At 67.1% G+C, this 43,981-nt stretch carries 38 protein-coding genes and 1 pseudogene (1 of these 39 cut by a window edge); 16 read left to right on the top strand and 23 right to left on the bottom strand.

Annotated features, from left to right (window positions below):
* The 3 genes from ACZY0B_RS13890 to ACZY0B_RS13880 all read right to left on the bottom strand — a co-directional run.
* On the bottom strand, positions 1 to 993 hold a 993-nt coding region (locus ACZY0B_RS13890; protein WP_463764697.1), incomplete at its 3' end, for a phosphoenolpyruvate carboxykinase (GTP).
* Between the two features lie 176 nt (positions 994 to 1,169).
* Complete coding sequence (locus ACZY0B_RS13885; RefSeq protein ID WP_463764696.1) at positions 1,170 to 2,702, bottom strand: hypothetical protein; 1,533 nt, start codon at positions 2,700 to 2,702, stop codon at positions 1,170 to 1,172.
* The gene (locus tag ACZY0B_RS13880; protein WP_463764695.1) at positions 2,699 to 3,742 is read right to left on the bottom strand and encodes a hypothetical protein; all 1,044 of its coding nucleotides are present in this window, start codon (positions 3,740 to 3,742) and stop codon (positions 2,699 to 2,701) included. Before ACZY0B_RS13880 ends, ACZY0B_RS13885 begins: the two co-directional genes overlap by 4 nt.
* 222 nt (positions 3,743 to 3,964) lie before the next feature.
* On the opposite strand from ACZY0B_RS13880, the gene trmB reads away from it, so the two are divergent.
* From trmB to mmpL3, 3 genes are read left to right on the top strand one after another with little or no spacing between them, the layout of a single operon-like run.
* Positions 3,965 to 4,783, top strand: a complete 819-nt coding sequence (gene trmB, locus ACZY0B_RS13875; RefSeq protein ID WP_463764734.1) for a tRNA (guanosine(46)-N7)-methyltransferase TrmB — start codon at positions 3,965 to 3,967, stop codon at positions 4,781 to 4,783.
* A 2-nt stretch (positions 4,784 to 4,785) separates the two neighbouring features.
* Positions 4,786 to 5,511 carry a PIN domain-containing protein gene (locus tag ACZY0B_RS13870; RefSeq protein WP_463764694.1) on the top strand — a complete coding sequence of 242 codons (726 nt, stop codon included), beginning with the start codon at positions 4,786 to 4,788 and terminating at the stop codon, positions 5,509 to 5,511.
* A 52-nt stretch (positions 5,512 to 5,563) separates the two neighbouring features.
* On the top strand, positions 5,564 to 8,413 hold the full coding sequence (gene mmpL3 / locus ACZY0B_RS13865) for a trehalose monomycolate exporter MmpL3 (protein ID WP_463764693.1): 2,850 nt from the start codon (positions 5,564 to 5,566) through the stop codon (positions 8,411 to 8,413).
* A 13-nt stretch (positions 8,414 to 8,426) separates the two neighbouring features.
* Here the strand turns inward: mmpL3 and ACZY0B_RS13860 are convergent, their stop codons facing one another.
* The gene (locus ACZY0B_RS13860) at positions 8,427 to 9,572 is read right to left on the bottom strand and encodes an AI-2E family transporter (RefSeq protein WP_463764692.1); all 1,146 of its coding nucleotides are present in this window, start codon (positions 9,570 to 9,572) and stop codon (positions 8,427 to 8,429) included.
* A gap of 121 nt (positions 9,573 to 9,693) precedes the next feature.
* On the opposite strand from ACZY0B_RS13860, the gene ACZY0B_RS13855 reads away from it, so the two are divergent.
* A complete protein-coding gene (locus ACZY0B_RS13855; protein ID WP_463764691.1) occupies positions 9,694 to 10,914 on the top strand; it encodes a lysylphosphatidylglycerol synthase transmembrane domain-containing protein in 1,221 nt (406 codons plus the stop codon).
* On the opposite strand, the gene ACZY0B_RS13850 is transcribed toward ACZY0B_RS13855, so the two are convergent.
* On the bottom strand, positions 10,911 to 11,453 hold the full coding sequence (locus ACZY0B_RS13850; RefSeq protein WP_463764690.1) for a hemophore: 543 nt from the start codon (positions 11,451 to 11,453) through the stop codon (positions 10,911 to 10,913). The two genes, ACZY0B_RS13855 and ACZY0B_RS13850, sit on opposite strands and share 4 nt — an antisense overlap.
* 319 nt (positions 11,454 to 11,772) lie before the next feature.
* Here ACZY0B_RS13850 and ACZY0B_RS13845 point away from each other — a divergent pair, with 319 nt between their 5' ends.
* Together ACZY0B_RS13845 and ACZY0B_RS13840 are read left to right on the top strand one after the other, a co-directional pair.
* Positions 11,773 to 14,781, top strand: a complete 3,009-nt coding sequence (locus ACZY0B_RS13845) for an MMPL family transporter (RefSeq protein WP_463764688.1) — start codon at positions 11,773 to 11,775, stop codon at positions 14,779 to 14,781.
* Entirely contained in the window at positions 14,778 to 15,287 is a 510-nt protein-coding gene (locus ACZY0B_RS13840; RefSeq protein WP_463764687.1) for an XRE family transcriptional regulator, read from the top strand. The genes ACZY0B_RS13845 and ACZY0B_RS13840 overlap by 4 nt, the downstream gene beginning before the upstream one ends.
* Before the next feature lie 4 nt (positions 15,288 to 15,291).
* Here ACZY0B_RS13840 and ACZY0B_RS13835 read toward each other — a convergent pair whose 3' ends face one another.
* Both ACZY0B_RS13835 and ACZY0B_RS13830 read right to left on the bottom strand, forming a co-directional pair.
* Complete coding sequence (locus ACZY0B_RS13835; RefSeq protein ID WP_463764686.1) at positions 15,292 to 15,981, bottom strand: hypothetical protein; 690 nt, start codon at positions 15,979 to 15,981, stop codon at positions 15,292 to 15,294.
* On the bottom strand, positions 15,978 to 16,619 hold the full coding sequence (locus ACZY0B_RS13830; RefSeq protein ID WP_463764685.1) for a hypothetical protein: 642 nt from the start codon (positions 16,617 to 16,619) through the stop codon (positions 15,978 to 15,980). The genes ACZY0B_RS13835 and ACZY0B_RS13830 overlap by 4 nt, the downstream gene beginning before the upstream one ends.
* A gap of 78 nt (positions 16,620 to 16,697) precedes the next feature.
* Here ACZY0B_RS13830 and ACZY0B_RS13825 point away from each other — a divergent pair, with 78 nt between their 5' ends.
* The gene (locus tag ACZY0B_RS13825) at positions 16,698 to 18,692 is read left to right on the top strand and encodes a M13 family metallopeptidase (protein ID WP_463764684.1); all 1,995 of its coding nucleotides are present in this window, start codon (positions 16,698 to 16,700) and stop codon (positions 18,690 to 18,692) included.
* Here the strand turns inward: ACZY0B_RS13825 and ACZY0B_RS13820 are convergent.
* The 5 genes from ACZY0B_RS13820 to ricR form a co-directional block, all read right to left on the bottom strand.
* Positions 18,676 to 20,925 (bottom strand): molybdopterin-dependent oxidoreductase, encoded by a 2,250-nt coding sequence (locus tag ACZY0B_RS13820; RefSeq protein ID WP_463764683.1) that lies wholly within the window; start codon positions 20,923 to 20,925, stop codon positions 18,676 to 18,678. The two genes, ACZY0B_RS13825 and ACZY0B_RS13820, sit on opposite strands and share 17 nt — an antisense overlap.
* 19 nt (positions 20,926 to 20,944) lie before the next feature.
* Positions 20,945 to 21,514: a TetR/AcrR family transcriptional regulator gene (locus ACZY0B_RS13815; protein WP_463764682.1), complete on the bottom strand. Its 570-nt coding sequence runs from the start codon at positions 21,512 to 21,514 to the stop codon at positions 20,945 to 20,947.
* Between the two features lie 95 nt (positions 21,515 to 21,609).
* Positions 21,610 to 22,632: a L,D-transpeptidase gene (locus ACZY0B_RS13810; protein ID WP_463764681.1), complete on the bottom strand. Its 1,023-nt coding sequence runs from the start codon at positions 22,630 to 22,632 to the stop codon at positions 21,610 to 21,612.
* Between the two features lie 117 nt (positions 22,633 to 22,749).
* Complete coding sequence (locus tag ACZY0B_RS13805) at positions 22,750 to 23,994, bottom strand: MFS transporter (protein ID WP_463764733.1); 1,245 nt, start codon at positions 23,992 to 23,994, stop codon at positions 22,750 to 22,752.
* A 140-nt stretch (positions 23,995 to 24,134) separates the two neighbouring features.
* Complete coding sequence (gene ricR, locus ACZY0B_RS13800) at positions 24,135 to 24,425, bottom strand: copper-sensing transcriptional repressor RicR (RefSeq protein ID WP_463764680.1); 291 nt, start codon at positions 24,423 to 24,425, stop codon at positions 24,135 to 24,137.
* Between the two features lie 127 nt (positions 24,426 to 24,552).
* Here ricR and ilvD point away from each other — a divergent pair, with 127 nt between their 5' ends.
* Positions 24,553 to 26,262: a dihydroxy-acid dehydratase gene (gene ilvD, locus ACZY0B_RS13795; RefSeq protein WP_463764679.1), complete on the top strand. Its 1,710-nt coding sequence runs from the start codon at positions 24,553 to 24,555 to the stop codon at positions 26,260 to 26,262.
* A 77-nt stretch (positions 26,263 to 26,339) separates the two neighbouring features.
* On the opposite strand, the gene ACZY0B_RS13790 is transcribed toward ilvD, so the two are convergent.
* Positions 26,340 to 26,780 carry an SPW repeat protein gene (locus ACZY0B_RS13790; protein ID WP_463764678.1) on the bottom strand — a complete coding sequence of 147 codons (441 nt, stop codon included), beginning with the start codon at positions 26,778 to 26,780 and terminating at the stop codon, positions 26,340 to 26,342.
* Between the two features lie 114 nt (positions 26,781 to 26,894).
* Positions 26,895 to 27,554, bottom strand: a complete 660-nt coding sequence (locus ACZY0B_RS13785; RefSeq protein ID WP_463764677.1) for an O-methyltransferase — start codon at positions 27,552 to 27,554, stop codon at positions 26,895 to 26,897.
* A 203-nt stretch (positions 27,555 to 27,757) separates the two neighbouring features.
* On the opposite strand from ACZY0B_RS13785, the gene mymT reads away from it, so the two are divergent.
* Complete coding sequence (gene mymT / locus ACZY0B_RS13780; RefSeq protein WP_463764676.1) at positions 27,758 to 27,904, top strand: copper-binding metallothionein MymT; 147 nt, start codon at positions 27,758 to 27,760, stop codon at positions 27,902 to 27,904.
* Between the two features lie 35 nt (positions 27,905 to 27,939).
* Here the strand turns inward: mymT and ACZY0B_RS13775 are convergent, their stop codons facing one another.
* From ACZY0B_RS13775 to ACZY0B_RS13760, 4 genes are all read right to left on the bottom strand, one after another.
* Positions 27,940 to 30,018 (bottom strand): beta-glucosidase, encoded by a 2,079-nt coding sequence (locus ACZY0B_RS13775; protein ID WP_463764732.1) that lies wholly within the window; start codon positions 30,016 to 30,018, stop codon positions 27,940 to 27,942.
* Positions 30,019 to 30,065: 47 nt separating this feature from the next.
* The gene (locus ACZY0B_RS13770; RefSeq protein WP_463764675.1) at positions 30,066 to 30,587 is read right to left on the bottom strand and encodes a TIGR04338 family metallohydrolase; all 522 of its coding nucleotides are present in this window, start codon (positions 30,585 to 30,587) and stop codon (positions 30,066 to 30,068) included.
* Positions 30,584 to 31,333: a DUF2786 domain-containing protein gene (locus ACZY0B_RS13765; protein WP_463764674.1), complete on the bottom strand. Its 750-nt coding sequence runs from the start codon at positions 31,331 to 31,333 to the stop codon at positions 30,584 to 30,586. The genes ACZY0B_RS13770 and ACZY0B_RS13765 overlap by 4 nt, the downstream gene beginning before the upstream one ends.
* Before the next feature lie 149 nt (positions 31,334 to 31,482).
* Complete coding sequence (locus ACZY0B_RS13760) at positions 31,483 to 32,316, bottom strand: alpha/beta hydrolase (protein WP_463764673.1); 834 nt, start codon at positions 32,314 to 32,316, stop codon at positions 31,483 to 31,485.
* On the opposite strand from ACZY0B_RS13760, the pseudogene ACZY0B_RS13755 reads away from it, so the two are divergent.
* Both ACZY0B_RS13755 and ACZY0B_RS13750 read left to right on the top strand, forming a co-directional pair.
* Positions 32,270 to 33,401: pseudogene (locus ACZY0B_RS13755) on the top strand (sigma-70 family RNA polymerase sigma factor). The gene ACZY0B_RS13760 and the pseudogene ACZY0B_RS13755 sit on opposite strands and share 47 nt — an antisense overlap.
* Before the next feature lie 36 nt (positions 33,402 to 33,437).
* Complete coding sequence (locus ACZY0B_RS13750; protein ID WP_463764672.1) at positions 33,438 to 34,865, top strand: alpha/beta hydrolase domain-containing protein; 1,428 nt, start codon at positions 33,438 to 33,440, stop codon at positions 34,863 to 34,865.
* A 9-nt stretch (positions 34,866 to 34,874) separates the two neighbouring features.
* Here the strand turns inward: ACZY0B_RS13750 and ACZY0B_RS13745 are convergent, their stop codons facing one another.
* A complete protein-coding gene (locus ACZY0B_RS13745; RefSeq protein ID WP_463764671.1) occupies positions 34,875 to 35,726 on the bottom strand; it encodes a LysR family transcriptional regulator in 852 nt (283 codons plus the stop codon).
* Between the two features lie 156 nt (positions 35,727 to 35,882).
* On the opposite strand from ACZY0B_RS13745, the gene ACZY0B_RS13740 reads away from it, so the two are divergent.
* Positions 35,883 to 36,824, top strand: a complete 942-nt coding sequence (locus tag ACZY0B_RS13740; RefSeq protein ID WP_463764670.1) for a DMT family transporter — start codon at positions 35,883 to 35,885, stop codon at positions 36,822 to 36,824.
* Here ACZY0B_RS13740 and ACZY0B_RS13735 read toward each other — a convergent pair.
* Positions 36,801 to 37,943, bottom strand: coding sequence for an NAD(P)H-dependent amine dehydrogenase family protein (locus ACZY0B_RS13735; protein ID WP_463764669.1), 1,143 nt, complete (start codon positions 37,941 to 37,943; stop codon positions 36,801 to 36,803). The genes ACZY0B_RS13740 and ACZY0B_RS13735 overlap by 24 nt on opposite strands.
* A 60-nt stretch (positions 37,944 to 38,003) precedes the next feature.
* Between ACZY0B_RS13735 and ACZY0B_RS13730 the strand changes: the two genes are divergently transcribed.
* The 4 genes from ACZY0B_RS13730 to ACZY0B_RS13715 all read left to right on the top strand — a co-directional run bounded on the left by ACZY0B_RS13730 (position 38,004) and on the right by ACZY0B_RS13715 (position 42,247).
* Positions 38,004 to 38,870 (top strand): MarR family transcriptional regulator, encoded by an 867-nt coding sequence (locus tag ACZY0B_RS13730; protein ID WP_463764668.1) that lies wholly within the window; start codon positions 38,004 to 38,006, stop codon positions 38,868 to 38,870.
* A 26-nt stretch (positions 38,871 to 38,896) separates the two neighbouring features.
* Positions 38,897 to 39,616, top strand: coding sequence for a pirin family protein (locus ACZY0B_RS13725; protein WP_463764667.1), 720 nt, complete (start codon positions 38,897 to 38,899; stop codon positions 39,614 to 39,616).
* A 35-nt stretch (positions 39,617 to 39,651) separates the two neighbouring features.
* Positions 39,652 to 41,058, top strand: a complete 1,407-nt coding sequence (locus ACZY0B_RS13720) for a YhgE/Pip domain-containing protein (RefSeq protein ID WP_463764666.1) — start codon at positions 39,652 to 39,654, stop codon at positions 41,056 to 41,058.
* Between the two features lie 79 nt (positions 41,059 to 41,137).
* Positions 41,138 to 42,247: a phosphodiester glycosidase family protein gene (locus ACZY0B_RS13715; RefSeq protein ID WP_463764731.1), complete on the top strand. Its 1,110-nt coding sequence runs from the start codon at positions 41,138 to 41,140 to the stop codon at positions 42,245 to 42,247.
* On the opposite strand, the gene ACZY0B_RS13710 is transcribed toward ACZY0B_RS13715, so the two are convergent.
* The 3 genes in view from ACZY0B_RS13710 to ACZY0B_RS13700 are tightly spaced (at most 9 nt apart) and all read right to left on the bottom strand, a layout consistent with a single transcriptional unit that may run on beyond the window.
* Entirely contained in the window at positions 42,244 to 42,942 is a 699-nt protein-coding gene (locus ACZY0B_RS13710) for a YoaK family protein (RefSeq protein WP_463764665.1), read from the bottom strand. The genes ACZY0B_RS13715 and ACZY0B_RS13710 overlap by 4 nt on opposite strands.
* A 9-nt stretch (positions 42,943 to 42,951) precedes the next feature.
* Positions 42,952 to 43,707, bottom strand: coding sequence for a mammalian cell entry protein (locus ACZY0B_RS13705; RefSeq protein WP_463764663.1), 756 nt, complete (start codon positions 43,705 to 43,707; stop codon positions 42,952 to 42,954).
* Positions 43,674 to 43,981: the 3' portion of a mammalian cell entry protein gene (locus ACZY0B_RS13700; protein ID WP_463764662.1), read on the bottom strand. 250 nt of this gene lie beyond the right edge of the window; only the last 308 of its 558 coding nucleotides appear in the window; the start codon falls outside the window, past its right edge; its stop codon occupies positions 43,674 to 43,676. The genes ACZY0B_RS13705 and ACZY0B_RS13700 overlap by 34 nt, the downstream gene beginning before the upstream one ends.

Below are 43,981 nucleotides of genomic sequence, written 5' to 3'. Positions count from 1 at the left end.
GTTCGGGTTGGACTTCCAGTTGGTGCCCGGCGCGACGCCGAAGAAACCGAACTCGGGGTTGACCGCGTAGAGCCGGCCGTCCTTGCCGAACCTCATCCACGCGATGTCGTCACCGAGGGTCTCGGCGCGCCAGCCCGGAACGGTCGGCTGCAGCATCGCGAGATTGGTCTTGCCGCACGCCGACGGGAAGGCCGCGGCGAAGTAGTACGCCTTGTTCTCCGGGGAGATCAGCTTGAGGATCAGCATGTGCTCGGCGAGCCAGCCCTCGTCGTGCGCCATCGCCGAGGCGATCCGCAGCGAGTAGCACTTCTTGCCCAGCAGCGCGTTACCGCCGTAGCCCGAGCCGTAGCTCATGATCTCGCGGGTCTCGGGGAAGTGGGTGATGTACTTGGTGTCGTTGCACGGCCATGCCACGTCCTTTTGGCCCGGCTCCAGCGGGGCGCCCACGGAGTGCAGCGCCTTGACGAAGAATCCGTCGTCGCCCATCTTCTCGAGGGCCGCCTTACCCATCCGGGTCATCACCTTCATCGAGATGACGACGTATTCGGAGTCGGTGATCTCCACACCCAGCTTGGGGTCGTCGGCGCCGAGCGGGCCCATGCAGAACGGCACCACCCACATGGTGCGACCGCGCATGCAGCCGCGGTACAGCTCGGTCATGGTGGACCGCATCTCGGTCGGATCCGTCCAGTTGTTGGTCGGCCCGGCGTCGATCTCGCGCTCGGAGCAGATGAAGGTCCGGGACTCCACCCGTGCCACGTCGGACGGGTCCGACAATGCCAGGTAGGAGTTGGGGCGCTTCTCCTCGTTCAGCTTCTTCAGCGTGCCGGCCTCGACCAGTTGGGCGGCCAGCCGGTTGAACTCCTCGTCGGAGCCGTCAGCGAACACAACCCGGTCGGGCTGGGTCAGCTCGGCGACCTCCTCTACCCACGCCAGCAGCCCCCGATGATTGGTGGGCGCGGTGTCCAGGCCGGGAATGGTCGCTGAGGTCATCGAACTCTCCTGAATTCATCTCCGTATGGTGCGGGCACAGTGTGATTGCGTATGCAGTCGCCCACACAGATATTGACTTGGTGGCGTTAGCTACAGGTTATCGCGATCCCCTTGCTGGGGAAGGCCCGGGCGGGTATAAGCCTTCTCACAACAACGATTCAGAAGCGCCTAAAAAGTCAAGAATTGTCCTCATCGGCGCTCCTTGAAGCTGATTTCGGGGTTTTCTGCCCGCCAGCGTCTTCGGCGGGGTCATCGGGTTGAGGTATACCCGGTTCTCCGAGTTCTGCACGCACCGCATCCAGCGCGGCCGCAACGGTAGGCATTTCCCGGTCCCGGACCGCCGCGGCCCGTGCCGCCGCGATGGCATGCTCGCGCAGTTCGGTGTCGATGACACCGACCTGATCTGACAACTGCGCGTTCTCCGCCTCGTCGCGAACGACCAGCCCGGTGGTCAGCAGCGTCTCGGCAGCCAGCACGCGCGTCGCGACCAGCTCTTCGGACACCGACCGCAGCGACGACGTCAGGTCGCCCACCCAGCGGTCCAGCAACCCGCGGTCACGCAGCAGGGCGCGCAGGTTCACCACGAGGAAGGTGACCGCCAGGCCGACCGCCACGCAGGCCGCGGCCCCTGCGATCTCGACCGCCGGATCCAGCCGCCGGTCCACGCCGGCCACCAGCCGGGACAGCGTCAGCGCGACGCCCACCCCGAACCCGACACCCAACAGCATCATCAGCCAGGTTTCCTGCCGCCGCGATTTCAGCGGCGGGGCGGCGACGTCGACGGTGGGCAGCAGCTCGACGGGCGGTAGCTCGATCGGCACAGCCAGCTCGCGCGCGACGTCGTCGAGGTGCGTGGTGGTGTGTTCGTACACCTCGGCGACGACTTCGGCGGCCCGGCCCCGCGCGTGCGCGTCGAACCCGGCCATGTTCCGGCGGGGCAGGCGCGCGGCGTCCTCTTGCAGTTCACTGCGTACCGACGAGCACCGGTTGACCGCGAAGTGCGACAGCTGAACCCGCGCCTGCTGGATCTGGCCGCGCAGCGTGATGGTGCGCTCGGACTTCGATTGCCGGCGCTCACGCAGCGCGGTGCTGCGCTCCTCGCGCAGCGCGTCGACCCGGGCCTGCCGGCCGGCGCTGTCCGCGTCGCGGTCGAACCGCTGCGCCACCGTCCGGAGCCGGGATTCCCAGGCCCGCAACCGATTTCGTCGCTCGACATCGGAAACGCCGAGTTGCCCCGAGACGGCCTCGACCAGCTCGTCGACCTGCGGCTCACCCAGCTCGGGCGCGGCGGCCGTACCTGTCCAGGGCACCTGGCGGTAGCGCGGAGCGTGTGCGGCCAGCATGCCGCGATTGGCGTCGAGCACATCTTGCCAGGCGCGGTGCACGTCGATTTTGGACACCACGCCGACCACCACGTCGGTGTGCTCGGCGGCGGCGTCGAGCAGGGCACAGTCGGATTCGGTGAGTTCGGCGGCCGCGGAGACGACGAACACCACCGCCATCGGCGCCTCACCGGGCTGCAGATCCGTCGACTCGACGAATTTGTGCTCGGGCAGCCGCTCGGCCAGCACGCTGGCCACCCCGGTCACGCCGGCCATCCACGGGCCGGTCACCACCACGACGTCGCGGCGGCTGATGGCGGGTGAATCCAGCCGCGGCCCGATCGCCGCCACCAGTTCGTCGACCTGGGCCACCGAATCGCCGCTCACCGTGACTCCTGGGTACGCGACCACAGCCGCAGCGATCCTCGGGCGATGTCCGCACCGCAGGCGCGGTGCAGGACGCTGGCCGATCCTCGGCCGTAGCTCTGCCACCGCGCGGCCCGGACCAGGTGTCCGGCCGGGTCGTCGCACGTGCCGACAGCCAGCCCCGCCGCCTCGACAACGTCGGCGGCGGCGGCCATCCGCGCGATCACCGTGTCGTCGCGGGACAGGAACCCGCTGACCTGCGCCCCGATCCCGGCGCGGCCGACGGCCAGAGCCTCCAGCTCCGCGACGGCCTCGAGCACCCTCCGGTAGCGCACCTCGGCGCCGAGAGCCGACACCGTGGCGATCACCGCATCGACGCCGCTGATCCGGCGCAGCAGGGCCCGGACCTGGGCCGGCGCGCTGCCCCGGCGGACCGCGGCAATGCCCAGCGCCGTGCCGAACAGGTCCAGGGTGTCCAGCAGCCGAAGGCGCGCGCCCCTCGGCACGGGGTTATCGGCGGTCAGGAATCCCTCGAAGGAGCCGTCCAGGCAGCCGGGGTAGGCGGCCAAAGTCTGCAACGCCGCCCATGACGTGCCGTCCAGCCCCTGCAGCGCGGCAACGGCCAGCAAAGCGATCATCGGTTCGACCGGAACTCCGGTGCGCCCGGCAACATCGGCGCACCGAGTCTGTGCGGCCGCCAGCGGCCCGTCTCCGGCGCGGCCCGATAGCGAGCCGAGCAGATCGGCTTTGTTGAGCACCGTCGCCACCGGGCAGCCAGTCGTCGCGATCGCGTCGGCGTCCTCGGGTTTGATCACTTCAGCGAGTACATGGACGGCGACGTCGGCCTCGCCCGTGGAGGGCATCACCGTGATTCCCGACGCGGTCGCGGCGTGCGTCAGGGCGCGGGCCACGGTGCCGCGACCCACTCCCGGACGTCCGCGGACCGCCACCCGCAGCGGTGCCGCGGCTTTCTCGGCGATCGCGTTCACGCGCGCGTCGGCACATCCGGCAGCAAATCGCGCCAGCTCGTCGACGAAAACTTGGTTCCCCCGTACCTTCATGTCTTGCCTGCTCGATCCCGATCGGCCGGCTCCCCTCGCCGGCGTAGCTCCCGTCGAATGCGGGTTCGTCGCCGGCGCCCGGCCCGTTTGCCGGGCAGCCGATCCGGCCCTACCGCATAGTGGCACTTGCGTCCTCGAGTTGCGAGCCACCGTTTATCTGTTACCAGTTGAAGGCAACTGTTGGGTATCAATCTGGACCAGGGGCGGCTACATCGGGGATTCATGGGCCACCATGGACAAATGCATGCGCAACCCGGGGTCGGGACATGTCCCGATGCACCTGCGGAGGTGAGAGCGGGCCTGGAAACCGAAGAAGCCATGACGCCGGAGCCGGAGCCGGAGGGTTCGGGCACCCCCGAACGGGGCTATCTGCCGGCCACGAGTTTCCGCTCCAGGCGGTCCAACCTGTCCGGCGCCCAGCGGGAGACCTGGGAGCGGCTGTGGCCGACGGTGGGCCGCTCCGAAATCCCGAGCCGCTTCGAACCGTTGGACACCCGCGCCTGGTTTGGCCGGGAAGCGCCCCTGGTGCTCGAGATCGGCTGCGGCAGCGGCACATCGACGTTGGCGATGGCGCGCGAGGAACCTGAAATCGACGTGATCGCGGTGGAGGTCTACAAGCGGGGCCTGGCCCAGCTGCTGTGTGCGATCGACCGCGAGCAGGTGCGCAACATCCGGTTGATCCGCGGCAACGGGATCGACGTGCTCCAGCATCTGATCGCACCGGGTTCGCTGACCGGGTTTCGCCTCTTCTTCCCCGACCCGTGGCCGAAGGCACGCCATCACAAGCGCCGCTTCCTGCAACCGGCCACGGTTGGCCTGATCGCCGACCGGTTACTCCCTGGTGGTGTCCTGCACGCCGCGACGGACCACCCCGGCTACGCCGAGCACATCGCCGAAGTCGGCGATGGCGAACCCCGACTGTGTCGCGTCGATCCCGGCAGCCCGCTGCCGGTCTCGATAGTCCGCCCGACCACCAAGTACGAGATGAAAGCCCAAGACGTGGGCAGCTCCGTATCCGAGTTCATCTGGAAAAGGCGCTGAATATGAGCCTCACAGAAGAAGCCTCCGCCGCCGCGGAGACCGCCGCTGCACCGGCGGCGCCGGCCGGCGACGACCCGGGCGGCCTTGATGCGCCGCCGCGGCGCGTGCTGCTGATTTGGGATGCTCCCAACCTCGACATGGGGCTGGGCTCGATCCTGGGTCGTCGCCCGACAGCGCTGGAACGCCCCCGCTTCGACGCCCTCGGTCGCTGGCTGCTGGCGCGGACGGCCGAGGTCAGCGCCGCCCGTCCGGGCGTCGTCGTCGAACCCGAGGCCACCGTGTTCACCAACATCGCCCCGGGCAGCGCCGACGTTGTCCGACCGTGGGTGGACGCCTTGCGTAACGTGGGATTCGCGGTCTTCGCCAAACCGAAAATAGATGAAGACAGCGATGTCGACCGGGACATGCTCCAGCACATCGAACTGCGGCGCCAAGAAGGGCTCGCGGCGCTGGTTGTGGCGTCCGCTGACGGTCAGGCCTTCCGTCAGCCGCTGGAAGAAATCGCCCGGACCGGCGTCGGCGGCGCAACCCCCGTCCACGTGATCGGATTTCGCGAACACGCGAGTTGGGCACTAGCGTCGGATACCTTGGACTTCGTTGACCTGGAGGACATCGAGGGTGTGTTCCGGGAACCGCTGCCGCGGATCGGCCTAGATTCGCTGCCCGACCAGGGAGCATGGCTGCAGCCGTTCCGGCCGCTGTCCGCGCTATTGACCGCGCGTGTGTGACACTGGAAAACCAATGCGCGGGTCGCTGTTAGTGATCCAGTAAGGAGCTTACGTGTTCGCCTGGTGGGGTCGAACCGTGTACCGCTACCGGTACATCGTGATCGGGGTCATGGTGGCTCTCTGCCTTGGCGGCGGCATCTTCGGGATGAGCCTGGGTAAGCATGTCACGCAGAGCGGTTTTTACGACGACGGCAGCCAGTCCGTCAAGGCTTCGATTCTGGGGGACAAGACCTACGGCCGCGACCGCACCAGCCACGTCGTCGCCACCCTCACCGCCCCCAACGGGCAAACGGTTGACGACCAGGCGTGGCGGGACAAAGTCGTCGGCGAGCTCAACAAGCTGAAGAACGACCACCCCGACCAGATCGTCGGCTGGGCCGGCTGGCTGGCCGCGCCGGAGAGCACGAACCCGATCATCAAGGGGATGGTCTCCGATGACCGAAAACACACCTTCGTCAGCATCCCGCTGAAGGGCGACGACGACGACACCATCCTCAATAACTACAAGGCCGTCACGCCCGCACTGCAAAAACTCAACGGCGGCACGGTCCAGCTCGCCGGCCTGGAACCGATAGCCAACGCCCTGACGGGCACCATCGCCACCGACCAGCGCCGCATGGAGGTCCTCGCGGTGCCGCTGGTGGCCGTGGTGCTGTTCTTGGTGTTCGGCGGCGCGATCGCCGCCGGCCTGCCGGCGATCGTGGGCGGATTGAGCATCGCCGGCGCGCTGGGCATCATGCGCCTTGTCGCCATCTTCGGTCCGGTGCACTTTTTCGCCCAGCCGGTGGTCTCGCTGGTCGGTCTGGGTATCGCGATCGACTACGGGCTTTTCGTGGTGAGCCGGTTCCGGGAAGAAATCGCCGAAGGCTACGACACCGAGGCCGCCGTGCGGCGCACCGTGATGACGGCCGGTCGGACCATCGTGTTCTCGGCCGTGCTGATCATCGCCTCCAGCGCCAGCCTGCTGGTCTTGCCGCAGGGCTTCGTGCACTCGCTCACCTACGCGATCTTCGCCGCGGTGGGCCTTGCCGCCCTGCTGTCAATCACATTCCTGCCGGCCTGCTTGGGCATCCTCGGTCGCCACGTCGACGCCCTGGGTGTGCGGACGGCGTTCCGGGTGCCCTTCCTGCGCAACTGGAAGTATTCGCGCGCCTACCTCAACTGGCTCGCCGACCGGCTGCAGAAGACCAAGACCCGCGAAGAAGTAGAGGCCGGCTTCTGGGGCAAGCTGGTCAACTTCGTGATGAAGCGGCCGCTGGCCTTCGCCATTCCGATCGCTGTCGGAATGATCCTGCTGGTCATCCCGTTGGGCAACCTGTCGTTCGGCGGCATGAGCGAGAAGTACCTGCCGCCGACCAACTCCGTGCGCCTCGCGCAGGAGCACTTCGACAAGCTCTTTCCCGGGTACCGGACCGAGCAGCTGACCGTGGTGATCGAGAGCAACAACCACAGCAAGGTCACCGATCAGCAGGTTGCCGACATCCGCAACCGGATCTCGGGGATCACCGGGTTCACCGACAAGACGTGGGAGGAGCGGCCGTGCCCGACCATTGCCGGCAACCCCTGCGTCGCCGGGCCGAATGGGACCACGCAGCCCAAGGACGACTCGGTGCGGGTGATCCAGAACGGCCTGGTCAACAAGAACGATGCCGCAAAGAAGATCGCCGAACTACGGGCTATTAACCCACCGAAGGGCCTGACCCTGCTGGTCGGCGGCACGCCGGCGCTGGAACAAGACAGTATTCACAGCTTGTTCGACAAGGCTCCGCTGATGCTGGTGCTGTTGCTCAGCGCCACGATGTTGTTGATGTTCCTTGCGTTCGGGTCGGTGGTGCTGCCGGTCAAGGCGGCGGTGATGAGCGCGCTGACGCTCGGGTCGACGATGGGCATCCTGACGTGGATCTTCGTCGACGGCCACCTCTCGACATGGCTGAATTTCACACCGACGCCGCTGATGGTGGTGGTGATCGCACTCGTCGTCGCGGTGGGTTTCGGCCTGGCTACCGACTACGAGGTGTTCCTGGTGTCCCGAATGGTCGAGGCACGCGAACGCGGCATGTCGACAGCGGAGGCCATCCGGATCGGCACCGCGACCACCGGACGCTTGATCACGGCCGCCGCGCTGATCCTCGCCGTGGTCGCCGGCTCGTTCGTGTTCTCCGACCTTGTGCTGATGAAGTATCTGGCGTTCGGCCTGATGGCCGCGCTGCTGCTGGACGCGACCGTGGTCCGGATGTTCCTGGTGCCCTCGGTGATGAAGCTGCTCGGCGACGACTGCTGGTGGGCTCCGCGCTGGGCCCGGCGGCTGCAGAACAAGATCGGCCTGGGCGAGATCGACCTGCCCGACGAGCGCAAGCGGACCTCCGTCAACGGCCGGGCGATCCGGCCGCCGGTCGCCGCCAGCCTGGTCGCCGCGAAACCCCGTGCGCCGCACGACCCCACGCACCCCGGCGCACCGCCCGAGCCGTCGCGCGCGATCCGTCCGGGTCCGTCGAGCCAGCCTGAGCTTCGGCCCGCCGCCGAGCCGCCGGGCCCGAACGCCGCCCGCGCACAGGCGCGGCCCAGCCAGCCGACGGAGGCCGCGACGACGCGCTTGTCGGTGCCGGCCAACTCCGAGGCCAACACCGCGCGGCCCCCGGCGCCGACGCCCCCCGCGCCACCGCCATCGGCCGGTCAGACCCGGGCCATCCCCGTCCCGGGGAGCCACCAGAGCAAGAGCGACCCCGCCGATCCCACCACCGCGCTCCCGGTCATGCGGCCTGAGGGCAACGACTCCGACGCCGCCACCGAGAAGATAAACGCGCGCGGCCAAGGCGATAACGGCGATAATCCGCGTCCGCGACGTCGCGCCGGCGGCGGGCTGTCCGCGCAGGATCTGCTGCGCCGCGAGGGACGGCTGTAAACCCGCTCGCGTCCTAGTGGGTCTTCTTTTCCGGATGGTCCGGTTCGACCTCGAGAACGGCCGTATCCTCGGCGCCCTCGGTCAACTCGTTGGCTTCGACGGCCGGATCCGGGGCGAGCAACACCTGTATCGCGTTGTTGAGGAACGCCACCGTCGGGACCGCCAGTAAGGCTCCGACAATCCCGGCCAGCACGCCACCGGTGGAAATCGCCAGCACCACTCCGAGCGGGTGAATCGACACCGCGCGGCCCATCACCAGCGGCTGCAGCAGATGCGACTCGATTTGGTTGATCACGATCAACAAACCGAGCGTGAGCAGCGCGTAGACGATCCCCTTGGCCAGCAGCGCGACCACCACCGCCACCAGCCCCGAGATCAGCGCACCGATCAGCGGGATGAAGGCGCCGAGAAACACCAGCGAGGCCAGTGGCAGCGCGAGCGGCACGCCCATGATGGCCAACCCGGTGCCGACCCCGGCCGCGTCGGTGAAGGCCACCAGGGAGGTGGCCCGGACGTAGCCGATCAGCGATCCGTATCCGGCACGGCCGGCTTCCAGCACCCTGTCGCGAACGTCGACCGGGAAGATCTTGGCCACGTACTGCCAGATGTTGCGGCCACCGTAGAGAAAGAAGATCAAGGTGAACAGCACCAGCACCGCGGCCGTGAGCAATTCGGTGATGGTGGCCGCGGTGGACAACGCACCGCTGGTCAACTTCGCCTGATTGTTGTGCAGCGCCTGGATTGCGGCGTTGCCCGCGTTGGTGATCTGTTCACTGCGCAGGTGCGCCGGCCCTTCGATCAGCCACCTGCGGGTGGTGTCGATGCTGCGGGAGACCTGCTCGGTCAGATCGGGCAAACCGACAACGAACTGGGTGATGACGAACGTGAGGATGCCGCCCAGCAGTGCGAATCCGCCCAGCAACACCAGCGCGACCGCGCCGCCGCGCGGCAGGCCCCGCCGGTCCAGCCAGTCCACGACCGGTACCAGCAGCGCACTGAGCATCAAGGCCAGCAGCACCGGGACGACGATGATCTCGAGCTTCTGCACCACCCAGAGGAAGGCCACCGCCGCGGCCAGGATGACCAGCAAACGCCATGCCCAAGCCGCGGCCTTGCGGACAAGGGGTTCGACCGAGGCGTCGTCGGTGTTTGCCGGCATCCCGCCAGCCTATCTGCCGCTCGGTGTTGGGCGACTGCGCCAGCACGATCCGGTTACGAGGGCGACACGCACGGAGTTGCGCCTCGATTGCCGCGCCACCTGCGCGGTTACCCTAAAACACGTGCCGCACGACGCACCCATCCGCAACCTCCGCTTCCCGGGCGGCGGTGCGTTCGCCGACGAGGGTGGGTTGCGTGCGCCCGCACGCGGGGGCGAGACGTCGCGGGGCAAGTACTGGTGGGTGCGGTGGGCGATCCTGGGCGTGGTCGCGATCGTGCTTGGCGTCGAGGTCGCGCTGGGCTGGGATCAGCTGGCCAAGGCATGGACGAGCTTGTTCGCGGCCAACTGGTGGTGGTTGCTCGCAGCGGTGGCGGCGGCGGCCGCGTCGATGCACAGCTTCGCCCAGATCCAGCGCACGTTGCTGAAGTCCGCGGGCGTGCACGTCAAGCAGCTGCGGTCCGAGGCCGCCTTCTACGCCGCCAACTCACTGAGCACCACGCTGCCCGGCGGCCCGGTGCTGTCGGCGACGTTTTTGCTTCGGCAGCAACGCATTTGGGGCGCCTCGACCGTGGTGGCGTCCTGGCAGTTGGTGATGTCGGGCGTGCTGCAGGCGGTGGGTTTGGCGCTGCTCGGGTTGGGCGGCGCCTTCTTCCTGGGCGCGAAGAACAACCCCTTCTCGTTGTTGTTCACCCTCGGCGGCTTCCTCGCGTTGCTGCTGCTTTCCCAGGCGGTGGCATCCCGGCCGGAGCTGATCGAGGGCATCGGCACCCGCGTCCTGTCGTGGTTCAACTCGGTTCGCGGCAAGCCCGTCGACACCGGCCTGGCGAAGTGGCGCGAGATCCTCATGCAGCTCGAGTCGGTCAGCCTCGGCCGGCGCGACCTCGGGGTGGCGTTCAGCTGGTCGATGTTCAACTGGATCGCCGACGTGGCCTGCCTCGCCTTCGCCGCGTACGCGGCCGGCGACCATGCGTCCATCGCCGGACTGACGGTCGCCTACGCGGCCGCACGCGCCGTCGGCACGATTCCGCTGATGCCCGGCGGGCTGTTGATCGTCGAGGCGGTGCTGGTGCCCGGCCTGGTGTCCAGCGGCATGTCGTTGCCCAATGCGATCTCGGCCATGCTGCTGTACCGGCTGATCAGCTGGCTGCTCATCTCCGCAATCGGCTGGGTGGTGTTCTTCTTCGTGTTCCGCACCGAAAGCCCGGGCGGCTCCGACGACGACCCGCCGACCGGTCCGCTGCCCCTGATCGAACCCGGGCTGCGGCCCTTCAACGATCCCGCCGCCGACGAGGCCGCGCTGCAGGGACCGTTACCGCCGCCCGACGCCAAAAGCGACGGCTAGCCGGCGTTGTTCTGCCGCGACGGGCCCGGCAGCGTGCCGCCGGCCGCAGGCGGAACCGGCGCGGGGGCGGCGGGCGGATTTCCCAACCCGGCGCTCACCGGCGACGCGCCCGCGCCACCGGGCGGCAACGCGGGCAGCCCACCAGCACCCTGCTGCATCATGCCCATCGCCTGCGGGAGGCTGATCGGCAGCTTGCACTGGGTCGACAGGCCGGTCAGCGGCTGCGCGATCGACGTCATGTCGGCGGCGACCTTGGGGTTGGCCTCGAAGTAGGTCTTCAGCCCGGTGACCGACTGCGGACCGGCCTGCTGCTGCAGCATCGTGGTCATCGCCTGGTTGGTCTCCGGGTGCGAGTCCAGGTAGTCGCCCATCGACTTGGAGACCGAACCGATCGTCCGGGCAACTTCACTGGCCGCGCACGGGTCGTTGGCACCCGTCGCCGGCGGACCGGCCATCAGTGCGGCGGCCGCGGCGGGCACTGCGGCGGCGATCAACCCGGCAACGAGCTTGCGACGTCGGTTCGCAATGCCTGACTTCATGCCTGAACTCCTCACGATTTGCCAACGCTGCCGAGTTGCGGCGCATTGCCAACTGCTGCGATGGACGGCCAGTTCGATTGCGAGTTCCCGTGCCCCCGCTCGGCCCAGCGACATCCTGTCATCCGGGCCGGTGCCCTGCCAGCCGGTGTGACCGAGATCCCGCTTGATCACCGGTCCGCAACGACTTGGCCGCGGCTTGGCAACGGTGCCGTCTGCGCAGCTCACGAATTCGTTAAGCCGAACTAATGCATAGGCTGCTGCGGTATCGTCGCCTGCACGCGTAAGCGAGATACTCGGGGAGCCTGAAATCCAGCAGTTTATGATGCGCCTCAGCCGCAGCCTGCGCAGGTACCGCTGGTTGGTCTTTGCATGCTGGTTGCTGGCATTGGTCCCGGCGATCTATCTGGCCATGACGCAGTCCGGGAATCTCACCGGCGGTGGCTTCGAAGTGTCGGGCTCGCAGTCGTTGAAGGTCCACGATCAGCTCGAGGATCAGTACCACGACCTCGGGGCGTCCTCGCTCGCGCTCGTCGCTGCCCCACGCCCCGATGCCAGCTACGACGACATGAACAACGCCGTGGCGCAGCTGCGGCAGATCGCCGGCGAATTCCCCGGCATCACGGAGAAACCCAACCCCACCCAGCGCCCGCCGCAACCCGACCGGCCCTATGTACTGACGCTGCGGCTCGACTCCCACAACTCCGGTACCAGCGACATCGCCAAGCGGCTACGCCAGAAAGTGGGCGTCAACGGCGACCAGTCCGGGCAGACCGCGGACGGCCGGGTGCGGCTCTACGTGATCGGGCAGGGCGCGCTGTCCGCGGCCGCGGCGGAAAACACCAAACATGACATCGCCGAGGCGGAACGCTGGAACCTGCCGATCATCCTGATCGTCTTGCTTGCGGTGTTCGGCTCGCTGGCCGCCGCGGCGATACCGTTGGCCCTCGGTGTCTGCACGGTCGTGGTGACCATGGGCCTGGTCTACTTCTTATCCGCCTACACCACGATGTCGGTGTTTGTGACCTCGACGGTGTCGATGTTCGGTATCGCGCTCGCCGTGGATTATTCGCTGTTTATCTTGATGCGGTTCCGCGAGGAACTGCGTAGCGGACGCCAGCATCGCGAAGCCGTAGACGCCGCGATGGCCACCTCCGGGCTGGCGGTGGTGCTGTCCGGGATGACCGTCGTCGCCTCGCTCACCGGGATCTACCTGATCAACACCCCGGCGCTGAAATCGATGGCCACCGGCGCGATTCTGGCCGTCGCGGTCGCCATGCTGACCTCGACGACCTTGACGCCCGCGGCGCTCGCGACGTTCGGCCGGGCCGCCGCCAAGAGGTCGGTGCTGCTGCACTGGTCGCGCCGCCCGGAGAGCACACAGTCCCGGTTCTGGAACCGCTGGGTCGGATCGGTGATGCGCCGGCCGTGGATATCGTCAATCGCGGCGGCGGCGGTCCTGCTCGTCATGGCCGCACCCGCGGCATCGATGGTGCTGGGCAACAGCTTGCTGCGCCAGTTCGACTCCTCGCACGAGATCCGCGCCGGCGTCGCCGGGGCATCCCAAGCCCTGGGACCCGGCGCGCTCGGTCCCATCCAGGTAATGGTCAGCTTTCCCGACGGCAGTGCGTCCTCACCCGAACACACCCAGACCCTGGCCGCGATCCGGCAGCGAATGGCGCAGGCCCCCGACATCCTCTCGGTCACCCCGCCGCAATTCGCCGACGACAACAGCAGCGCTTTGCTGTCCGCGGTGTTGTCGGTCGATCCCGAGGACATGGGCGCCCGGCAATCCGTCGACTGGATGCGCGCCCAGCTACCCAACGTGCCCAGCGAGGGAACGGCGCGCGTCGACGTCGGCGGCCCGACGGCGTTGATCAAGGACTTCGACGACCGGGTGTCGGCGACCGAGCCGCTGGTGTTGCTCTTCGTCGCTGCCATCGCGTTCGTGATGCTGTTGCTCTCGATCCACTCGGTGTTCCTGGCGTTCAAGGGCGTGCTGATGACACTGCTGTCGGTCGCCGCCGCCTACGGAAGCCTGGTGATGGTGTTCCAGTGGGGCTGGTTGAGGGATCTCGGCTTCGCCCACATCACGTCGATCGATAGCACCGTTCCCCCGCTGGTGCTGGCGATGACGTTCGGGTTGTCGATGGACTACGAGATCTTCCTGCTCACCCGCATCCGGGAACGCTTCCTGCACACCGGGAACACCCTCGATGCGGTCGCCTACGGCGTGAGCACCAGCGCCCGGACGATCACCAGCGCCGCGCTGATCATGATCGCGGTCTTCATCGGCTTCGCGTTCGCCGGCATGCCGCTGGTCGCCGAAATCGGGGTGGCGTGTGCCGTGGCGATCGCGGTCGACGCCACCGTGGTGCGGCTGGTGCTGGTCCCGGCGCTGATGGCGATGTTCGCCCAGTGGAACTGGTGGCTGCCGGGCTGGCTGCGCCGTGTCCTGCCGTCGGTCGACTTCGACCGGCCGCTGCCCGAGGTCGACCTCGGCGATGTCGTCGTCATCCCCGACGACATCTCCGCGCTGACCGCGCCCAGCGCGGACCTGCGGATGGTGCTCAAGTCGGCCGCGAAGCTCAAGCACTTGGCGCCCGACGCCATCACCGTGGCCGATCCGCTGGCCTTCACCGGCTGTGGGCGCAACTGCAAGGATTCCGAGGAACCCCGCGGCCAGGGGCCCGGACAGATTCCGCACCAGGTCAACATCAGCGAGGACGCCGTCAGCGTCGCGGTGAGCGCCGACGGTCCCAACCGCGCACAGTCCGGGGCCAAGAAGCTGGTCGACGGCCTGGCGTCGCGCAACGGCATCGCCCGGGCCATGGCGTGGGGCGACCGGCCGGTGCATCCCGTCACGCTGTGGCGGGGGCGGTTGTCGGTTGCCATCGACGCGCTCGAGGCCGGCGCCAAATCCGGCGACCGGCCGCAATTCGCGCGTCGCAGCCCGGTGGAAACCACCCACGTGCAATTGCCTACCGGCGATCGGCTGCAGGTCCCCACCGGTGCGGAGACACTGCGCCTCAAGGGCTACCTGATCATGTGCCGTAACAGCAGCCGCGATTATGCCGAATTTGCTGACATGGTCGACACATTAGAACCCGAAACGGCCGCAGTGGTGCTGGCCGGAATGGACAGGTATTACTGTTGTCAACCGCCCAGGCAGCAATGGATCGCGTCGGAGTTGGTCCGTCAACTCGCGGATCCGCATCCTTCCGATTTGCCTGACGATCGTTGGTCGGAACCGGAGGCCAAGGCAGACTGGGATGAGGTCAGGCAGCGCTGCCTATCGGTGGCCGTCGCGATGCTGGAGGAGGCGAGGTGACGTTGGCAGCCGACCGACGACGCGTTCCGCCGCCCCAGCAGCCCGCCGCGGAACCTCGTCCCCATGATTTCGACCAGCCGGTGGAGTTCTGGCCGACCTCCGCCATCCGCTCGGCGCTGCAAGGCGGCGACATCGACACCTGGAAGCGCATCGCCGCCGCGCTGAAACGCGACCCGTTCGGCCGCACCGCCCGTCAGGTGGAGGAAGTCCTCGAAGGCACTCGCCCATACGGCATCTCCAAAGCGCTCTGGGAGGTGCTGGAGCGCGCCCGCACCCACCTGGAGGCCAATGAACGCGCCGAGGTGGCCCGCCATGTGCGGCTACTGATCGAGCGGTCGGGCCTGGCCCAGCAGGAATTCGCGGCCCGCATCGGGGTGGCGCCCGGGGACCTGGCCACCTACCTCGACGGCAGCGTCAGCCCGTCGGCCGCGCTGATGATCCGGATACGCCGGCTCTCGGACCGGTTCGTGAAGGTGAAGTCGACACCTACGTCCGACTCCGACTGATTCGTCAGCGGGCGTTGACCGGCAGCACGTCGTTCACCAGCCAGTCGCTGCCCCGCTTGACCAGTGCCACCCGCAGCGCCGGTGCCGCCCGACTGGGCGGCTGACCGGGAGTGTTCTGGGTTACCCGCAGGATGACCGCAACACTGGCCGCCGTGGGGCCGATCGCCTCGATGCCGGCCGCCAGCGTCGAGGCCTGCGCCGTGACATTGCGCTGCCCGAGATCGACGCTGGATTTCTGATACTGCTGCTTGAAGGCGTCCGCGCGCTCGGGCACCATCATCGCCGCGGCCCGGTCGATGGAGCTGGTCGGGGAACTTGGGGTGAACGACGCCATCGCCTCGGCCATCCCGCTGGCGACCTGGACCGCGTCCCGGGAGTCCTTTTTGAAGTCGCGGTCGGTGCTGGTCCAGTGCGTGTATCCGGTCAGCACGGCGGCCGACAGGGCGGCCGTGCACAGGAAGACGACGGCCAAGCGCAGGCCCGGCGCCTCGTCGTCGGTGCCGACGCTGACCGAATCACGGCGCAGCAGCCAGAAATTGACCCCCACCCCTTCGGCGATCAGCACCAGCAGCACCGAGCACGCCGACACCCACCACAGCGGCCAGTCGAGGATGACGCCGATCATCAGCAGCGCGCCGATCGTGGCCAACGGCGCCAGGACGTCGAAGGCCAGCAGTCGCCAGAGGTTTCTCATCGGATCGACTCCAGGTGCGAGATCATCAGCTTGCCGTCGACGTTGGAGACGTCGAGGCGCAGACTCCAGTGCACCGTCTGCGGCTTGGCGCCGACGTTCTCGCTGACCGACGTCGCGACCAGCATCACCGAATCCGTCCGGGTGGCGAACGGCGGCAGCTTGGTGGTGACGACCGGTCGCGCGACGCCGGGCTGGGTGTCCAGGTCGTGGTGCACCGTCTCGATCGCCACCGACTCGATCCGCCCACTGCTTTGCGACTGCAGCTTCTCGACCACCTGCCGGTAGGGCTGCACCGTCGCGTCGAAGTCGCTGTTGAGCTCGCCGACCGTCCCGTCATGCAGGTGCTGCAGGCTCGCGTCGATGTTGGTGCTGTTCATGTTGATCAGCACGCCGGTCCAGTCGGCCGCGGTCTGCATGACGCGGCTCAGGTAGGTGCGTTCGGCCGACTCGTCACGGTGGTCGGACCAGATGATCGCGACGAGCACGATCGCCGCGACCGACAGCACGCCGAGAACCGTCGAGGCGATCCCGTACGCGGAAAAGACCGCGCCGTCGGCGTCGTCGGCCTCTGGCGCGCCGACCTCGGCGTCCTGCGCGTCTTCGTCGGCCGCCGGCTCGGTCTGTTCGGCCTCGGGCATGGGCGCGAGGTTACCCCGCCGCCGCTCGGCGTCCGCGCAGCAGGCGCCCGGCACGCGGAAGATGGTAAGGATGGCAGGGTGACGTATGCGGCCACCCGCTCGGGCCTCGACCTGAGCCACATCGACGAAAATGCCCGTCCCCAAGACGACCTGTTCGGCTATGTGAACGGTCGCTGGCTGGCCGACTACGCGATTCCCCCGGACCGGGCCACCGACGGCGCCTTTCGCACCCTGTTCGACCAGGCCGAGGAGCAGGTCCGCGACCTGATCATCGAAGCGAGCGACAGTGGTGCCGCCCACGGTAGCGATGCACAACGCATCGGCGACCTGTACGCCAGCTTCCTCGACGAAGACGCCGTCGAGCGCCGGGGCACCCAACCGCTGCACGACGAGCTGGCCACCATCGACGACGCCGCCGACTCGGCGGCCCTGGCCGCTGCCGTCGGTGCGCTGCAGCGCACCGGAGTGGGCGGCGGCGTCGGCGTTTACATCGACACCGACTCCAAGAACTCGACCCGCTACCTGGTGCACGTCAACCAGTCCGGCATCGGGCTGCCCGATGAGTCGTACTACCGCGACGAGCAGCATGCCGCGGTCCGCGCGGCCTACCCCGGACACATCGCCCGAATGTTCGCCCTGGTGTACGGCGGGGATGCGAGCGACCACGCCGACACCGCGGCCCGCATCGTGGCGCTGGAGACCAAACTTGCTGCCGCGCACTGGGATGTGGTCAAACGCCGCGACGCCGATCTGACCTACAACCTGCGCACCTTCGCGCAGTTGCAGACCGAAGGTGCGGGTTTCGATTGGACCGGCTGGGTCACCGCGCTGGGCAGCAGTCCGGAAGACGTTGCGGAAGTCGTTGTGCGCCAGCCTGATTACTTGACCGCCTTCGGGGCACTGTGGGACAGCGAAAACCTCGACGACTGGAAGCGCTGGGCGCGTTGGCGGTTGATCCGTGCCCGTGCCTCGTGGCTGACCGACGCCATCGTCGCGGCGGACTTCGACTTCTACGGCCGCCTGCTGACCGGGACCGAGCAGATCCGCGACCGCTGGAAACGAGGGGTTTCGCTGGTGGAGGGCCTGATGGGCGACGCCGTCGGAAAGCTTTACGTAGAGCGGTATTTCCCGCCACACGCCAAGGCCCGCATCGACGCGCTGGTGGACAACCTGCAGGAGGCCTACCGGGTCAGCATCAGCGACCTGGATTGGATGACGCCGCAGACCCGAGAGCGCGCGCTGACCAAGCTGCGTAAGTTCACCGCGAAGGTCGGCTACCCGGCGAAGTGGCGCGACTACTCCGCACTGGTGATCGACCGCGACGACCTCTACGGCAACTACCGGCGCGGGTACACGGTCAATCACGACCGCGAGCTGGCCAAGCTGGGCGGCCCGGTCGACCGCGACGAGTGGTTCATGACACCGCAGACCGTCAACGCCTACTACAACCCCGGGATGAACGAAATCGTCTTCCCCGCAGCCATTTTGCAGCCGCCGTTCTTCGACGCCCAGGCCGACGACGCCGCCAACTACGGCGGGATCGGGGCGGTGATCGGACACGAGATCGGGCACGGCTTCGACGATCAGGGCGCCAAATACGACGGCGACGGCAATCTGGTCGACTGGTGGACCGACGACGACCGCAGCGAGTTCGGCGCCCGCACCAAGGCGCTGATCGAGCAGTACGAGACCTACATCCCCCGGGAATTGAAGGGCCACCACGGCCCGCCCCATGTCCAAGGCGCCTTCACCGTCGGGGAGAACATCGGCGACCTCGGCGGGCTGTCCATCGCGCTGCTGGCCTACCAGCTATCACTGAACGGCGAGCCCGCCCCCGTGATCGACGGCCTGACGGGCGTGCAGCGGGTGTTCTACGGCTGGGCCCAGGTGTGGCGCACCAAATCCCGTGAGGCAGAAGCGATCCGGCGGCTGGCGGTGGACCCGCACTCTCCGCCGGAGTTCCGGTGCAACGGTGTCATCCGCAACCTGGACGCCTTCTATGAAGCCTTCGACGTGGCCGAGGACGATGCCTTGTTCCTGACACCCCGGCGCCGGGTCAGGATCTGGAACTGACCCCGGCCGCGGCCAACGCCTCGATGCGGGCGGGCACGTGCTTGTGCCAGGGCGTTCCGGCGTAGGAGTCGCGCCACCCGGTCGATGTCAGTGCGTTCGGGGCGACGCCCGGAATGACGGTCTGCCCGTCATCCCCGACGTAGTCGAGCCCAAAACCGTTGGGCAGAGCCGCATGTCCGGGAAGCATCGTCTCGGTGACCTCGACGGTCGCCTCGGCGCTGCCGGCCGCGGTGGTGATCCGCGCCCGAGCGCCGTCGACGAGTCCGAGGTTTTGTGCATCTTCGACGCTGACACGCAGTGCCCCGTCGGTGTCGCGTTTGCGCCAGGACGGGTCGCGGAATATGTCATTGGCGGTGTAGGCGCGCCGCTCGCCCACCGATAGCACGATGGGCAATTCCGACGTCGTCAGTTGCGGCGGCGCGGCGGCGAGTGCCCGCAAATCGTCTAGCATCTCCGGGATTTCGAGGGCGATCTTGTGATCGGAGTGACTGATCAGCGCGAAATCGTCCTCGTAGTTGTGCGCGGTGAAGGTGACACCTGACGGGCTGTTCATGATGGCGTCGAACAGTGCGTTGCCATCGGCGTGGCCGGCCCGCCGCACCGCGTCGGGATAAGTCATCGCGGTCTTCTGGGCCAGCCCCCACACCGCGGCCGCCCCGGCCATCCCGTCGGGCAGCGTCGGCCCGAGCGTTTCGTAGAGCACGTACGGAACCAGGCGTGCCATCGTTGGATTGCCCGCGACGGCGGTGAGGAACGCTTCGGCGTAAGCCTCGCGGCCCTGTTGGGCGGCCTCGTGTAACGGCCGCAGGTCAGCGTCGTCGAGGACGCCGAGCGCCCGCACCAGCCGGGCCCAGATCTCCGGCTCGGGCAGCGTTCCCGACAGCGGCTTGAGCAGCGGCCGGCGCAGGTGAAAGCCGTTGTGCGGAAACTCGAAATTGAAGAAGGTGGCTTCCGGCTTCTCGTATTGAGATGCCGCGGGCAACACGTAGTGGGCCAGTCGCGCGGTCTCGGTCATCGCGACGTCGACGACCACCATCAGCTCCAGCGATTGAAACGCCTCCCGGCATGCCGTCGAGTCGGCCAGCGAGTGCGCGGGATTGCCGCTTTCGACGATCATCGCCCGGAACCGGTCCGGGTGGTCGGTGAGGATCTCCTCGGGCACCGCGTTGGAGGGCACCAGGCCGGCGATGATCGGTGCGCCGGTGACGGGGGTGCGGCCCGACACAGTGCTGAACAACGGCGCAAGCGCCGAATGCAGGTGCTGGCCGCCCTTTTTCGCGAAGTTGCCGGTGAAAATCCAGAGCAACTTGTTCAAGTAGGAGCTCAGCGTGCTGTTGGGTGCCTGCTGGATTCCGAGGTCTTCGAACACCGAGACGCTCTCGGCGGTGCCGATGCGCCGGGCCGCGGTCCGCAGTAGCTCTTCGTCCACCCCGCAACGCTCCGCGTAGTCGGCGATCGAGACGCCCCGCAGCGCGTCGCGTACGGTGTCGACACCGTGCACGTGCTCGGCGAGAAATCCTTCGTTACAAAGGTTTTCCTGAACCAGCACCGCGGCCAGGGCGGCCAGGCACCAGGCGTCGGTGCCCGGTCGCACCCGCAGGTGGAAGTCGGACATCTTCGCGGTGTCGGTGACGACGGGGTCGATCACGATCATCGACCGCTTTGGGTCCTTGGCGATCTCGTTGAGCACCACCCGGGCCCTTGGGAAGCTCTGCGACATCCACGGGTTCTTCCCGACGAACACCGACACTTCGGCGTGCTCGAACTCGCCTCGGGTGTGGCCGCCGTAGAGCTGCCCGTCGACCCAGGCTTCACCGGTCTTCTCCTGCGCCAACGCATTTGACCGGTACTTCGACCCCAGCGCCTTCAGGAAGGCGCCGCTGTACGCCCCGCCCAGGTGATTGCCCTGCCCGCCGCCGCCGTAGTAGAAGATCTTGTCCCCGCCGTAGGTGTCGCGGATGTGCTTGAATCCCTCGGCAATCTCGACAATCGCGGTTTCCCAGTCGATTTCTTCGAAGGTGCCGTCGGCGCGGCGCCGCATCGGCGAGGTCAGGCGAGCGCGGTTGTTCTGGTAATGGTCCAACCGCAACGCCTTGTTGCAGGTGTAGCCCTGCGACGCCGGATGGTCCTTGTCGCCGCGGATTCGGGCCAGTGTGCGATCTTCGACCTGGACGACGATGCCGCAGTTGCATTCGCAGAGAATGCATGCGGTGGACTGCCACTCAGCGGCCATCGCGGGACTTCCTTTCGGATTACTTCTTCAAGGCAGCCAGCAGCGAGTTGCGCAGCTGACGATGAATGAGATCCAGCGGCGCCACGTCGCGCCGCACCCTGGCCAGCACGATGGCGCCCTCCAGCGCCGAGGTCATCAGCACCGACAGCTCACGGGCCTGCTCGGCCGGTATGCCGTCGGAGATCAGGCGCTGCGCCATCTGGCTGGTCCAGCGGTCGAACACCGCTGCCGCCCGATCGACGACGGGGAGCATCCGCTCGCGGTCGTCACCGGATTCCACGGAGACCGCCACAATCGGGCAGCCGGCCCGGAAGTCACTGTCGAGCAGCTGGCGGCGGTACTTGTCCATCAGGGTGTCCAGCAGGTCAAGACCGCTGCCGGCCGCCTCGATGACGGCGCCGACGTGATCGCCCGCGTAATCGACCGCCTCGCAAAGCAGTTGGGTTCGCCCGCCGGGGAAGTAGTGATAGGCCGAGCCGCGCGGCGCGCCGCTGTGCTGCAGAACGTCGGAGATCGCGGTGGCGTGGGCGCCGCGTTCCCGGATCAACAGCGCAGCAGAGATAACCATCCGCTCGCGTGGACTTCGCATCGGCACCCCATCTACCAGGCCTCAAACAGGATATGTATGATGCTATACATAGTCGCCCGGCAAGCGAAAGCCCCCCATTTTTTGGGGGGCGAACGCTAGTTGGTTATCCAGTCGCTAGATCCGTCGTTCTTCTTGTACGAGCCACCGCTGGAGTTCTTCACGATGATGGGATCGCCCGGACCGAAGTTGTCGAAGAACCACTTGGCGTTGCTGGGGCTGATGTTGATGCAGCCGTGGCTGACATCGCGCTTGCCCTGGTCATCCACCGACCACGGGGCGCTGTGCACGAAGTCGCCGACGTTGTCGAACCGGACGGCCAGCTCGACGGTCACCTTGTAGCCGTACGTCGAGTTGACCGGGACCCCGTAGGTCGAGGAGTCCATCACCACCGACGGCATCTTCTCTTGCACGTAGTAGGTGCCGTTGGGGGTCTGGTGGTTACCGGACGTCATGCCCATCGACATCGGGATGGTCTTCTCCACGGTGCCGTTGCGCGTCACGGTCAGTTGATGCGTGGCGTCGTCGGCCGTGGCGATCAGCTGGTCTCCCGTCCGGAAGCTCGACTTGGTGCCGCCGGCGTCGATGTTCACCGCGGTGTTGGCGGGCCAGAAGTTCAGCGGGCGCCAGCGCAGCTGGGTCGGGGTCATCCAGTAGAACTTGCCCGGGACCGGCGGGATCGACGACACGTGCACGGCGGCCTGGGCCGCGCCGGAGTCGTCAACCCGGCCGGGGAAGTTGATGATGATCGGCTGCGCGACCCCCACCATCGAGCCGGTTTTCGGCACGAACGAGGGCGTCCCGAACGGCGCCGTGCCGGTGAACGGGTTCGGGTCCTGTCCGTCGGCGGCACCCGCGGCGGCCGGCATTGCCACCGGCGGAGCCCACGGAGGCGGAGGCGGGGCGTCACCCGGCGGGGGCGGCGGAGGCGGCAGCCCCGGTAACGGCGGCAGCTCGAATGGGGGCGGCGCGGGCGGGTCCGCGGGTGCGGCAACCACGCCGGGATCGCCGGGAGCCGGCTCCGGATCCGCGATGGCGGGGCCGGTGCCCAGCACCAGCGAAGCGGCGACGCCGGCTGCGCTCAGAGCCGCGAAGAGGCTTGCCCTCGTCCAGCCCGACATATGCATCCCTCCAGTCAGTTGCTGGACCCAGTGTGGCATAGCGGCGCGGCCAGCTACCTAATCCGCGCTGGGCGCGACCCCGCTCAGGGACGCAATCCGGGACTATGACCTGCCAAGTTATGAATCGCGTGAGCTTGACGGGGCAACGTCCAGCACCCGTTTGTTGGCCGCAATGCCGACCAGTGCGATACCCATCAAACCCGCCGACGCGATCAGCATCGTCGCCACGCTGTGCTCGTACAGCAACCCACCGGAAAGTGAGCCGGCCATGATGCCCACCTGAAACGCCGTGACGTACAGACCGGACGCCCCGTCGGGGTCGTCGGCGCCGTTGCGCATCGCGGCGGATTGCATCATCGGCGACACCGCGGTGGCCATGGCGCCCCACAGCACGATCGCCGCCGTCCCGATCAACGCGGTCGCCACGGTGGTGGTGCGGTCTCCGAACGCCAGCGCGGTCAGCACCACGAACGCGGCGGTCAATCCCGCCATGCACAAAATGACGGCGCCCCGGGGCCGGCGGTCCAGCGGCCGCGCCACCAGTGACACCGACAGCAGGCCGGCCAGGCCGTAGGCGGCCAACAACCAGGCCTGGTTGGGCCCGCGCACGCCGACGACGTCGCGGATGATGACCGAGATGTAGGTATAGGAAACGAAATGGCCGGTGACCGCGACCATCGCGAGCAAGCTCACCGTAATCAATCGCCCGTTGCGGTGGTGGCGCGACCGCGGGCCGACACAGGCCAGCTGACCCTCGGTGAGCACCATCTCCGGCAACATCGCCCGGGCTGCGACCGTAACGATCACCGCCGCGGCGGTGACACACACGACCGCCAGCCGCCAACCCCACATCAGGCTCAACGCAGCGGTGAGCGGGCTACCGATCACCAGCGCCAGGCTGGTCCCGACATAGATCGACGTCGTTGCGCGAGCCGCGTGGCTGGCCGGCACCAACCGGGTGGCGATCGGGGCGATCACCGCCCACAGCAGGCCGTGGGTGACCGCGCACAGCACCCGACCCGCGGCCAGTACAGCGAAGTTGGGCGCCAGCGCCGAGATCACCTGCGAGACCGTCAGGCACGTCAGGCTGAGCATCAGCGCGCGCCGGCGCGGCCAATGCGCGGTCCAGCGCACCAGCGGAACCGTCGTCAAGGCAGCGACCAACGCATACCAGGTCAGCAGGGTTCCGACATAGACGACGCTGACGTGTAGATCCCGGGAGATCGCGGACAGTGCGCCGACCGGCAGGATCTCGGCCGTGACATAGATGAATGCCGCCGCGGCCAGCACCGCCAGCTGCGCGGCGATCCGTGGTGTCCACGTTCGCGCGGTGGCGGCGGCTGTTCCGGTTTCGGCGGTCATGGCGTGGGATACGGTGTCGGCCGGACTCCCCAGTTCCTGGGTTGTCGTGCCTAATGCGATCACACTGCATTACCGTACGCACCGCAACAACGGGCTCGGCCGAGTTAGGGCCGCAACATCGGTCTCAACTACATCACCGATCAGGAACGAACCAGACGCGCGATAGCGGCCGATGCCTCGGCAAGCTTGTCGTCGGCGTCGCTGCCACCCTCGGCGACTGCGCGGGTCACGCAGTGGTTGAGGTGCTCGTCGAGCAGGTTCAGCGCCACCGACCGCAGCGCACTGTTCACGGCGCTGACCTGGGTGAGGACGTCGATGCAGTACTTGTCTTCCTCGATCATCCGCGCGATGCCCCGCACCTGACCCTCGATGCGCCGCAGCCGCTTGGCGTAATTGTCCTTCTGCTGCGAATATCCGTGTGGAGTCGTCATCTCGGCCTCAAAACCCTCCCGGCTACGCATCCCGCCTCTGCGGCGTGTCAATCCTCCACGATACCCTATACCCCAGCGGGGTATGACCGGTGAAAATTCGCTTGTCAGGGCCGCGCATACTTGACCAATGGCCCTCAGCGACCCGGCAACCGTTGACATCAAACCGCGCAGTCGTGACGTCACCGACGGTCTGGAGAAGACCGCCGCCCGGGGCATGCTGCGGGCGGTAGGCATGGACGACGAGGACTTCGCCAAGCCGCAGATCGGGGTTGCGTCGTCGTGGAACGAGATCACGCCATGCAACCTCTCGCTGGACCGGCTGGCCAAGGCCGTCAAAGAGGGAGTGTTCGCCGCCGGCGGCTACCCGCTGGAGTTCGGCACGATCTCGGTCTCCGATGGCATCTCAATGGGTCACGAGGGCATGCATTTCTCGCTGGTGTCCCGCGAGGTGATCGCGGACAGTGTGGAGACCGTCATGCAGGCCGAACGCCTCGACGGCTCCGTGCTGCTGGCCGGCTGCGACAAGTCGCTGCCCGGCATGCTGATGGCCGCCGCCCGCCTGGACCTGGCGTCGGTGTTCCTCTACGCCGGCTCGATCCTGCCGGGCGTGGCCAAGCTCTCCGACGGCAGCGAGCGCGAGGTGACGATCATCGACGCGTTCGAGGCCGTGGGCGCGTGCTCACGCGGGTTGATGAGCCGCGCGGACGTCGACGCCATCGAGCGGGCGATCTGCCCCGGCGAAGGCGCGTGCGGCGGCATGTACACCGCCAACACGATGGCCAGCGCCGCCGAGGCGCTGGGCATGTCGCTGCCGGGCAGCGCCGCGCCCCCGGCAACCGACCGCCGACGCGACGGGTTCGCCCGGCGCAGCGGCCAGGCCGTCGTCGAACTGCTGCGCCGCGGGATCACCGCCCGCGACATCCTCACCAAAGAGGCGTTCGAGAACGCGATCGCGGTGGTGATGGCATTCGGCGGCTCGACCAACGCGGTGCTGCACCTGCTGGCGATCGCCCACGAGGCCGAAGTCGCGCTCTCGCTCGAGGACTTCAGCCGGATCGGGGCGAAGGTGCCGCACCTGGCCGACGTCAAGCCGTTCGGGCGGCACGTGATGTCGCACGTCGACCACATCGGCGGCGTCCCCGTGATGATGAAGGCGTTGCTGGATGCGGGGCTGCTGCACGGCGACTGCCTGACCGTGACCGGCCAGACGCTGGCCGAGAACCTGGCCGCCATCGACCCGCCCGACCCGGACGGCAAAGTGTTGCGCGCGATGAGCGACCCGATCCACCCGACGGGTGGGATCACCATCCTGCGCGGGTCCCTGGCGCCCGAGGGCGCGGTGGTCAAGTCGGCCGGTTTCGACTCGGACGTCTTCGAAGGCACCGCAAGGGTTTTCGACGGAGAAAGGGCCGCGCTCGACGCACTCGAGGACGGCACCATCACCAAGGGTGACGCGGTGGTGATCCGTTACGAAGGCCCCAAGGGCGGCCCCGGGATGCGGGAAATGCTGGCCATCACCGGCGCGATCAAAGGCGCGGGGCTCGGCAAAGACGTGCTGCTGCTCACCGACGGCCGGTTCTCCGGCGGAACGACCGGCCTGTGCGTGGGACACGTCGCGCCCGAGGCAGTCGACGCGGGGCCGATCGCCTTCCTGCGCGATGGCGACCGGATCCGGCTCGACGTCGCCGGCGGCACCCTTGACGTGGTGGCCGACCCGGACGAATTCGCCTCTCGGCAAGAGGGTTTCACGCCTCCACCGCCGCGCTATAAGACCGGCGTGCTGGCCAAGTACGTCAAGCTGGTCAGCTCGGCCGCGATCGGCGCCGTCTGCGGGTAATCCGACGTAGCCCGTCCCGGGCCGAAATCAACCGGCCGGGCAGGGTGAATTCCTGCCTGGCTCAGCGGGTTTCGCTGCTATGCGTGCGTAGCCGCGGCGCGCGTGCGCATGCCGAAGTAGGTGGCGTTGAGACCCAAGAACGTCATCAACGCACCAGCGACGACATTCGACCAGATCATGCCGGTTGTCAGCGCGACGCCCGGCACGACCCACGGCGAGACGATGACCCACACGCCCAGCACCGGCAGCGTCCAGGTCATCCCGTGCGCCCGGTCCAGCGCCGTCGCGAACCCGTATGCCAAGAACGCCAACGCGATCCCGACGATGAGGTCAGATGTGGCGAGCGATGCCGTCCCACTGAATCCGACGATCCATGGTGACGCAGCGACATACAGGCCGGTCAGCAGGGCCAGACCGAAGGTGAAATGCGCACTCATCGACTCGGCAACGCGTTCGTAGCGCGCCCGCAGGGCCAATAAGTCCGGGTGGTGATCGATTGATGAATGGACTGTACTCATTTTGTGACCTTTCTGTTATGCAGCAAGCCTTTTGAGCGGACTGCAAACCATCCATCTGTTGCAAGATTACGCCTGGTCACACGGCGCCAGCAACGAAAATCGGAGGCGCTTATGCTAGTTGACCAACGCGATCGCGAAGCCGTCCCAATGCTTGGCGCCGACCGTCTGAATCACCGCGGTGTCCAGCCGCGAGTGCTCCCCCATCACCTGCAACGTCTCTCGCGTCGCGGCCACCTTGGCGTCATCTGACTCCGGCGACAGGATCCCGCCTTCGCGAATAACGTTGTCCACCACAATGAGTGCTCCGGGACGGGCCAGCCTGACCGCCCACTGCAGGTATTCGACATAGTGCTCTTTGTCCGCATCGATGAACACCAAATCGAACGGGTCGCCGGTTACGGTCGGCAAGGTTTCCAGCGCCGCGCCGACTACCACCTGTACCCGATCGGCGACGCCGGCCCGCTGCAGGTTGGCCCGGGCGACCTCGGCGTGGTTGGGCTCGTACTCCAATGTCACCACTTGCCCGTGCGGACCAACCCCACGTGCCAGCCAAATGGTGCTGAAACCACCGAGGGTGCCGATTTCGAGAATGCGGCGAGCCTGAATGGCGCCGGCCAGCACGGACAGGAACTTGCCCTGCTGCCATGACACGGCGATCTGAGGTAGCCCGGCCGCGTTGCTGGACTCCAGCGCCGCGGACAACGCCGGATCGTCACCGATGACTGTGCTGTCCAAAAAGGAATCGACATCTTGCGGGGTGGGCCTCTGGGTCATGCGATCAACGCTAGCTAGCGCTCCGGATCGTCGTAGCACCTGGTCATGCATCCGATCGATAACGGACACCCGCCCAGCCTTTACCAGATACCCGTATGGGGTATACATTGATCGGGGCGGTCCGTTCCGCGGACAACCAGAGGAAGGTAACCACTGGATTGCGGTGAATCCACCGGAATCCCTTAACGACAAGGGTGATTCACATGGCGCACTACGACGAGGGGACCCTGCTGACCTGCGGTCACGAGGGGTGCGGGTGTCGCGTCCGCATCGAGGTCGGATGCCACTGCTCCGGCGCGGACGAGGATTACCGCTGCACCTGCGGCGAAGCGCTGGTGCCCGTCAAGTAAATCCCGCAGGCCGGTCGTTGCGTTCGAATCGCCGATCAGCGCGCGAACGCACGACCGGCCAGCTCGACCTCGGCCGCCGGACCTAATGCGACCGCCGAGGCACCCACCGCCACCGTGTAGCGGCCCGGCTTGATCCGCCAGCTTCCGGCACTGCCGTCGTAGCGAGCGAGCAGGCGCGGGTCCGCCGTGATGGTCACCCGGCACGTCGCGCCCGGGTCCAGCTCGACCCGCTCGAATCCCAGCAACCGCAGACGCTGTTCACCGGCGCAGGTCAGATACAGCTGTGGGACGTCGGCCCCGCTGCGATCGCCGGTGTTGACGACGCTGAAACTCGCGGTAACGGAGACACCGCCGGTGACCACCAAGTCCCGGTAGTCAAAGCTGGTGTAGGACAAGCCATGACCGAACGCGAACAACGGCGTTTGGTCCCGGTCGGCGAACCACCGATAGCCGACCTCCGCCCCTTCGAAGTAGTCGATCGCGGTTAGTGTCCCCCACGCCGCACCAAGGTCGGTCAGCTCCGGGCGCGGAATCTGATCGAGGTCCACCGGGAACGTGATCGGAAGCCGCCCCGACGGATTCACCTGGCCGGCAACGATCTCCGCGATCGCCTGGCCGCCGGCCTGGCCCGGATACCACGCCTGCACGATCGCGTTCGCCGCGTCTCGCCACGGCATGACCACCGGGTTGCCGGTCTCCAGCACCACCACGGTGTTCGGGTTGGCGGCCGCGACCGCAGCGATCACGGCGTCTTGACCCCACGGCAGCGACAGGTCCGCACCGTCGAATCCCTCGCCTTCGACCCGGATCCCGAACACGATCGCGACGTCGGCTCGCCGCGCGGCCAGCACCGCCTCCGCCGGGTTGAGACCGGGATCAAACTCGATCTGCGCGTTCGGGAATTGCTTCCTCAACTCGTCGACCGGGCTGGACGGCAGCAGGTACAGATTTCGGGTGCCGCCGGTCAGGCCCGGCCCGCCGATCGGGACCACGTGCGCGTAGCCGCCCGGGGGAACGACGGCACTCGACCCGCAACCCGTCGGCACACCGAACTGCGCGTAGCCGCCGATGACGGCGATGCGGGCGGGAAACACCAGCGGCAGCACCCCACGGTTCTGCAGCAACACGGTTCCCTGCCGCGCGATCTGCAACGCAATCTGGTTGTGGGCGGCCATATCCGGCTTAGAGAAAGGCCCCGCCGCGGCACCATCGCGGTCAATTCCGACTGCGAACATCGACCGCAATATCCGCCGAACCATGTCGGACAGACGGTCTTTGGGGAACCGGCCGTCTGCGTAGGCCGATCTCAGCGGGTCGGTGAACGCCTCGGACTGCCAGAACACGCTGTCGATCTGGGCGCCGCATTCCTGGTCTAATCCGTGCAGTGCGCACTCCCAGCTGGGTGTGGCACCCCAGTCCGACATGACCCAACCGCGATATCCCCAGGCGCCTTTCAGCACGTCATTGATCAAATTCCCGTTTGCCGAGGCGTAGTCACCGTTGACCTTGTTGTAGGCCGTCATCACCGCGCCGGGCTGGGAGCGCTCGATGGCGATCTCGAAAGCCAGCAGATCGGATTCGCGATGTGCGTCGGGATCGATGATCGCGTTCAGCCAGTGCCGGTTGGTCTCGTTGCAGTTCAGCGAATAGTGCTTGACCGTCGAGATGACACCGTGTTGCTGAATCCCGTTAACCGACTCCGCGGCGATCGTGGCGGTCAAAAGCGGGTCTTCCGAGACGTATTCGAAGTTACGGCCATTGCGCGGGTCGCGGGCCAGGTTCATCGCGCCGGCCAGTTGCACGTTGAACCCACGGCTGCGTGCCTCGCGCCCGATCACCTCCCCCGCTGCGTGGGCGAGAGCGGGATCGAAACCGGCGGCCAGCGCCAACCCGGCCGGCAGCGCGGTGGCGGTGTCACCCGGCCGGTAGCCGGGATTGGTGACACCGAGGCCGGCATCGCTCATCCGCAGCGCCGGGATACCGAGCCGGGGGATTCCGGGCACATACCCGGCGCTCATCGGGGTGCCGGGCGGGATGCGGCCATCGGCCAGCGGCCACAGTTCCGAGACCCCCATCACCGCGACCAGCAGCGTGAATCGCTCGTCGTCGGTCATTTGGCTTTCGACATCCCGGGCCCGGGCGTCCGGGTCGTCTCGTTCGCCTAGTTCGCCCACCGCACACCCTCTTTGGCGTACACCACCCGCAGCACGTGCCCAAGTTCGGGTCCCATCACCAACTCCGCGAGCGTGCAGATCGTCTCGACGAACTCCGGTCCGTGTGGCGGTTGCACCTGGCACAGGTGATGCGCGACCTCATGCAGCACCACCAGCTCGCGCAGCGCCCAGTCGGCGGTGTCCCGGTCGGGAACCGCGATAATGCCTGCGCCGTCATGGTTTTCGTAGTGCGCCGCGGTGGCCGCCCGTCGTGACCGCACACGCAGCGGCGACACCTCGGGCCAGCGTTCCCGCACCGCCGGTAGCGCAAGCACCTGGTCAACATAGCGCCGTACGGACGCCACGGAGCCGAATCGGCCCTCCGGCGGCAGCGTCAACTGGGTGCCGAAGAATTCCAGGGCCGAAGATCCATGCTCCGCGGCCCGGTCGAACAACGTGCGGACGAACTCCTCGGCCGCGTACACCTTGGCGCGTTGGGAATCCCGCTTCGGCGTATCACCCGCTGTCACGTCCCCAGCGCGCTCCGCGCTCCGGGCAGCTCGGGACTGTTGCCGAGCCGCGCCCGCTTCCCGGCCCGATCGCCCGCGCGCCGCGCCGCCGACGAATACCCGGCCGTCGCTCGGTTGGCTTGCCAGGTGCCGCGCGCCTTGGACGCCCTGCGGTAGTGGTCGTGCAGCTCAACATCTTTGTCTCGCAAGGCGATAGCGGTGCCGGGCCGACGGCTGCGGTCCTCGGTGGCCGCGCGCCGAGCCTGCTCGCGCGCCTCGCTCAGCCGCTGACCGACGCGGGCCCCGAAGGCCAGCTGGAAGTTGAGCCGGGCGGTGATCGTCGGGGTGGGTCGGTGCGCACCCGAGGCGAGATAGGCATCCGATGCCCGCACCATCTGAACGACCAGGCTGGCGTACAGGGCGTGGCTGGCGTCGATGTCCTCGGTGAACCCGTAGGCGTAGAGGAACGTCGAATTCGATGCTATGTCGCATTTCACGTCGTTGGCCGACGCGATCAGCACAAAGAGCTGCACGTAGGTCCGCAGCCCCCTGGTGCCGGCCGTTCCGATCGTGATGGTCCGCTGGGTCGGCGCCTGCGCCTCCGAACGGTTGGACGCATGCGACCGGGCGACCGCCAAGTCGATGGATGCCGCCGTCGCCATCCGCTGTGCGGCGCTCATGAACGCATCGGCCTCGTGCGCATTGTCGGTGCCTTCGGCCTGACGCAGCAGCGCGGCGATGCGGGCCAACATTTTGTCGTCAGTCATAGCGCCGCTCCTCCTCATCGCTTCGCTCTGCATCGTCGCCGACGCGGGTCATAGCGCCGCTCCTCCTCATCGCTTCGCTCTGCATCGTCGCCGACGCGGGTCATAGCGCCAAAATACGGGAGCGATCCGACATGGTTTGGTGGCGGAGCCTAGAGCCGATCGGTGATCCAGGAGACGACGTCGCCCAGCACCTGGTCGCGCTCGGGCTCGTTGAAGACCTCGTGGTAGAGGCCCGGGTAGACCTTCAGCGTGACGTCGGTGGATCCCACACATTCGACCAGTCGGCGACTGCCGGCGACGGGCACCAGCCGGTCGCATTCACCGTGCACCACCAACAGCGGCGCGGTCAGTGCCGGTGCCCGCTGCGCCATGGTCTCGCCGACCTCGAGCATCGCCCGGCCCACGCCGAACGGGATCTTTCCGTGGTAGACGAGCGGGTCGGCCTTGTACGCCGCCACCACCGCAGGGTCGCGGGAGATGGCGTCGACGTCGAGGTCCTGCACCGGCACGCCGGGCAGCACGGCACCGAGGATTTTGGCGACGAACGCCACCACCGGCGCGACCTGATCCTGGGCGGCCACCAACGGCCCGGACAGCACCATCAGGTCGTAATTATCCGGGCGCTCGACGCCGTAGGCGAAGACGATCCCGCCGCCCATGCTGTGCCCGAGCACGATGCACTTGAGGCCGGGGTGTTCGCGCGTGGCGATACCGACCAGGGTGTCGAAGTCCGCGGTGTACTCGGAGACGTCGCGCACCAGCATCCGCTTGCCGCCGGAGCGGCCGTGTCCGCGGTGGTCCAGCGCGTAGGTCACCAGTCGGGCCTCGGCGAAGCGCTGCGCGACGTGGTCATAGCGGCGGGCATACTCTCCGAGACCGTGCGACAGCACCACCACGGCTCGCGGCGGTGAATCCGGCGTCCAGACGTCGTACACGATGCGCACGCCGCCCAGGCCGTCGAAATTCCGTTCAGAGCGGGTCATGGAGGGTCCTAGTCATTAGGGGCAGCGTAATGGCTCCTGGGGCGCTAGTGTCCGAGGCTCTGCGTAGGCTCGGTCGGGTGAGCTTGCTCGCAGAGAACCCCGACGACGCAGAACTCCCCGCCGCGGGCGGGAGCCACGGCGATTTCTCAGCCCATGCCGAGCCGTATCGCCGCGAATTGCTGGCGCACTGCTATCGGATGACCGGTTCCCTGCACGACGCGGAAGACCTGGTGCAGGAGACGCTCCTGCGGGCCTGGAAGGCCTACGACCGGTTCGAAGGCAAGTCCTCGATACGAACCTGGCTACACCGCATCGCCACCAATACCTGCCTGACCGCGCTGGAGGGCCGGACCCGACGGCCGTTGCCCACTGGGCTGGGCGGCCCCAGCTCGGATCCGACTGCCGAGCTGGTGGAACGCCGCGAGGTGCCCTGGCTGGAGCCGCTGCCCGACCTGACGGAGGACCCGGCCGACCCGTCCGTCATCGTGGGCTCGCGCGAGTCGGTGCGGTTGGCGTTCGTCGCTGCGCTGCAGCATCTCTCACCCCGGCAGCGGGCGGTGCTGCTGCTGCGCGAGGTGCTGCAGTGGAAGGCCGCCGAAGTGGCCGACGCGATCGGTACCACCACGACCGCGGTCAACAGCCTGCTGCAGCGGGCCCGGTCCCAGCTGGAATCCGTGGGGCCCAGCGCGAGCGACCGCCTGGCGGCGCCGGATTCGACCGAAGCCCAAGACCTGCTGGCGCGCTACATCGCCGCGTTCGAGTCCTACGACATCGACCGGTTGGTGGAACTGTTCACCGCCGAGGCGGTCTGGGAGATGCCGCCGTACACCGGCTGGTACCAGGGCGCGCAGGACATCATCACCCTGATTCACCAGCAGTGCCCCGCCGAATTGCCGGGCGACATGCGGATGATTCCGCTGGTCGCCAACGGGCAACCCGCGGCGGCGATGTACATGCGAGCCGGCGATCAGCACGTGCCGTTTCAGCTGCACGTGCTGGATGTGCGCAACGGCCGGGTGTCCCATGTGGTTGCATTCCTGGACGACGCATTGTTCACGAAGTTCGGGCTGCCCCGGTCCCTGTGACGGGGCAGACGCCGATCGGCGAGAAGGGTCTAGCCCATGACGGAGTCCCCCACCATCACGCGGGTGCCCGGCAAGCCATTCTTTCTGTTGGGCGCCTTTGACATTGGCGACCTGGGCTATGCCGCCGAGGAGTTCTTCGTCTCCGGTACGGCCTCTTCCTACACTCCGACGTCGGAGTTGGGGCCCGACGGCCGGTGGCGTGTAGCACCTTCGGGCGCTGCCGATTACATCACTCGGATCGTGGTGCTGACGCCGACCGATCACGCGCGGTTCAACGGGACGGTGCTGGTCGAGTGGCTCAATGTCAGTGGCGGCATCGACGCTCCGGCGGTCTGGATGATGGCGCACCGCGAGATCATCCGCGCCGGCTACGCCTATGTCGCCGTCTCCGCCCAGCAGGTCGGAGTGGAAGGCGGCGCCAGCCTGCTCGGTGCCGACATGTCCTTGAAGAGCCAGGATGCGACACGGTACGCGGCACTTCGCCACCCGGGCGACGCGTTTAGCTACGACATCTTTTCCCAGGCGTCCACGGTCGTCAGGAGTGCCGGCGACGGAGGCGTCTTGCGCGGACTGCGCGCGGAACATGTTGTCGCCCTTGGTGAATCACAGTCAGCGATGTTTCTCACCACCTACGTCAATGCCGTCGACCCGCTCGCACAAAGCTACGACGGCTTCCTGGTGCATTCCCGCTTCGCCTCCGCCGCACCACTGGACGGCGGTTCCATCTTCGACGAATTGCAGTCCACCACACCGGAAGCGGTCGCCTTCCGTCCCGACCTGCGCGTCCCGCTCGTCGCGATCATCACCGAAACCGACCTGTTCGGCGCCGTGCGGCATGGCTATTACTTCGCCAGGCAGCCCGACAACCGGTGGCTGCGGGTCTGGGAGATTCCCGGCTCCGCGCACGCCGACAATTACACGATCCAGGTGGCGCCCATCGACACCGGGTCCGCGCCGCTGAAGGACATCGTGGCCGCTTATGCACCCACCAACATGCTGATGGGACAGGAACTCGACCACTACATCAACTTCGCCCCGCAACACCACTATGTCGTGCAGGCGGCGATCGCCGCGCTGACCACATGGGTGCGCACCGGCGAGGCTGCGCCAGCCGCCCCACCCATCGAGATGGGTGAAACCGAACTGCCACAACCGATTCTGGATCCGAACGGTCTCGCGCAAGGCGGCCTCAGGACGCCATGGGTGGACGTGCCGCTGGCCCGGACCTCGGGGGACGGCGCGCTGGCAGCGGACGCCGAGAACGTGATGTCGGCGATCTTCGGCTCCGGGGAACCCTTCGACGAGGCGACTGTGCGCCGGCTCTACCCGGGCGGTTGCGCGCAGTATCTGGATAGCTTCACCTCGGCGCTGGACACGGCCATCCGGTCCGGCTTCATCCTGCCCGCGGACCGCGCCGAGATCCTCGAACTGGCCGCCGCGACCTACCCTGGCGGCGATTCATAAAGTCGGCCTTCACTTTTCGGCGGCCAGCACGGCGCGCACCGCGTCATTGACGGTGCTCAGCAGATCGGGATCCAAGCCGGAGCGACCGCGCACCAATATCGAGGCACTGTTGGGAGCCGGGAGTCCCTCGGCCGGGCACAATCCGTCGGGAAGCTTGCCGATCTTCGGCAACAGCGCAAACCCGAGCCCAGACCGCACGGCGGCGTAAAGCCCGGCCAGATCACCGCATTCGGCGACGATCTCGTAGTCGACGCCCTGCTTTTCCAGCAGGGCGAAAGCCGGCTCGCGCAATGTGCACGGTTCGGCATAGATCACCAAAGGTAGCGGATCATCCCGCCGGACGCCGAAAGTCCGCGCGCAAACCCACTGCAGTGCAACGATTCCCGACGCATTGGCGCGATCCAGCCCCGATCCGTCCAGCATGATCGCCAGGTCGACCAGCCCACGATCGACCGCATCCGCCAAAGAGACGTTGCGGTCCAGCCGGAAGCGTGGCCGTCGGTCGGGAAGCCGGTCGGCCAGCACGCTGGTCAGGGCGGGCAGCATCACGTCCGCGCCGTGTTCGGTCGCACCGACCGTCAGCACCCGCCGTTCGGTCGCGCCGAGATCGTCAAGCGCCGAGTCGTGCGCGGCCAAAATCGTGCGCGCATGCCGCAGCACCCGCTGACCCATTTCGGTGAACAAGACGCCGCGACCGGAACGCTGGACCACTGACTCGCCGACCACGCCCTCGATTTTGCGTAGATGCTGGCTGACCGCGGACTGACTGAGGTGCAGCGCGGCGGCGGCCCGGTGAAATCCGCCACAATCGGCGACCGCGACGAGGCTGCGCAGCGGCGCGATGTCCAGCACCTGGGCCATGTCAGTAGCCTAGTTCGATCAGCATAGATGATCAATTACTGAAGGGGTGGGCTAAATTATCAGGGTCATTCCCGGCTGACCGATAAGCGTCGGCGATTGATTGCGATCGCCAAAAATCGTTGGACGGAATGGATAGGGCTTGGCGAGTATGGGGGCATGCACTTGCCGCGTATGCCCCTGACCACCGCTTCGGCGGTGACGCTGTTCTATGCGATCGGCTACCCGATCGGCGCGCTCGCGGTAGCCGCCATGACCCCGATGGCCGTCTTGGTGCTGCGATTCGGTTTAGCCGCAATCGTTCTGGCGGCCTGGGCCCTGCTGGCCAGATCGACATGGCCGCGGGGAGCGCAGTTCGGTCACGTCGTCGTCGCGGGTCTGCTGATCCAGGCCGTGCAGTTCTGCTGCCTCTACGAGGCGCTGCTGCTCGGAGCGTCCGCAGTGCTGTGTGCGGTGGTGATCGCGATGAATCCGGTCACCACCGCGATCCTGGGCGCAGTGTTCCTGCGCGAGCCACTGGGTTCGGTGCGGATCGCCGCGCTGGTCCTCGGTGTCGTCGCGGTGTTCGCCGCATGCGCCAGACGGCTGCTGGGCACACACGGCGTCGACCCGGTCATGTTGCTGCTTGTGGCTGGGCTGCTTGGGCTTTCGGCGGGCGGCGTGTACCAGCAGCGGTTCTGCGCCGGGGTCGACTTCCGCACCATGAGCGCGGTGCAGAATGCGGTCGCGCTGCTGCCCGCGGTGGCGCTCGCGCTACTCACGCCCTTCGCCGTGCACGACACGGCCAAAGCCGTCGTCGCGGTGACGGGCATGGTGCTGCTCAACGCCACGCTGGCGGTCAGCCTCTACCTGCGCGCCATCAGCTTGCACGGCGCGGCCGCGGTGGCGATGCTGTTCGCCATCATTCCCGCGGCCGCAGCGGTGCTGACCTGGCTGATGCTCGGGCAGCGGCCGGACGTCGGCGTCGCGATCGGCCTGCTCGTCGGTGGCCTCGCCTGCTGGCTGAACAGCAAGGCAACGAGCCGGCACCGTGCGGGAAAGCCAGACCAGCGCCCGGCCGAGCAGCCGCGGCCGCGTCTAGAACAGGCGGCTATCGGGTGACGGGCCTTCGACCGGACGGAGGAGGCCTGCACCGGTAATCAGTGGCAGGTCGAGCGCGGACAGCAGTCCGGGCGCGGCCGCGCATACCGCGGGGATGGCGTTGACCATGCGCGATGAGCCCGCGATGCGCGCACCCAGATCGTGGTCATGGTGCTCGGCCATCTCGAATTCGCAGCGCATGCTCGGCGAGCCGTCGATCTCGACACGATAGGCGCCACGCCCGGATGCCAATCCGTAGCCGAGGTCCTTCGGCGGGAGACAGATGTGCGGTTGCGGCCAGTCCGGCGCGATGTCGTCGCGCATCCGCGTCACGTGGTCGACGACGAAAGTTGCTGTGTCCCCGACATACCCGGTCAGCGTCGAGCGCATCGCCGCGATCGTCCCGGCCGCGATGTGCCCGGTGGGCGTGTCGAACGACTCGGTGGCGGGGATCCGTTCGTTGTTCTCCTCGATGTGGTCGATCTTGACGCCCAGCCCCGCGGCGAGCTGGTGTAACACCGGGCCCCAGCCGAACGTGAAGATTCCGGGCTGGGCGGCGAAAGCCTGATACTCCGGCGGCTTGCCGAATCCGAGGATCTCGTACACCGCGGCCCGATCCGGGTAGGTGGCGTAGTTGAACATCTCGGTCACGCGCACCGATTCGATGACCCGCGATACTCCGGTAAGGACCAGTGGCAGAACATCATTGGCGAATCCGGAGTCGATGCCGGTGGTGAAGAACGACACCTTGCCGTCCAGCGCGGCCTGGCGCAGCGGATCGGTGAAGGCCCCGCGCTCAGGCCCTGGGGCGTCGGGAAAGACCAGCGGTACCACCGAACACGACACCACGTTCTTTCCGGCCCGCAGGATCGACACCAGGTCCTCGACGGCCTCCAGCGGACGCAGGTTGGCGCCGGCCGCGTACACCACCGCGTCGGCGTCGCCGGCGAGCATCGGCGCCGGGTCCTGAGTGGCCAGCACGCCGATGGGTGCTATTCCGCACAGCTCTCCGGCGTCGCGTCCGGCTTTGGCGTCGCTGTGGACGACGAGATCGGTCAGTTCCAGCTCGGGGTGGTCGATCACGCCTCGCAGCGCGATGATGCCCATCGAGCCCGGCCCCCAGACTCCCACCTTCAGCACTTTTCTCCTAATATTAGGACGGTTATTCTTACATTTTGGACGGATGCTAGGGAGCTGGGCATGGGTACGTCAACCGCCAAGTCACCGCCCACTTCTCGGGTGATGGACGTGCTTGGCGCGCTGGCGGATTCACCGAACGGCCGAACCTCGGCGGAGCTGGCGAAGGCCTGCGCGATCAGCACCTCGACCTGCGCCCTGGTGCTCGCCGAGCTGGAACGCCGGTCCTGGGTCACGCGGCGCGGGGACCGCCGCTTTTGCCTGGGCAGCGGGCTGTTCGGCCTGGTGCACGGGCTGCGGACGCAGTTCCCGCTGCTGGACCGCGGACGCGATGCCCTGGCCTATCTGCACGACACCCTCGGCGCGGGCTGCTCGATGTCGAAGATCGGTGCCCGGCACTTGACCACGGTCGACGCGGTCGGGCACGGTACCGACGGCGCGCATGCCGTCGGCCAGCGTTTCCCGATCGACCCGCCGTTCGGGCTGGTCGCGATGGCCTGGCGCGATGACGATTTCGTCACGGCCTGGCTGCAGCGGGTGATGCCACGGCTGACCCGCACCGAAATCGCGCAGCATCAACGGGTACTCGCCGACATCCGGGCTCGCGGCTACGGCGCATGGCGGTTCGACGACACCCACCAATCGCTGCACAACCGCTTGGCCGGAGTACTCGCCTCGCTGGAGCCGACCGCGCAGGTCACCCGGCAACTCACCACACTGATGACGATGGTGACACTGCAATCGATTACCGACTCGCTCGAAACAGATTTGGCATCAACGGAATTCGTCGTCCTACCGATATTCGCCCAGGACGGGCAACCGGAATACCAGATCGAGATCCATCTGGGTGGCTCGGTGGGATTGACGCTGGTCGCACTCGAGGCCGCGCTCACGCATGCGCAGGGCCTGCTCGGCGCCGGGGTGGGCTGACCGGCGCGCGTGATTACGCTGAGGTCATGCCTGCCACCTTCGAGATTCGGCGTGCGGCTGACCGGGCGGTCACCACGACGCCGTGGCTGAAATCCCGGCATTCGTTTTCGTTCGGCGACCACTATGAGCCGGACAACACCCACCACGGGTTGCTCGTGGTCAACAACGACGACGTCGTGGCACCGGATGCGGGTTTCGATACCCACGCCCACCGAGATATGGAGATTGTGACGTGGGTGCTGGAAGGTGAATTGACACACCAGGATTCCGCCGGCAATCACGGTGTGATCTATCCGGGCCTGGCGCAACGCATGTCGGCGGGCAGCGGAATCCTGCATTCGGAGAAAAACGATTCCGCCACGCAGCCAGTGCATTTCGTTCAGATGTGGGTCATCCCCGACGAAATCGGCATCACCCCGGGTTACCAGCAGCATGAGATCGGCCACATCGGCGCCGAACTTGTGACCATCGCCTCGGGCATACCGGGGCGCGATGCCGCCATCTTTCTGCACAACCGCAGCGCGGCACTGCGCGGGACGCGGCTGCAACCCGGCGACACCGTCACCGCGCCCACCGCGCCGTTTCTGCACGTCTTCGTCCCGCGCGGCCGGCTCACCCTCGATGGTGCGGGCGAGCTGTACGAAGGCGATGCGGCTCGGCTCACCGACGCCGACGGCCCACGACTGACGGCGAGCGAGCCGACGGACCTGCTGATCTGGGAGATGCACGCGAAGCTGGGCGGCTAGACCAAATAGAGTGGGCGTGACAGACAGGAGCCGGCATGTCGAAAGTGCAGCCGCGGCACGCGGTGCCGAACCCGAAGCGGAACATAAAAGCACTCAGATCAGTGCGATTCTGGGCACTGCCGGTCGGCGCCACACTGGCCCTCATGTCGGCGCTGTGTGCGCTGTATCTCGGGGGCATTTTGAATCCGAGCACCAACCTGCGCCATTTCCCGATCGCCGTGGTGAACGAGGACGCCGGAACCGCCGGGCCGAAAATCGTCGATGGCCTGCTCTCCGCGCTGGATAAGAACAAGTTCGACATTCGGGTCATCACCCACGACGAGGCGAAACGGCAGCTGGACCGGGCGCAGGTCTACGGCGAATTGGTGATTCCGCCAACGTTCTCGTCGAATTTGCGCGACTTCGGCGCCAGCGCCGTCACTCCCACCAAGGCGGAGAGGCCCTCGGTCACGATCTTCACCAACCAGCGAGCCGGCACCTTGGCTGCCGGCATCGCCGGGCAGACCCTGAGCCAGGCCATGGCTGCCGCTAATACCAAAGTGGGACAGTATCTTTCGTCGGAGGTCGCACAGCAGACCGGTGGGGCGCCGTTGACCGGCGCGTCGCAGTCGGGACTGGCCAGCCCGATCGACATCAAGACGGCCGTGTACAACCCGCTCCCCAACGGCACGGGCAACGGGCTGTCGGCGTTCTACTATGCGTTGTTGTTGCTGCTGGCCGGCTTCACCGGCAGCATCGTGGTGTCCACCCTGGTGGACTCATTGCTCGGTTATGTGCCGGCCGAATGGGGCCCGGTGTATCGATTCGCCGAGCAGGCCAACATCTCCCGCTTCCGCACCTTGTTGGTGAAGTGGGGAATCATGGTGGTGCTCGCGTTGCTGACGTCGGGCGTCTATATGGCCATCGCCCATGGACTCGGCATGCCTATTGCGCTCGGCTGGCAATTGTGGGCGTATGGCGTATTCGCGATCATCGCGGTGGGTGTGACATCCAGTTCGCTGATCGCGGTGCTGGGTTCGATGGGCTTGCTGTTCAGCATGCTGGTTTTCGTGATCCTCGGGTTGCCGTCGGCGGGCGCCACGGTCCCACTGGAGGCGGTGCCGCCGTTCTTCCGCTGGCTCGCCGAATTCGAGCCGATGCACCAGGTGTTCCTGGGCGTGCGCTCGCTGGTGTATCTCAACGGTGCCGGCGAGGCAGGTCTCTCACAGGCGTTGTTGATGACGTCGATCGGGCTGGTGATCGGTCTGTTGGTGGGTGGCATCGTCACGCGCATATACGACCGCAGCGGGTTCCACCGGATTCCCGGGGCCGTCGAGATGGCGATCGCCGAGGCGCACCAATCGCAACACAAGGCACGCACGGGCAAGCACGAAAGCTCGGGCGAACCAAGCGACGCGAGCCCGAGCGAACCGGATCCCGAAAGCGTAAGCGACCAAACGTAATTCGGGCGCGGCCGAAGTGTCACACGTTTGTTATTAATGTTGACAGTGGGGCTGGTGTGACTGATGCTGTGTATGTTGCATCCACATCAGGGCCGAAAGGGCTGCCGTGCCGACACGACGCGCCGGGTTGTGCCGACTGGCGGCCGGCCTCACGGCCATGTTTGCCTGCGCCACACTGACAAGCACCATCGCACCGCCGACCGCCCACGCCGCCGACGGCCGCGAAATGCTGGCCAGCGCGATCGGCGCCACCAAGGGCTCGTATCTGGTCTACAACTTCGGCCCCGGCCACCCCACGCCGCTGATGGACGCCAGCGGTCACTGGTATGAGATGAACAACGGCGGCCACCTGATGATCATCAAGAATGCGTCGGGGCGCCTGGCACCGCACCTGCTGGTCGATACGCATCAAGGTGACCAGGCGCGCTGCGAGAACAACCCCGGGGCCCGCACCGGCGAGGGGTTATGGCAAGCCTCCGAGCTGTACGCGCCGCTGCAGGCATGGCAGCGGATGGGGCAGCCGACGATCGCGATCAACGCCAACTTCTTTGACGTGCGCGGGCAGAAGGCCGGTTCGTGGCGGCAGACAGGCTGCAGCTCACCGCTCGGCGCGTTCGTGGACAACACCAACGGACAGGGCCGCGCCAACCAGGCGGTCACCGGCACCGCCGCTTACCCCGGCAAGCAAGGGCTTTCGGGCGGCGGCGAGAGCTGGTCCTCGTTGACGACGATGATCCTGCCGACGGGCGGCGCGCCATACGTGGTCTGGCCGCGGACCAAGAACGACTACGACGCCGCCACCCCGGTGGTAGCGGACCTGCTCAACAAGAACGAGAAGTTTGTCGCGGTGTCCGGGATCGGGCTGTTGGGCCCGGGCCAGACGCAGCAGTTGCACGACGGCGGACCCAGCGCCGCGCGAACGGCCCTGGCCTACGTCAAGCAGCGCGACGAGATGTACATCTTCGAGGGCGGCAGCTACACGCCGGACAACATGCAGGACCTGTTCCGCGGCCTGGGCAGCGACACCGCGGTGCTGCTGGACGGCGGTGGATCGTCGGCGATCGTGCTGCGTCGCGACACCGGCGGCATGTGGGCCGGCGCGGGTTCACCCCGGGGGTCGTGCGATACCCGTCAGGTGCTCTGCGATTCCCATGAGCGGGCACTGCCCAGCTGGCTGGCCTTCAACTAAACTTCCTCAGCGGCAGCGGCTTTCGCCTCACCCGGCCCGAACCGGAAGATCAGCAGGCTGACCGCCACCACGGCTGCCGTCAGCGCGAACACCGGGGCGATGACGAACCGCGACAATGTCGCGCCGAGAAAAGCACCGGCACACATCGTGAAAACCACACTGAAGCGCAGCTTTTGGCGCTCACCCGTACCACCGGCCAGTCGGCTGTCCAAACCGAGACTGACGATCGTCGACGTCAGCACCGTGGTGGAGAGTTCCTGGATTCCGAACTGACGCGCACTCGAGTGCTGCAGACCGAACGTCACCGCGAGGAAGCCGATCATGATCAGTTTGGTGTTGTCGTGGTAGTGCAGCACGCCCGCACCGGCGAGGATCGACAAGCTAACCAGCAACCCGATTTCCGCTGTCAGCACGGTGGTGATCCAGGTCCGGGCCCGGTCACCGAAATGCCGGGACAGCCGGCCGCTCAGGATGGTGGTGGCGATGAAGGTGGGCAGCGCCACCGAGACCGCGGTCAGGTCGATGCTGGTTCGCGGGGCCATCCAGAAGCCGAGGAAGATCACGTTGCCGGTCATGTTGGCGACGAACACGTGGCCGAGGACCAAGATACTGATCGAGTCGGCCAGGCCGGTGGCAAAGGTCAGCAGCAGCAATGCCGCAACGGTCGATCGCTCGGATACCGGCGACGTGGCCACGGGGTGAGTCTAAGGGTGCGGGGTCAGATCCAGCGAGGTCACGGTCGTCATCCTGGTCACCATCCAGCGCCCGTTAGCGCGCTTCATGAATAGCCGATAGGACAGGTACTTCAGCGCCGGGATGTTCTTGGTCAGCGGGCTGGTCGAGGTGGTGTTGGTGTACACGATGACAACCGCGTTCGAACCGTCCAGTGATTCGACCGCCGCGCCGGTGACTTGGGTTCTATTGCTGATTTTGGCTTGCTTGTTCGGGGCCACGATGGCGTCGACGAATTTGCGGTACTGGGCCTCGAAGTCACCGCCGAGGTAGCCCGACGCGCGATCGGCGAGGCTGTCCATGTCCTCCGGCGTGTAGGTCCACAGCGTCGTGATGGCGTTGGCCGCGGTGCGGGCCACGACGAGCTTGGTTGCCGCCGCCGCGCGGTCCGCCAGATAGGGCTGCATGGTCGCGCCCGCGAATGCCGCGGAGCCGACGAACAGCAGGGCCGCCACCACTACGACGATGGTCATCCCTTTCCCGGCCAGCAGTTTGCGCCGTCGGCGGCCACCCTTTTTGGTCTCGGTCCCCGACTCAGCGGACTCGTCGGTCTCCTCGGCGTTCGCTTCAGCGTCACCGTCGGGCTGATCCGTCGCGTCGCTGTCGGTCGCCTCGGCGGTTTCCGTCGTGACTTCGGTTGCCGCGGAGGTGCTTTCGTCGCGCTCGACGGCCTCCTCGGAGGCCACCTCTGCGGTCAGATCACCTGCAGCAGGCTGCTTATCTTCCACTGATTCCCTTCCCGCATAGCAGTTGCCGTCCAACGGTTGGTGTTCTCGAACACCTGCTTCTGATCCGGCGACTTGGACGTGACCTCGGTCGCCACCATTACGGTGACGCTGCCATCGTCGTTCCACCGTTCCACGGCCGCACCGAGGATGGTGCCTTTGGCGGGTTCCGCCCGGGCGACCTGCAGCAGGATCTCGTTGGCTTTGTCGTGATACTGCTTGGCGAAATCGCCTGTGGCTTGGGCTAATACCCGCGTGATGTAGTCGTTTGCGTGAA

The organism is Mycobacterium sp. IDUB_19 (assembly GCF_055419445.1).
The sequence above is the reverse complement of the archived record's forward strand: the minus strand, read 5'-3'. Positions and strand labels throughout refer to the sequence as shown.

Coding starts and splice junctions, on each gene's coding strand:
- ACZY0B_RS13880 (WP_463764695.1), bottom strand. CDS start 3,742: ATGAAGGTACGGGGGAACCAAGTTTTCGTCGACGAGCTGGCGCGATTT.
- trmB (WP_463764734.1), top strand. CDS start 3,965: ATGGGCCACCATGGACAAATGCATGCGCAACCCGGGGTCGGGACATGT.
- ACZY0B_RS13870 (WP_463764694.1), top strand. CDS start 4,786: ATGAGCCTCACAGAAGAAGCCTCCGCCGCCGCGGAGACCGCCGCTGCA.
- ACZY0B_RS13860 (WP_463764692.1), bottom strand. CDS start 9,572: ATGCCGGCAAACACCGACGACGCCTCGGTCGAACCCCTTGTCCGCAAG.
- ACZY0B_RS13850 (WP_463764690.1), bottom strand. CDS start 11,453: ATGAAGTCAGGCATTGCGAACCGACGTCGCAAGCTCGTTGCCGGGTTG.
- ACZY0B_RS13845 (WP_463764688.1), top strand. CDS start 11,773: ATGATGCGCCTCAGCCGCAGCCTGCGCAGGTACCGCTGGTTGGTCTTT.
- ACZY0B_RS13835 (WP_463764686.1), bottom strand. CDS start 15,981: ATGAGAAACCTCTGGCGACTGCTGGCCTTCGACGTCCTGGCGCCGTTG.
- ACZY0B_RS13830 (WP_463764685.1), bottom strand. CDS start 16,619: ATGCCCGAGGCCGAACAGACCGAGCCGGCGGCCGACGAAGACGCGCAG.
- ACZY0B_RS13820 (WP_463764683.1), bottom strand. CDS start 20,925: ATGGCCGCTGAGTGGCAGTCCACCGCATGCATTCTCTGCGAATGCAAC.
- ACZY0B_RS13815 (WP_463764682.1), bottom strand. CDS start 21,514: ATGCGAAGTCCACGCGAGCGGATGGTTATCTCTGCTGCGCTGTTGATC.
- ACZY0B_RS13810 (WP_463764681.1), bottom strand. CDS start 22,632: ATGTCGGGCTGGACGAGGGCAAGCCTCTTCGCGGCTCTGAGCGCAGCC.
- ACZY0B_RS13805 (WP_463764733.1), bottom strand. CDS start 23,994: ATGACCGCCGAAACCGGAACAGCCGCCGCCACCGCGCGAACGTGGACA.
- ricR (WP_463764680.1), bottom strand. CDS start 24,425: ATGACGACTCCACACGGATATTCGCAGCAGAAGGACAATTACGCCAAG.
- ilvD (WP_463764679.1), top strand. CDS start 24,553: ATGGCCCTCAGCGACCCGGCAACCGTTGACATCAAACCGCGCAGTCGT.
- ACZY0B_RS13790 (WP_463764678.1), bottom strand. CDS start 26,780: ATGAGTACAGTCCATTCATCAATCGATCACCACCCGGACTTATTGGCC.
- ACZY0B_RS13785 (WP_463764677.1), bottom strand. CDS start 27,554: ATGACCCAGAGGCCCACCCCGCAAGATGTCGATTCCTTTTTGGACAGC.
- mymT (WP_463764676.1), top strand. CDS start 27,758: ATGGCGCACTACGACGAGGGGACCCTGCTGACCTGCGGTCACGAGGGG.
- ACZY0B_RS13775 (WP_463764732.1), bottom strand. CDS start 30,018: ATGACCGACGACGAGCGATTCACGCTGCTGGTCGCGGTGATGGGGGTC.
- ACZY0B_RS13765 (WP_463764674.1), bottom strand. CDS start 31,333: ATGACTGACGACAAAATGTTGGCCCGCATCGCCGCGCTGCTGCGTCAG.
- ACZY0B_RS13760 (WP_463764673.1), bottom strand. CDS start 32,316: ATGACCCGCTCTGAACGGAATTTCGACGGCCTGGGCGGCGTGCGCATC.
- ACZY0B_RS13750 (WP_463764672.1), top strand. CDS start 33,438: ATGACGGAGTCCCCCACCATCACGCGGGTGCCCGGCAAGCCATTCTTT.
- ACZY0B_RS13745 (WP_463764671.1), bottom strand. CDS start 35,726: ATGGCCCAGGTGCTGGACATCGCGCCGCTGCGCAGCCTCGTCGCGGTC.
- ACZY0B_RS13740 (WP_463764670.1), top strand. CDS start 35,883: ATGCACTTGCCGCGTATGCCCCTGACCACCGCTTCGGCGGTGACGCTG.
- ACZY0B_RS13730 (WP_463764668.1), top strand. CDS start 38,004: ATGGGTACGTCAACCGCCAAGTCACCGCCCACTTCTCGGGTGATGGAC.
- ACZY0B_RS13725 (WP_463764667.1), top strand. CDS start 38,897: ATGCCTGCCACCTTCGAGATTCGGCGTGCGGCTGACCGGGCGGTCACC.
- ACZY0B_RS13720 (WP_463764666.1), top strand. CDS start 39,652: ATGTCGAAAGTGCAGCCGCGGCACGCGGTGCCGAACCCGAAGCGGAAC.